Below are 55,629 nucleotides of genomic sequence, written 5' to 3'. Positions count from 1 at the left end.
CCGGCGGCGCGGCAGCCACGGATGATGCGCGCCGCGATCTCGCCACGGTTGGCGATGAGAACAGTGTCGAAACGGCTCATGCCGACGGCTCCTGCGAAAGGTTGGGGTTAAGAGCGGCAGCATCCGCCGCCGTGATCGTGGAGGCCCAGTTCGCCTCGCGCTTCTGCAAAAAGGCACCGATGCCTTCCGGCGCTTCCGTGCTGCGGGCACAGGCGGCGAAATGCGCGGCGGCCTGATCGAGCACGGCGTCCGGGTCGATGTGCCCGACGCTAAGCAGGATCTGCTTGGTGCGCGCATTCGCGGCCGGCGCGCAACGCAGGATCTGCGTCAGCGTCAGACCGAGGCGCTCGGCTAGCTCGGCTTCATCGGCAAAGGTTTCGTGCACGAGGCCAAGGCGCAGCGCCTCGCGGCCATTGAACTGGGCGCTGGTCAGGCAGAGACGGCGCGCCTGCGTAAGGCCGATGCGCTCGACCACAAATGGCGCGATCTGCGCCGGCGGCAGGCCGCGCGAGGTCTCGGGCATGCCGAACTTACTGTCGACATGGGCGAAGGCAATATCAGACACGCAGGCAAGGCCGAAGCCGCCGCCGAGCACGCCGCCTTCACAGATAGTCACCAGCACCTGCGGGATGGCCGCTGCCGAACGCAGCATCTCGCCGAAGGAGCGATTCACCGCCACGATAGGGTCAGCCACTCCGGGCGCCAACGGTTTTGCAACATCGCTGAAGACGCCCTTGAGGTCGGCACCGGCGCAGAAATGGCCGCCGGCACCGCGCATCAGCACCACGCGCACATCGGCGCGCTCGTGCAGATGACGGAAGACGGCGATCAGCTCGGCGACCATCTCCGGGTTGAGCGCATTGCGGGCATCAGGCCGGTTCAGGGTCAGGCGCAGCAGGCCGCGCGCGCTGTCGAAATCGAGACGGATCTGGTTCGTTTGAGGAAAGCTCATGGTCATCTCCCGATCAGAATCGCGACACGCCGAAGCTGTTGCGACGCACGGTGCGCAACGGAGCTTCACGGCAAATGGACAGCGTCAAGGCGAGCACGCGACGGGTATCGCGCGGGTCGATCAGGCCGTCATCGAAGAGGCGCGCGGATGCCGCGAAGGCATGGCCGTCCTCGTCGAACTTGCCGATGATCTGCTGCTCCAGGGCATTGAGCATGAACTCTTCCTGCTCGCCGATGGCGCGGCCTTCCTTGTTCCATTTCTCACGCGTGATCACCGACATGACCTTGGCGGCCTGCTCGCCGCCCATGACGGCGGTGCGGCTGTTCGGCCAGGCGAAGATGAAGTGCGGGCCGAAGCCGCGACCGCACATGCCGTAGTTGCCGGCGCCAAACGAGCCGCCCATGACGATGGTGATCTGCGGCACGGTGGCATTGGCCACGGCCTGGATCATCTTCGAGCCATGCTTGACGATGCCGCCCTGCTCCGACGCCGAGCCGACCATGTAGCCGGTGGTGTTCATCAGGTACACGATGGGGATGTTGGCGTGGCAGCAGAGCTGGATGAACTGGCCGGCCTTGGTGGCACCGGCCGTGGTGATCGGGCCGTTGTTGCTGATGATGCCGACCTGATGGCCATCAATGACGGCGCGACCGCAGACGGTCTGCTTGTCGTATTCGTTCTTGAACTCGAGGAACTCGGAGGCATCGACCAAACGCATGATGACTTCGCGCGGATCGAAGGGCTTGCGGTAGTCGGCCGAGACCACGCCGCAAACTTCCTCGATGTCATACAGCGGGGCGCGCACCGGCACGCGCGGCACGGCCGGCTTGTCGGCATTCCAGTTCAGGCTGCGCACGATCTCGCGCGCCATGCGGATGCCGTCGGCGTCGTTCTCGGCGAGAAATTCGGCAGTACCGGCGAGCTGGGTGTGCATCTCGGCACCGCCCAGATCTTCATCGATGGCCACTTCGCCGGTGGCGGCGAGCAACAGCGGCGGGCCGGCGAGGAAGACCTTGGCCTGCTTGCGGATCATCACGACATAGTCCGACAGACCCGGCATGTAAGCACCGCCTGCCGTCGACGAACCGTGCACGACCGTGACCTGCGGGATGCCCGCCGCCGACAGCCGCGCCTGGTTGGCGAAAGTGCGTCCGCCGGGGATGAACAGCTCGGCCTGATACATCAGGTTGGCGCCACCGGACTCGATCATCGACACCACGGGCAGCTTCTGCTGCAGCGCGATCTCTTGCAGGCGCAGCGTCTTCTGCACGCCCCAGGGCGTCATGGTGCCGCCCTTGATGGCGCTGTTGGAGGCCACGATCAGGCAGCGCACGCCCTCGACATAGCCGATGCCGGCGATCATGTTGCCGCCAGCCAGCGAGCCGTCGCGGTCGTCGTGCATCTTGTAGCCGCACAGGGTGGACAGCTCGAGGAATGGCGAGCCGCGATCGAGCAGCAGATGCAGGCGTTCGCGCGGCAGCATCTGCTTGCGCTTGTGGAACTTGGCGCGGGCTTTCTCTTCCGAGCCGCGAACCTTGCTTTCGACTTCACGCAGGGCGGCGACGGCGGCCAGCATGCCGTCGCGGTTGGCGCGGAAGAGTTCGTCCTGCGAATTAATTCGGGATTCGAGCACAGTCATGTTGTCAGTCTCAGGTCAGCGATGCCGCGACAGCGGGCGGCACGGGAATGTCGATATCGAGCAGCATCTGCGCGAAGCACTTGCCCTGCGGGTCGGTGCGCAGCGAGGCGATGCCGCCGCCGCCCAAGGCATGGCGGATGAGGAAGTTGAAGCTGTGGCTACCCGGCAGCTCCCAGCGCGACACCGAACCCACCGGCTTGGTGGTCGAGATCAGGTGCGCAAAGTAGGTAGCCACGCGCTGCTCGCCGAGGGCCGCACGCAGATACGGCAAATACGCCGGATCACGCGCCATGACGCCGACGTTGCCGTGGTCGCCCTTGTCGCCGCTGCGGGCGATGGCGAGCTTGATCAGCGGCACATTGACGGCATCGGCCGTCGCCACCCAAGTCTCGCCGACCGGCTGCGGAGTCAGCGCGGCTGGATCAAACGGCGCACCCTCGACCACGACCACCGGCGTGCGCACGCCCTCAAAATCGACGGTGATGGCGACATCGCGCTTGGGCACCTTGCAGGACCAGAGCTGAACCACCGGCTGCACGCTCGGACGACCACCGAAGTAGCCGGTCAGGCCCGGCGCCATGCCGGTCGCGGCCTGCGCCAGCTCCTTGGAGAACAACACCAGCGCGGCCTTCTCGCGATGCTTGGCGGCGATCTTCACCACCACCTCGCGCGTGGCCAGCGCACCGGCGCGGGCGTTCGGGCCGTACATGGTTTCCGCGCCAAGCAGCTCGACATTGGTTTCGCCGAACGGGCCCCAGCCCTTGGCTTCGAACAGCTTTTCGCACTTGGTGATGAGCGCCTGCGCCACGCGTGCGGCTTTCGCCGGGGCATCGCGGCCGCCCATCAGGAAAGTTGCCGTGATGCGGTTGCCGCGCGGCGTGGTGCCGGAGACTTTGTAGGTGTCTGGCGGCACGAAGCCGCGTGCGCCTTGCACCAGCACCGAATCCGGGCCGACCTGGGCCAGCGTCGCGGTAGTGAAGTCGCAGCGCACATCCGGCAACAGGTAAGCGCGCGGGTCGCCGATCTCGTAGAGCATCTGCTCGCCGACCGTGCCCACCGTCACCGCACCACCCGTGCCCTCGGGCTTGCCGACCAGGAAGGACCCATCCTCACGGATGTCCACGAACGGGAAGCCCATGTTCTCGTAGCCGTCGGAGACCGTTTCCCAGTCGGTGAAATTGCCGCCGGTGCACTGCGCGCCACACTCGATGACGTGGCCGGCAAGCGAGCCCTGGGCAAGCTTGTCGTAGTCGGTCGCGGACCAGCCGAACTCGTGCATCATCGGACCGAGGGCAACGGCACTGTCGACACCACGACCGGTGATGACGATATCGGCACCCTGCCTCAGCGCCTCGGCCACCGCCGGCGCGCCGAGGTAGGCGTTCATGCTCACCAGCATGCCCGGAAAGGCCGCGCCGGTATCCATCTCGGTGATGCCGGCTTCGCGGAACTCGCCCTGGCGCGCAGTCAGGTCATCGCCCTCGACGACGGCGATGCGCAGCGTGATGCCGGCCGCGACCGCAGCCGCCTGCAAGGCATCGCGGCAGGCGCCGACGTTCATGCCGCCGGCATTGCTGATGACCTTCATGCCCTGCGCCTTCACGGCCGGCAGCAGTGGCGTCATGACATCGACGAAGTCACGGGCATAGCCCTGTGCCGGGTCCTTCATGCGCTGCACGGCGAGGATGGACATGGTGACTTCGGCGAGATAGTCGAACACCAGATAGTCGAGCTTGCCGTGCTGGACGAGCTGCTCGGCGGCGGTGCTGGTGTCGCCCCAGAAGGCGGATGCGCAACCGATACGGATGGATTTCATGCCTGCTCCAGATGGCGTGTCAGAGGGTTTCGCCAAACAGCTCGCGGCCGATCAGCATGCGACGGATTTCCGAGGTGCCGGCGCCGATTTCGTAGAGCTTGGCATCGCGCCAGTAACGGCCGACCGGGTTTTCATTCATGTAGCCGTTGCCACCCAGGCACTGGATCGCCTGCCCGGCCATCCAGGTCGCCTGCTCGGCGGAATAGAGGATGGCAGCGGCGGCATCTTTGCGTGCTGGCTCGCCGCGATCACAGGCTTTGGCGACGGTGTAGACATAGGCGCGACTGGTGTTGAGCGCGACATACATGTCGGCGAGTTTGCCCTGCATGAGCTGGAACTCGCCGATGGCCTGACCGAACTGCTTGCGCTCGTGGATATAGGGCAGCACCACATCGAGACAACCTGCCATGACGCCGAGCGGACCGCCGCTGAGGATGGTGCGCTCATAATCGAGGCCGGACATGAGCACGCGGACACCGCCGTTAAGCTGGCCGAGTACATTCTCGACCGGCACTTCGCAATCCTGAAAAACCAGCTCGCAGGTGTTGGAGCCGCGCATGCCGAGCTTGTCGAGCTTCTGCGCTGTGCTGAAACCCTTGAAACCTTTCTCGATGATGAACGCCGTGATGCCACGCGGGCCGGCATTGACGTCGGTCTTGGCATAGACCACCAGCACGTCGGCATCCGGGCCGTTGGTGATCCACATCTTGTTGCCATTGAGAATGTAGCGGTCACCCTTAAGCTCGGCACGCAGCTTCATGCTTACCACGTCCGAACCCGCATTCGGCTCCGACATCGCCAACGCGCCGACATGCTCGCCGGTCAGCAGCTTCGGCAGATACTGGCGCTTCTGCGCATCGGTGCCGTTCTTGCGGATCTGGTTCACGCAGAGATTGGAGTGAGCACCGTAAGACATGCCGATGGCTGCCGAGGCGCGCGAGATTTCTTCGACCACCACGGTGTGTGCGAGATACCCGAGCCCTGCCCCACCGTACTCTTCTTCCACCGTGATGCCGAGCAGGCCCATGTCGCCGAACTTGCGCCACAGGTGCATCGGAAACTCATTGCTGCGATCGACTTCATTGGCGATCGGCGCAATCTCAGCAGCAACAAACTGGCGCACGGCATCGCGCAGAGCGTCGATGGTTTCGCCGAGGTCATGATTCAAAGAGGGAAAATGCATGGTGGGAGCCCGTGAAAAAGGTGGTGACTGACGGGTTCCGAGTGTGTTCGCACGGCCGCAGAGCGGCAATGAGAAAAACGGCAATTTAATCGACAAAATCGGACATGAAAGTCGGTTATCCTTGACTGAATCGGGAATAAACTGCCATTTCACCGATTTAATGGGACATACAAACCCCAACACAGCCCAGGCACCGAGAGCCCGCGATGAATCCGCTGCATCACACCGTTTCGCTGCATGTTGCACAAGCCATGCTGCAACGTGCCCACAGCGCTGGCCATGACGGCGACGCCTTGCTGCACGAGGCGGGTATTAGCGCGGCGCTACTCGATGACCCGGCAGGCCGCTTGTTACCCGTGCAGTTTGCCAATCTGATGCGCGCACTCTGGCGCCGGAGCGGCGATGAGTTCATGGGCTTCACGGAATTTCCCAGCCGCGTCGGCACCTTTCCACTGATGATGCACACCGCCCTCAATGCCGAAACGCTGGGCGAGGCGCTGCGCCATGGTTGTCACTTTTACCGCGTGCTGACCGACGAGATTACGCTGACGTTGCGGGAAGAGCCTGCATCCATGCCGGATATGCCGAGCACGGCACACTTTGTCTTGCGCCTGCGCCGACCCGAGCTCGACACGGGCCATGTGCTCAACGAAACCATTCTGCTGTGTTGGTACCGCTTTGCCTGCTGGCTGATTAACCGCCGCATTCTGCTCAGCGAAACCACCTTCGATTACCCGGCACCGGCTCATGTCGCTGAGTATCATCAGCTCTATCCCTGCACACACCACTTTGCCCACGCCGAAACCACGCTGGTGTTTGATGCCCGCCTGCTCAGCCTGCCCATCACCCGCAGCCGCGAAGAGCTGAAGGCGCTGATCCGCGAATTGCCGCTGGGATTTTTCATCAAGCCGGTGTTTCAAGGCAGCTTCGGTCACCGCGTGCGCAGCCGTCTGCTGCAAGGGGAAGGCCGGGAATTACCGGGGCTGGATGCCGTTGCCGCCGATTTTTTCATGACCGGGCGCACGTTGCGCCGCAAGCTGCTCGACGAAGGCACGAGTTTTCAGGAAATCAAGGATGGCCTGCGTCGAGATCAGGCCATGACCTTGTTAAGGCAAACGCAAACGCCAATCCAGAGCGTGGCACAGCAAGTCGGCTTTCGCGAAGCCACGGTCTTTATTAAAGCGTTTCGCCAGTGGACCGGCATGACGCCCGGCGATTACCGGGCACGCACGCGCAAACGAGTCGTTGCAACCGACTAGCTTAGCCTTTCACAAACGCCGCGATCTCGGCGATGGCTTGGTCGGCTTCCGGCAAAATATCGCCCATCATTTGGAAGTCATGGAAAAGGCCATCCCAGACACTCAGCGTCAGGTCCCAACCTATGTCGGCGGCACGCGCGGCGAGACGCTCTGAGTCGCTGAAGAGAATCTCTTCCGTGCCGACTTGAACCAACGTGGGCGGCAGGCCTTTCAGATCAGCAAATAACGGTGACGCCAAGGGGTGATCTGGCGCCGTCGAGCCCAAGTACATCGGCGTTTTCGCGTAAATCCAATCCAAGCTGAGCATGGGGTCCGCCTCAGCATTACGCTGCAAGCTTTCACCCGACAAGGTCAAATCAATAAAGGGAGAAATGAGCACCATTTTTCCCGGTAGAGGTAAGCCTTGATCGCGGATGGACAGTGCCAGCGCCAGCGCCAAACCGCCGCCGGCGGAATCCCCCATCAGTGCCACACGCGCCGGGTTAACGCCACGATCCAGCAGGCCACGATAGGCATCTAGGGCATCGTCCAAACCCGCTGGAAACACATGCTCCGGCGCCAAACGATAATGCGGCACATAAGTGGTGGCCTTCAGCGCCAAACCAATGCGCGAGGTCATCGGGCGATGGGTGCGCGGCGAACACACCACATAGCCACCGCCGTGCATGAAGAACACCACTTGATCGGTGCTGCCCTCACGCGGCGTGATGACCTCGGTGTCCTGCTGCCCCAACCGCGTCTCACCGATCACCGCCTGCCTAGGCACCCAGCCATTGCGCAGCAATGCCTCCGTGATATTGCGTTGCCACTGCACCGAGACACGGCTGCCCCATAACGGACGGATACTGCTGCGCATCACCAATGGCAGCACGCGCCGCGCCACCTGGCTTTTCCACTGAGCCAGACCACTGAGCTGCGGCCGATGATCAATACGCTGCATACCTGCTTCCTCTCTTATTTTGCGACGGTGTAGTGTGACCAGTTGGGCTTGCTGGTGCGAAAACGGTAATCCAGCGTAAAGCCCGACCAGTTTGCAGTGTTTTTGCCGGACTCGTTGACATACCAACTTTTGCAGCCGCCATCCCACACGGTTTTATGTAGATGTGCCTGTAGGTCCTGATTAAAGGCATCCATAGGCGCAGACTTCACATCCAGATACTTCAATTGCTCTTTCTGCAACTTCTGTACGCACTGACGAATGTAGTTCATCTGGCTCTCCAACATATACACAATGGAGTTATGGCCTAAGTTGGTGTTGGGCCCGTACATCATGAAGAAGTTCGGGAAGCCACTCACGGTTAAGCCTAAATAAGCCTCTGCACCACCCTGCCAGCGCGCATGCAAATCTTGACCCTGCAAGCCGGTGATCTTCATTGGCGACAAAAACTCGGTGGCTTTAAAGCCCGTGCCGTAAATAATCACATCAACTTCATGGTGCACACCATCCGCCGTAACAACACCGGTGGCGTCAGCGTGAGTCACACCGTGCGTGGTCACGGTGACATGCTGTTGCGCCAACGCGGGATAGTAGTCATTCGAAATCAGAATGCGCTTACAACCCATGGGATAGTCCGGGGTTAACTTCGCACGCAGCTCCGGATCCTTAATGTGCTTATTCAGGTTGCTGCGGAACTGCCAAGCAGGCAGCGCCATCAGCTTGTCCCAGACGGTAAAGGCCAGCGCATTACGCTCATGGCCTAGGTATTGCCACAGACGGCTACCCAACTGAAATTTGGGCAGTCGTTCAAAAATCACTTTTTCAGCCGCTAAATAGGCGCGATCGGGCTTGGGAATCACGTAGGGCGCAGAACGCTGCACCAAGACCAGGCTCTTGGCCTTAGGCACGATCTTCGGCACAAATTGAATGGCACTTGCACCGGTGCCAATCACGGCAATGCGCTTGCCTGCCAGCACCACATCATCATTCCATTGGGCCGAGTGCATGACCTGCCCGTGGAATTGCTCTATGCCGTCAATACGGGGAATCGCGGGCCGGTTCAGCTGACCCACTGCAGACACCACGGCGCGAGCCTGTAGCTGCTCACCGTTAGCTGTTGTTAAGGTCCACAGCCCCTGTTCAGCCGAAAAACTCGCCGCCACTACTTCCGTATTAAAGCGGATGAGCTTGCGCAGACCGTATTGCTCAGCGCATTCACGCAGGTACTGATGAATCTCCGGCTGCTGGGCAAACTTGCGCGACCAGCGCGCATTCGGGGCGAATGAGTACGAATACAGGTGAGATGGCACATCACAGGCTGCACCGGGGTAGCGGTTATCGCGCCAAACACCACCCACATCGGCTGCCTTTTCAAGGACTAAGACATTATTAATGCCAGCTTCCTGCAGCTGAATGGCCATACCAAGGCCACCAAAACCGGTTCCAATAATGATCACATCATGCATCGGGACAGCGGACATCTGTTCTTCCTCAGGTTAAACACAGCAAATTTGGCGCGCAGGGTACTGGAAAATGCCAATTTTTTCGCTGTTACGCACAAAATTTCATCGTTCCCGTTGCCGAGGAGCATGTGTTTTGGTATAAATCGCGCCCTCGCTGTCAGCCGCCGATCTAGGTGGCCAGTAGATCGCCATTGCGGAGAGCTGAAATGTCAAAGGTTTGCCAAGTTACCGGCAAGCGTCCGATCGTTGGTAACAACGTTTCGCACGCCAACAATAAAACGAAGCGTCGCTTCGAACCGAATCTGCACTACAAGCGTTTCTGGCTGGAAAGCGAGAAGCGTTTCGTGCGTCTGCGTGTGTCCACTAAGGGCATGCGTACCATCGATAAGCTGGGTGTTGACGTGATCGTTGCTGATCTGCGCGCTCAAGGCGTCAAGGTCTAAGGAGCACAATCATGCGTGATAAAATCCGTCTCGTCTCAACGGCTGGTACTGGCTACTTCTATACCACCACGAAGAACAAGCGCACCATGCCGGGCAAAATGGAGATCAAAAAGTTTGATCCCAAGATTCGCCAGCATGTTCTCTTCAAGGAAGCCAAGATCAAGTAATTGATCCGCACCTTGCAGATAAAAAACCGGGCCTCAGCGCCCGGTTTTTTTATGCCTGCAATTGCCTAGCCTGCTCAAGGCTTCTCATAACCCACACGATGCACCCAGCTGCCGCGATCCTGATACGGCATGGTGACGCAGCTGCTGCCTGGCACCGTGCTGGAACCTGGCCCCACCACACCCGAGAGCGAGCAAATTTTGCTGCGCGGATGAATGCGCGTGCATTTACCGAGATCTGTCGCCGTGAGTGCATTGCCACTGTTGTAGCTTGCCGCTAAACGCGCCAGCGTCGTCTTTAATGCGGCAAGCATGATCGCATCACGCGAGCGCCCGCCGGTCCAATCGCGACGATTAACCAAGGCTGACGTGTTAGGCGCCAAAATCCGCACCACCACGTTATCCATCACACTTTGGTCGAAAACATGGCTGCCTACGCCCGAAACACGGTCATAAGCCGTCAGGTCAGGGGCCAGTACATCACCCTTGAGGCCTGCAAATAACTCATCGCGTAAGGCCGTGACCAGTTCACCAAAAATAGTCGCCGCTGCGCCATCGCGGGCGGCAGTGTCGTTAAGGTCGATGTTCGGGCCGTAATGGCTGCGATCCCATCCCAGCACCAGATCCAGTGCAGCCTTTTCAGTGCCGTTGAGTTGCGCCTGCGCACTGCTCCGGAAAGCACGCAACACCGGCAGGTACTCCCGTGCGCGAGGGTCTATTGTGCCCGCATGCTCATCCAGGGCCTTTAAATCTGTGAAGGCCCAATCGCTACGCGTGGCTAACTTATCGAGAATGATGGTCACGCGCTGGCCCGCCCCACCAGGACGACTGGTGCTGCCTAACCCTTCGCCATCAAGCCAGCCTACAGCGGGCTTATTATTCCAGTTGGCCAAATAGCCTTGCGCCGGATCGCGCACTTGCGGTGTTTTCTCGAACGGCAAAAGGCCGGCATGGTCGAAAGCACCTGTGCCGGGAATGGGAAAGCGCATGTCTGTTTGCGCGTTGCGCTCAAAATGCAGACCGGGATGATAGAAAGCAATATGACCATCGCGTGTGGCTACCGTGGTGTTTTCATTCCACGTGACCAAACGCATGGCGGCATCGAATTCAGCAAAGTTGCGCGCCTTATTCCAGGCACGAATGCCTTCAATGGTTTCAATTTCCCGCTTCCACATGGCATAGGCCACGCTACGCCCCAAGCCTTTAGCATCATCTCGGGCTACCAGCGGCCCATGCACCGTACGGCATATTTTATTGGCTTGGTTCAACACCGCTGGGCCAATGGGGACGCCGGAGGTAGCCGCACGGAACTTAAATGTTTCCGTCCGACAATTCATGGCCTTCCATTTGCCGTCGTGGAAATATTGATCGGCCTGACACGCACCCGTTGCCTGTTGCGCGGTCGAACACAGGGTTTCAATAAAGCTATCAATGGTTTTGGAATAGCCTGTGGTTAATCCCCACGCAGCATGTTCGGTGTAGCCAATACCCACGACGGGCAGCGTAGGCACCGACGATCCGCGTGCGTGATACCCCGCGCCATGAATTTCATACTCGACCAGCAGCAAGGGATAGTCATAGCCCAACTGCGGACCACTCACCAACAGCGTACCGCCATCGCGGGTGCGTGACGGCCCCACGGCATACGCGTGAGAGCCGCCATGCAAATAGGCGCGCAACTCGTTTAAGGCCAAGGCAATGTGTCGCTGTACCTGTGGGCCAGAGGCTTTGTAAGCCTTAGGGTTAGCCGTTTTAGCCAGCGTTTTGGCTGCTGTTATTCGTTTAATCTCTGGCGCGAAAGCCAGCTCACGCTGGGTCGCCCCACGCAATCCACTGGACGCCGATGTGGCCATCGCCAGCGAGGGTTGCGAGCACGGTGCGGGTGCTGCGCGACTCCCTGTGCCATCACCCAGCGCGAGTGAGTCCGGTAAGGTAACGGCCCAATCTGCCATTTGCTCGAATGCCGCCTCTCGCACCGCCAGCGATCCTGCCTGATTGCTGAAATTGCCCGTCCCCACTGGCACCGAAACAGCCGCCTTTGCATCGTCTAGCCATGTCAGATCGAGAAAAGCATCTTTACCCGCCCGTGACGAACCTAAACGCTTAGACAGGGCTTTCAGCAGGCTGATGTTTTGAAACTCGTTGCCGCCCTCGGCTGCCACAAAGCGCGTGATATAGACGCCCGCCGCGAGCACATCAATGGCGTTGATCGGCTCTGGCAAGCTACTCAGTAGGGCATATTCGGCAGGCAAGAGCGTTGGATTGCCCCGTACTTCGGCGATACGAGCGTTGGCGCCATCAACATACCCCAGCACAGCATCGCGGGCATCGGGCGATAATTTATCGAAGTAGGTTTGGTATTCGGCATCGGTATAACCGACCACACGCTGTTGTAAATCCGCAGGGACCGCCCCACAGCCCGTCAATTCGGCCAACGTCCCCCGCGCTGTCCGGCGCACGGCATCCAGTAAAAAGAGCCTGTCCGTGGTGACCGCATGCCCCACGCCAAACCAAAGATCACGCACCGTATCGGCATAGATAATCGGCACGCCGTAGCTATCGCGATAAACCTGCACTCCACTCTTCGGGGATGTCGGTGTGCCCGGTCGAGTACCCAGTACGGCAGGCTTGGCTTTAAAGCTCCAATAGAGTTCTCGCTGATCATCCACATGAGCGCCAAAATCACCCGGCTTGCCTGTCAGCATGCCCTGCGCCTGACCTGGCAGACTGAAGAAACCGCTCTGCCCCGGCGGCAGCACCGTTTCTGCCTTCAGCACGAAATCCGCCGCAGCCGTATTTCGGCCTGCCGCGCGGTTGTCGTCACCCAAGCCACAGGCCGTTAGCCACACGATGAAAAATGGGATGCTGGCTTTTTGCGCCATATAACGGATGTTCATTGCAGGCTCCAGACTGCTCTTAAGGGCAGCTTGCGGAAAGTAGACTTCGCACTCTACCCTGCTCCTTCCGCAGGGGCAAAGATCAGCGATTAGCTAGCGACTCTGTGCAGTCGCACGGGAGCAATCGGCGAACTATACTCAAGCTCAACTATTAGCTAGTACACACCCATGTCACACCACACTCTTCCGTTACCTGACATGACGTTGGCCTGGCGTTGGCGTCAGGGCCAACTGCAAGCCGTTGCGAAAACACAGGCCGTTCCGCTGGCCCATTTGCTCAACATCGACCGTCAGAAGCAGGCATTGCGCCGGAACACCGAACAATTTGTTCGTGGCCTGCCGGCCAATCATGTGTTGCTCACCGGTGCTCGTGGCACCGGCAAATCCTCGCTGGTGAAAGCCTTGCTGCATGAGTTCGCCAGCGATGGCCTGCGCCTGATCGAAGTGCCGCCGCACGACCTCATTGACCTGCCCGACATCGTCGCGCCGCTGCGTGGCCGTGCCGAGAAATTCATTCTCTATGTCGATGACTTTTCCGTGGCCAGCAATGATCCGGCCCTCATCGCGTTGAAAACGGCGCTGGATGGCGGCGTCGAAGAAGCGCCGGACAATGTGCTGATTTACGCCACCAGCAACCGCCGCTACCTGATGCCGTCGCTCAAGTCCGACAACGCCGAGTACCAGTGGATAGACGACGAAGTTCACCCCGGCGAGTCGGTTGAGGAAAAAATTTCGCTGTCGGAACGCTTCGGGCTTTGGCTGTCCTTTCTCGCTTTCGGCCAGAACGAATACTTGGACTTGGTACAGCACCATTTGCAGCAACTCGACTACACCCAATGGAATGATCAGGTGCGTGGCGAGGCATTGCGCTGGGCTCAGACACGCGCCTCACGCAGCGGCCGTGTTGCTATGCAGTTCGCTCGCGACTGGTCGGGTCGACAACAATTATTATTCACAGAACCATCACACTAATCCGGAGCTCTCATGGCCTCTGCAAGTCCCGGTGGCGCGCGCTTTAATGCTGAAAGCAGCGAATCCATCCTCCTCTCCGCCTTGCGCGTTGGCGACCGCCTCGCCTATCGCGAAGCCATGCGTCGCTTTGGTGGCGCCATGCTGGCCGCTGCGCGTGCTGTCGCACCGCAACATGCTGAAGACGCCGTTCAAGACGCGTGGATTTCAGTCTATGGCGCCATTAAGGATTTCGAAGGTCGTTCTGGCCTAAAAACGTGGCTGACCCGCATCACCATCAATAAGGCCTACAACTACCTGCGCAAGCAGGGCCGTGAAGTATCACTGGAAGGCTTAGAAGCCCAGCATGACCCTCTCGATGGCGCTTTTAACAGCGCGGGACAATGGGCTAAACAATGGCAACAGTGGGATGACGACACGCCAGACGCGCTGCTCAGCGCACGTGTGCTGCAAGAATGTATCGAGCACCACATGGACGACATGCCCGAAGGCCAGCGCTTAGCGCTAACACTGAAAGACATGGAAGGACTTTCCCCGACAGAAATCTGTAACACGCTGAGCATTAGCCCGTCTAATTTTCGCGTATTGCTGCACCGTGCCCGAATCCGGGTGTTTTCCATGGTGTCCCACTACGAGGAGACCGGCGAATGTTGAAATGTAAAGATGTGGGCACGAATGCCACCGAATTCCTTTCCGGAGCACTGCCCTGGCGCGTCAACTTGGGTGTGGTTTGGCACTTGCTGCGCTGTGGCAATTGCCGACTCGCCGTTATCCAAATTCTGACCATGCTACGCGCACTGCGTAAACGCCCGGCCAAGCCACCGACTGAAGCACAGATCAAGATGTGGATGGAAGCGTTGGACCATGACCACTCAGGCCATACGCATCACTAGACTGGAGCGGGCATTTGTACTTCCTGTACTCTATTTCTCGGCTTGGTCGTTACTTCTGTTCTGACAGCGCAAGTGTTCGGACATTACCGTGAAAGTATTTTCTTTCATTCCGTAACAAATGCCGCCGTCAATACTCTAAAGGGTGACACTAGCGAATATTCGTTGGTGATCACCCAAAAATCCTGAGGATATGAATCATGAATAAGCTGCAAACTCTGACCCCGATCGCCGCTCTCTTCGCTCTGTCCGTTACGGGCCTGGTTCACGCTGGCGAAGCACCGGCTGCTGCCGCTGCTGCTCCTGCCGCTGCTCACGCTGAAGGCAAGTGTGGCGAAGCAAAGTGTGGCGCCAAAAAAGACGCCGAAGCCAAGTGTGGTGCAGACAAGAAAGCCGCTGAAGCCAAGTGCGGCGCAGCTAAGAAAGCTCACGAAGGCAAATGTGGCGAAGGCAAGTGCGGCGCCAAGAAGTAAGCTGACTCATGAACGGGACAACAGCACAGCATTTTCCGGTGCAAGGTTTTCCCGTGCAGGGAGCTGGCCTGGGTCTGCGCCGCAGTTTTTTAGCGGTGTTGGACTCGGTGCCTGCTGCCACCCTCCCCGATTTTTTCGAGATCGCTCCGGAAAACTGGATCGGTCTTGGCGGCCGTTATGCGCGTAACCTTCGCGCACTCACGGAGCGCCACTGCTTTGTCACTCACGGCCTGTCCTTGTCGATAGGCGGCCCGGCACCGCTGGATATTGAATTTCTCCAGCGCCTGCGCAAGTTCCTCGACAGTCATCAGATCGCGACCTATTCCGAGCACCTGAGCTATACCGGCGATGCCGGGCACCTCTATGACTTGCTGCCAATTCCGATGACGCAAGCCGCCGTTGATTATGTCGCGGCGCGCGTTGGGCAAGTGCAAGACATCCTCGGCCGGCGCATTGCGCTGGAGAATGTGTCGACCTATGCCGCACCGGGCAGCGACATGAGCGAGCAGGATTTTGTCTGCGCCGTGCTGGAAAAGGCTGACTGCGATCTGCTGCTGGATGTGAACAACATCTTCGTCAACAGCATCAATCATGGCTTCAATGCCGAGCACTACCTGCGCTCGCTGCCGGCGCAACGCATACGCTATGCCCATATTGCCGGGCATTTCGTGGAAGCCGAAGACCTGCGCATCGACACTCATGGCGATGATGTCTGCGCCGATGTCTGGGCCTTGCTGCGCACGGCCTATGAACACTTCGGCACGTTCCCGACCTTGCTGGAGCGCGACTTCAACATCCCAGCGTTGCCGGATCTGCTCGCCGAAATGAGCATCATCCGCCAATACCAGCAAGCTCACCGCGATGCCGCGTGATTTTCAGCAAACTCAGGCTGAGTTCACCCACTGGTTGCGACAGCCGGACTCCGCCCCGCTGCCAACCGGGGTACTGCCGGCGCGCATGCACACTTATCGCGAGCTGCTGTTCAACAATGTCATCAACTTTGTCGACATCACGTTTCCGGTCGCCAAGGCATTGTTGCCAGAACCACTCTGGCAACGTCTGAGCGATCACTTTTTTGCGGACTATCACTGCCAGTCGCCCTTTTTCTACGACATCTCTCTGCACTTCAGGGAATTTGTGGCGGCGCTGGACTGGCCCGAACTGGCCGACTTCCCGTGGCTGACCGAGCTGCTGCATTACGAGTGGATGGAGCTGGCGGCAGACATCACCGAAGAACCCAACCCCAGCGTCGCGGCCGACTGCGTCCTCGCCGACGAGAGCCGCTGGGAACGACTCGATGCGCCAATCCGACTCGCGATGCCGGCGTGGCCGCTGGCTTACCAGTGGCCAGTCGCGAGCTGGTCGGTCGAGACCGATCCTGCCGATCTGCACGCGCAGGCGCAGGCGGTTGTGCTCTGGCGCAACCGTGACGACGAAGTTCGTTCTCTGGTGGTGGAGCCGCTGACGGCCTGGCTGGTCGAGCGCATCCAGCTCGGTGACCAAACTCTCAACAACCTAGCCGATGAGCTGGTTCACGCCAGCCCCGGTATCGGCCACGAGCAAGCACTGGCAGCCTGCCAGCGCGTATTACTGCAATTGCAGCATGGCGGCCTGGCCTTCCTCGGCTAAACTGATGCCATGCCTGAACTCCCCGAAGTAGAAACCACTCGCCGCGGCATCCAACCGTTTGTTGAAGGCCAACGTATTGTCAGCCTGCGTGTACACAACGCACGGCTGCGTTGGCCCGTTCCGCCCGAGCTACCCGAATTGTTGGCGAATCAGCGCGTGGCACGCATCAGCCGACGCGGCAAATACCTGCTCTTCCACATCGACACCGGCGTCATGATGGTGCATCTGGGCATGTCCGGCAGCCTGCGGCTGGTCACGCCCGGTACGCCGCGCAAGACCCATGATCACCTCGAATGGACGCTGGATAACAACTGGCTCATGCGCTACCACGACCCACGCCGCTTCGGTTGCTGCCTGTGGCTGCGCGATGATCCGCTCAAGCACCCCCTGCTGGCATCGCTGGGGCCGGAGCCGCTGCAGGCCGAGTTCGATAACCATCACCTATTCCGCCTCAGCCGTGGCAAAACTGCGCCGGTGAAAAGCTTCATCATGGATAGCCATGTGGTGGTCGGCGTCGGCAATATCTACGCCAATGAAGCGCTGTTTCAGGTCGGCATCCACCCATTGCGCGAAGCGGGCCGCATCAGCGCGGAGCGCTATCAGCGGCTGTCGCAGGCTATCCGCGATATTCTCGCGCACGCCATCACGCGCGGCGGCACAACGCTACGCGACTTCGTCAACAGCCAGGGCGAGCCGGGATATTTTCAGCAGGAATTACTGGTCTACGGGCGTGCCGGGCAACCGTGCCGGCAGTGCGGCAAGGCACTGAAGGAAGTGCGTTTGAGTGCCCGCAGCACGGTGTTTTGCGGGCACTGCCAGCGCTAAGCGTCTCGACTTAGAGCGAGCCTTGGTTACGTCCTGCGATCAAGCGTATGACCTTGCCTGAGCTCAGGCGCAATTGCGCTGCGCCATCACTGATAATGTCATAGCTCAATGTGCCCGAACCCAAGCAAACCGCCGAAGCCTCAATAAGGCCGGTCGCGACATTACGCAGGCTACCGGAGAGTGTGCTTGCGGCGGCCACAGGCTCTTGTCCCGTCTTCACGCGATTGAGACCCACCCACGGCAGTGGGCTAGGCCCGGCATCTTGTCCCGCCGTATAGGTGACTTCATGACCGCCACACCCATTGGCTACCAGTTCCACTTCCGCTTCCAAGCCATCCCGCGAGACCAGCTGTGACAGCCAGTAAGCACGGTCATGCTTAACCGCGTATTCGGGATAGTCAAAGCGCGGATCAAAACGGTAGGTGACGCGGCGCGGATTTTTCACACGCACCCAATCGGCGCTTGCCTCCGACTCTTTCTGCCAGTTATCTAAGACCATAAAGGTCAAATGCTCCGATACAGGATGCAGATAAAAGCGATACGGCACACCGGTTCGATCAAGCGTTTGCGCCAGCGCAATGGCCTGATTGACCTGCACCAATTCATCCGCACCACTGTAGAGATTGGCGCTGGGCACATGGCGCAAGTTGCCGATGTAGTGAATGACGTTTTCGTAAGCAATCGAGCCGTTTATCGGGCCAGCCACATCCAACACGGGCTTGAGTGCATCGGTCAGCGTGGTGAGCACAGCATCTAAAGGCGTGTTGGTGTTGGGGATGTTGCGCAAACTGCCCGTGAAGCCGACCCAATTCACCATGCCGGCAAAGCGATCGGGGTAGTTCGTTGCCAAGTGCATCGCGCCAAAGCCACCCATGGAGTAGCCGGAAGCGATCATGCGCTCGGGGTCCGTAACATACGTCGCCTCGGCATCGGCAATGACATCCAGAACATCGCGCTCTGAAATGCCCGCGTAAAATCCATAGGGTCCGCGACCCAAGGGAGCAACCAAGATTCGGTTGCGATCCTCACCCATTTGCTGCTGAAAGCCGAGCTGATTGATCTGACTGGCGTGATTCGCTTCACAGCCATGCATGACCACTTGTATGCCGGGCTTTGCCGCCTGCGCCTTGGGCAAGTAAATACCATAGGGCTGATACTTACCCAGATAATTAAAGGACTGTGAGCAGAAGCCACCGGTGTCGCCATCGCGACCCGCTACCCCTGCTAATTCAACGCCTTCTCCCAAAACATATTTCGACGTGTAGACACGCTGATGAAAGCCGACGGGGGCTGGTGCCACCTTAGTCAGGCCATTACGTAAGTCCGCCACACGTAGCGTTTCACCAAACTGCGAGATATCTCCCGAAGCCAAGGCCGCTGCCTGCTTGTCTTCCCAGTAATTGCCCTTATTGGGCAAAAGTTGCCCCTGCAGACCATCAGCCCCGGCCTGCTCATCCATGCCACGGAAAGCGACATTCATCACCTTGCCATTAGCTTGCGATACCGCGGCCTGCACCCGCCAAACACTGCCGGCAGGGACGGGCATACGGAGCTGCAGTCGATTGCTCACGGGATCGCCCACCGCGACGGTTTTCAGCACGTCCCAACCCCGACTGCTCACCTGCAATGGGGTCCATGCCCCGCCACCTGTGGCGGCGTTATTATCCGTATCAATAGCTAACGCAACGATTGCGTCATTGGCATTGAATAGGGTGTTCAGCTCAAACTCCGCCAGCAGCTCGTTGCCGCTCACGCTCAAACTGAGCTTGACCAAGTCAGCGGTATTGGTCAGTCCAGCAGGATACGTGACATCGCCCGCAGAAGGCGCCAACAGACTGGGCGTGGTTGCGAAAGGATTTCCACGCTGACCAAGCCGCGTGGTGACGTTGAGTACCGTGGGGCCGCCTGCGATCAGCCCGGCATCTGCGCCAAAGTCGTCATAAACATAATCGCGATAGATCAACGTGCCCTGACAGTATTCCGTACTGCCCGCCACCCATGAGCTTCGATCACAGGGCGCGTTCGTGACATTGGCAGCCGGTGAGCGCGGAGCCGATCGATCTTCACTGCCACAGGCCAACAGAAAAACTGAACAGACGGCCGCTAGGGCGAAAGATTTGCGGGGAAAATTCAAAAAAGGCATTCGCAGCGCTCTATATTTATTTTAGTGGGCAAAAGTTAACATCAAGTTACTTTTAAATATCTAATCTGACAAGGCAACACGACAGATTACTGCAGGAGCTGATATGCCCACTCGCGTCGTCTACCCTGGAACCTTCGACCCCATTACGAATGGCCATGCTGATTTGGTCGAGCGCGCCTCGAAACTGTTTGGCGAAGTCATTTTAGCGGTTGCAGCTAGTGACAAGAAAAAGCCTATGTTCAGCACGGAGGAACGTGTCGCGCTGGCCCAACAAGTGCTGGGGCATCTGCCCAATGTGCGCGTGGTGGGCTTCGATAAGCTCTTGTCGTTTTTTGTCACCGACATGGAGGCCAATGTCGTGCTGCGCGGCCTGCGCGCCGTGTCCGACTTTGAGTATGAATTCCAGCTCGCGAACATGAACCGCCAGTTGAATCGCGAGTTCGAAACCGTCTTTCTGACGCCGTCAGAGCACCTGTCATTTATTTCTTCGAGTCTGGTGCGCGAAATCGCCATTCTCGGCGGCGATGTCAGCCAGTTTGTCGCGCCTTGTGTGTCTGAAGCCTTTGTTAAAAAGCTTGGCCACGGCCCGCGCAAAAACTAACGTCAGACCACGCCATGGCTTTGCTGATCACCGATGAATGTATTAATTGTGATGTCTGCGAGCCGGCATGCCCGAATCTGGCGATTTCCATGGGGCCGGAAATCTATGAGATTGACCCTGCACTCTGTACCGAGTGCGTGGGTCATTTTGATGAACCGCAATGTGTCAGCCTCTGCCCCGTAGCCTGCATCCCCATCGACCCCCAACATCAGGAAAGTCGCGAGCAGCTGCAGGCCAAGTTCGAGCGGCTGACGGGCAAGAGCCCCGTTTAACCAACGCGTGTTAAGGCTTCAGGCTTGGGCGCACCCGTGGGTAACAGTCGTTCGGCCAAACCCGTTGCTAACTTGGCCACCAGACCATAGATCGACAATTGTGGATTAGCGCCAATACTGGTCGGGAAAATGGAGCCATCAAGCACGCTCAGATTCGCCAGACCATGGAACTCACCACGGCTATTCACTACGGAGGTTTTGGCATCTTCCCCCATAGCGCAACCACCCATGAGATGCGCTGAGCCAATACCGGTGCGGAACTTTTCAATCGTAAAGCCGTTAATCGCCGATTTCGCTGCCGCTAGGGTGGTGAACGAGCCGCCAGCCAGTTGGAATGGCCGCACAGAACGCGCACCCGCTGCTAATTGAATTTCCGCCATGGCCAAGAACGATCTGCGCAGGCCATCTGCGAGAGAGGCCGAAACGTCGTAGTCGAGTACCGCCGAGCCATCTTTACGAATGCTCGTTCGGCCGCCCGGTGAGTCTTCGGTAAAGCCGTCACGCAGCAGCGCGATCATGCCGTTGAGATGACCCAGCGACTGCATGTCCCGGGCATGGTCAAGGCCATGATTACCCAGAAGACCTGCAACAAAGCCCGGCTGCATGGGAATGACTTCAATTTTGAAGCCCATCGGCCCGGTCGCACCGTCTTTCCACTGGAAGTGATCGGAGTACACGGATTGCGGCGCACCGCCCCAGCCCTCGACCTTGCGATCGAACTGGGCAAAGCTGGCATTGACCGGATGGATCATGGTGCGCAGACCAATCTGGTCATGCGGGTTCGGCACTTTCGAGCGCAGCAGAATGGCGGGGGTATTGATAGCGCCGCCCGCCAGCACCACATGACGCGCACGCACCATGAGTATCTTTCCGGTAGGTTGAAGGCCAACCTCAGGCATGCCATCGACCAGCACGCCTCGAACCTTGTCACCGCCCATGATTAATTCGCGTACGCGGGCACGATGGTAAAGCGTCGCACCGGCATTGAGTGCCGCTGGAATCGTCGTCACCAACATAGATTGCTTGGCATTGGTCGGGCAACCCACGCCACACATGCCGAGGTTCCAGCAACCGTTCACATTGCGCGGAATACTTTGCCAACTCCAGCCCAGCTTCTCGCAGCCCTGACGAATGATGTCGTTGTTCTCGTTTGGCGGCACGGGCCACGGGCCGATTTGCTGACGCTTTTCGGCGCGATCAAACCACGGCGCCATCTCGGCATCGGAGATGCCTTTCACGCCGTGCACATCACGCCAGTGTTTCAACGTTTGCGGTGGCGTGCGGAAGCTCGATGTCCAGTTCACCGTGGTGCTGCCGCCCACAGCGCGGCCCTGCAAGATGGTCATGCTGCCATCGCCCGTGGTGCGCGCCGCGCCTTCCTGATAGAGATCACGGAAAGCTTCAACTTCACGCATTTTAAAGTCATCGCTGGAACGCAGCGGGCCCTCTTCGAGCATGACTACCTTGAGTCCGGCTTGAGTCAAAACCTCTGCCGCCGTGCCGCCACCAGCGCCTGTGCCCACAATGACAACATCACACTCTACCGTGGTGTTTTGGGTCAGTTCGCCGGCATGAATAACCTTCCAGCCACCGGCGATGCCAGCACGAATGGGATCGGGAATTGGACCTACTTGAATCGCCATCTCAACGCTCCTTAAATCGTGCGCACGGGGGCGCTGTAACCCACGGCGGCGTAGCTTTCCGGCAGCAAGTACCAAGCGACGTTGATGATTTTGCTCAAGCCAAGGTAGGCGCCACGCAAGAGCTCTAAGCGACTATCGCGCCAACGTAATAGGAAGGCTTCGATGTCCTCCGGGCTGGCATCTGGCCAATCCGACCATACGCCGGCCATCGCAATGCGTGTGGGGGCCATGCTGAGCAGCGCGAAGAGCTGATGAATTTGGTCGCCAACCGCAACACTGCTGTTAGCAAGGAGCTGATCCAGCGACGCTAGCGCCTTGTCGAGCGCGGCAGGCCGTGCCTTACCCTCAGGCAAAGTGCCGGCCAGTACAGAGGGGATCACTGCTCGCAAAACCGTTAATTCGGCCTCGCGAAGATAGACATATCCTGTTGCCGGTTGCGCTTGCGCGCAGCCGGTCAGGAGTGCGGCTGCTGAGCCGGTGGCGAGCAGCATGCCGCCCATCGCACCGGTTTTTAAAAAGTGACGACGGCTGAGCGCCATCGCATGAGTCGTAACTGCTTGCATCCATTCACCCCTGCTTTTTGTTATTTTCGGGACAGCAGCGCCTCGGGATATTACTTACTCAAGAATAGTTTCTGAATCAGGCCGTGAGCCACGCGACCGAATGGCGGCAGGATGTAACGCACGGAGTAGATGCTCGAGCGCTCCAACACCGCCTTCATGTTCGAGTAGGTTTCAAACCCTTCTTTCGCGTGGTAACGACCCATACCGGACGGGCCAACGCCACCAAATGGCAGATCGTCAACGCCAACATGGGTGACCACATCGTTAATGCCGGTTGCGCCGGAATGCGTGTGGGTGACCACATAATCGGCACGCGCCGTGTCATTGTCGAAGTAGTACAACGCCAGTGGGCGTGGACGCGCATTCACGAACTCCAGCGCCTGCGACAGCGATTCGCGCTCGATGATCGGCAAAATGGGTCCGAAGATTTCGTTTTGCATGATCAGCATGTCTGGCGTAGCGCCCAAGACCAGCGTTGGCGGAATCTTGCGGGTATCAATAAAGCGCTCGTTGGCCGGATTGATCTCGATGACGCGCGCACCTTGCGCACGGGCATCGTCGAGGTAGCTCTGAATACGCGTGTACTGCTTTTCATTGACGATGCTGGTGTAGTCGGCGTTGGTGACCAGCGTTGGGTACATCTTGCTGACCTGGGCCGTGAACGCGATGACGAACTCGTCGGTCTTGCCACGCGGCATCAACACATAGTCTGGCGCCACACAGGTCTGGCCGGCGTTCCAGCATTTGCCGAAAGCAATACGCTCAGCGGCATCGGCCATCGGGTAGGACTCGTGCACGATGGCTGGGGACTTGCCGCCCAGCTCCAGCAGCACCGGCGTCAGATTGGCGGCGGCATTCTGCATGATGGTGCGACCGACATTGGTCGAGCCGGTGAAGGTGATCTGGTCAAATGCCATGTGGCTGAAGGCTTCCGACACTTCGCCGCGACCGGTGATGACCGCCACGGTATCTTCGGTGAAGGCCTCGGCGAGCATGCGCTTCAGCGTCTCGCCCAAACGTGGCGTGAAGCTGGAGGTCTTGATCATGACGCGGTTGCCGGCACTGAGCGCGCCAACCAACGGGCCAATGGCGAGGAAAATTGGGTAGTTCCACGGCACCACAACACCCACCAGACCCAGTGGCTGCGGCACTACGCGAGCCTTGGCGGGTGTCGCCAAAATGCCAGGGTGACGCTTCTGTGGCTTCATCCAGTTGGTCAGATTTTTGCTGGCGTACTTCACCGCTTCCAGCGAGGTCAGAACCTCAGCGATCTTGGTTTCATCTTTTGAGCGATGGCCGAAATCTTGGCTGACCGCATCGGCCAAATCGTCCTGATACTTGATAATGACGGCGCGCAGACGAGTCAAATGGGCAATACGCTCGCTCGCCGACGGCATAGGACGTAGGTTGTATGCCGACCGCTGAGACTGAAAAATACGCTGCATTTCAGCAACTTGTGGGTTCGATGCAGCGAGCTGAGCGAGATGAGCAACCATAATGACCTCAAAACGAAATTCCTGTGCTACCAAAAGGGTAAACACCTTGTGCGGCGTTTTTAGAGCATTTACTCTAGGCTGTCAATTCACTGGCCACGACATTCAGGACATCCCAACTCTGTGAAAACGCGTGATCGCATCCTGTTAAAAAGTCTTGAGCTGTTCAATGAGCAGGGCGAGCGGCTCATTACCACCAACCATTTGGCGGCTGCCTTGGGCATGAGCCCTGGTAATTTGTATTACCACTTCCCCAACAAAGACGCGATTATCTTTGAGCTGTTTCAGCAATATGCCGACCAGATGCAGTCTACGCTGCACCTACCTAGCGATAGGCCGCTGACGCAGCTTGATAAAGTGCAGCTGTTTGAACACATCCTCGATTGCCTATGGCGTTATCGCTTTTTACATCGCGACATGACGCACCTGATCACCGACAACGCGGAACTGCGCGAACACTACCGTGAGTTTGCCAAGCGCATGCTCAGCAGCGTGCATTTGCTCTATACGCTGCAGATCAACTCTGGCCTGCTTGAAGCCACCGAGGAAGAAATTGGTGCGCTGCTCGTCAACATCTGGATCATTGCCACTAGCTGGGTCAACTTCCTCAGCACCACGGGCTTCTTCGGCTTTCAGGAGCCGCTGACGCAAGCCATGTTGCGTCAGGGGATTTATCAAGTCATTTGCTTAGAAGCGCCTTACTTACGCGGCGAAGCAAGAGACGGCTTGGTTGAGCTTAAGACTCGTTACGGCCAAGCCTTAAGCATTAACAGCATGACGTAAGCGCGACACTTTCTCGCCCTGTGCCCGAGGGGAAAGCACTTTTGGCACCTGAAAACTCTCGGCTTGGCGCTGCAAAAACTCAGGAATACGGCGCTCTAGATAAAACTGCGGTTCACGCCAGTGCTCACCGGCCTCAATAAATCCAACATGACCACCGCATGGGGCAATTTCCAGATACACCGAGGGCGACAACTCTCGCGCCGTGGGAAAACACTCTGGGGTCAAAAACGGATCATCTACCGCTTGTAATAACAGCGTGGGGACGTTGATTTTAGCTAGGCTCTGGCGAGGGCTGCACCGCTGATAATAGTCCTCACCATTTTTAAAGCCATGCAGTCCAGCGACCAAAACATCATCAAAGTGACGGAACGACGTGAATGGCCCTTGAGCCAGGCACTCACGGATGTGCACAGCCACTTCTTCATCCCCTCGTTGCGCAAGATGGTCAGCTTTACGCACCCAGGACTGCTGCAACAAGCCCAGCAAATGCTTGCGATACACTCGCGAAAAACCTTGGTCCAACCGATCCGCGCAAGCGCCGAGCAATAGCGGGACTGAGACGGTACTGGCCGCAAACACATTCGGCGGCGTGCACTCTTGCGCTAGGTAATTCAACGAAATTGCACCACCAAGCGAGTAGCCAACCAAGCCCAAGGGCACATCGGGATAACGCTCATACAGCGCTGTCATGATGTCGGCGAGATCATCATGCGCACCCGCATGATAGGCACGCGGGGTATCGTTAGGCTCACCCGTGGCACCACGACAATTGATCGCAACACTGGCCCAGCCCAAAGCCTCCAAACTACGCTGCAGCCCCACAACGTAGTGAGAGCCGCTGCACCCACTCAAGCCATGCACAATGGCAATTAACGGCTTGCCACTGCCTATCCACGCTTTCGGTAGTCGCCAATCCAGATAAATCCAATCACCATCTCTCAGCGCGACTCGCTCGCGCACCCTGGGCAGCGGTTCTACACGGCGGAACAGGGAAGGATATAGCGTTTGTAAGTGCGCATTGTGTAGCCACCAGGCCGGTTTGAAAGGACTACGGTTGATACCGGGGGTGAAGGTTTCCTGATCAGAGCGTGTCATGTTCGAGCTCAATAACGTCTTGGATTTGTAGGGCGTCGCAACGAAATAAAAACGCATTAACTAAACCCGCTTTGGTTTGGCGATGCAGCTGAAGTGCCGTCGGCAAATTCAGGTCACTCAACGCCAGCTCAGTTTCAACATACACCCAGCGCGTCTGCGTTAACCAGCCTTTCTGCGCTATACGCTGCAAAATGGCATTTACTAATCCAAAATGGAACGGGGGATCGAGAAAAATCAGCCCGTACCCCCCCGCTGGCGCTTGGGCATCTTGCAGCCAGCGCAGGCTATCGACACACAAAATTTGGCAGGATGCCGCCTCCAACTTAGCGGCCTGCTCGCGTAAACAGGCCGCCTGCTGTAGGTCGCGCTCCAACAGCGTTAGGCTGGCTGCGCCTCGCGATAACGCCTCAAAGCCCATCGCTCCGCTACCCGCAAAAACATCCAGCACATGCTGGCCCGCGAGTGCTAATTGCAGCCAGTTAAACACGGTTTCACGAACACGATCCGGCGTCGGGCGCAGGCCGGGCAAATCCAGAAATTGAATTTTCCGACTCCGCCAAACACCGCCGATGATGCGCAGATCGCGTCGGCCGGTCTTAGCGGCGGGGGACGTTTTTGCTCGTGTCATCGCGCACCCTGAGTTGCCGAAGACGGGCGCTTTTGACCCGCCGTAATCACGATCATGCGATCCGGGTGGATACGACGCTTCAAGGCATCACGAACCTGTTCGGGTGTTACCGCAGACAGCTGTTCCACGTACTGCGACAAGTAATCTGGTGGCAGCTGGTAAAAGCCCATCATGCCGAGATAGCTGGCAATGGCATCGGTGCGCACCAAGCTGCGCGGGAAGGCTTGCGTCAGCTGCGCCAACGCATTGGCGACCGCCGCTGCATCCGGCCCTTGGCGCACAAAGTCGCGAAGTATCTGCTGCGTAAGCGCCAGCGCAGCCTCGGCTTGATCAGCACGCGTGGCGAAGCTGATTTGGAATGGCCCGGGTACACGCATCGGCACAAATTGACTACTGACACTGTAGGTCAGGCCGCGCTTTTCACGCAGCTCTCGCGTCAGCACACTGCCAAATCCGCTGCCTCCGAGAATTTCATTCGCCACGATTAAGGGGAAGAAATCCGCATCCAAACGGCTAAGACCGAGCTCGCCCAGCAGCACAAATGTCTGTTGTGATGGCATTTCTATGTGTTCGCGCTGACCCCGCTTGACGGCCTTGGGCAGCGGCAACGGTTCTGCGGCGGCCCCCGGCAACAGCGCAACACTGATCTCTCGCGCTATGCGTTCGGCGTTCGTGCGATCGATGTCGCCGACTAAAACCAGTACGGCATTTTCCACCGTGTAAAAGCGGGCATGGAAGGCTTTGATATCTTTTGTTTTGATGCTCTGCACGCTAGTGGCAAATCCAGCCAGTGGATTGGCATAGGGGTGGCTGCCATACAACGATTGATAAAACGCTAAGCCGGCTCGCCCCGAAGGCGACTGCAGACGCTGACGCTGGCCAATACGCAGGGACTCCTGCAAGCGCAGCCAAGCCTCTTCGCTAAACGCAGGCTGACTGGCCATTTCAGCAAACAAGGCCAGGGCCTGATCGCGATACTCGGGCTGACTCAGCGTACGCAGTTGCAGCAAGGCCATGTCGCGGTATGACGACGCAGAAAACTCCGCACCCACGCGCTCAAACCCTTCGGCAACAGCTTGGGCCGAACGCCGCGTCGTACCTTCATCCATCAGGCTGGAGACGGCGGACGCAAGGCCGGACATATCACCGTCACGAGCTGCGCCGGCATCAAAAACCAAGCGCGTATCCAGCAAAGGAATTTGGTCATTCGGCCAGAATAAAACGCGTAAACCTTCTGCCGTTTGCCATTGCTGAACGGGGATATTCAGGCTCAAACGTTGACTACGGGCTTGCTCCAACGCCGCTGCGCTCGATAAGCGCTGCAATGCGGTGAGCGGGCCATCTGGCGTGCTGCTGTGATCGGCACTGGCCTGAACACCCGTCACGGCCACCAGCGCCACAAATCCCACAGCCATACGCCACAATGATCGTTGTTTCATGCTGCTGCCAACCTTAATCACGGTGTCACCCCAACTGGCTGGGTCGGTGCGGGCGAGTTCGGCGTATACAAAAACAACGTCGCTAATCGCTCGGGTTGTAAATACTGCCTAGCCACTTCACGAATCGTTTTGGGCGTAATGGCCTTTAGTCGCGCAGGCAATTCGTCGTCCCAGGTTAACGGCAAGCCCAGCGCATCGAGGCGGCCGAGCTGCTGGGCACGATCATCCAATTCATCACGGCCATAGACCGCTTGCGCACGCACATTCGCCATGACCTTGGCCAGCTCGTCGGCGCTCACTTCCTCATCGCGTAAGGCATAAACCGATTTCAGAATCACCTCGCGCAAGGCTGTTAAGGATTGGCCCGCTGCAGGCACGGCCGTAATGGTTAACTGCGTATCGCCGCGGGCTAACACGTCATAACCCGACCGTATCGCCGCCGCCTGATTGGTACGCACCACGTCACGCTCCAAGCGCGCACTGATGCCGCCATCGAGCACCCCCGATAGCAGCTGCAAGGCATAGGCATCTTTGGGGTCGCGTGCACTCGCCAAGCTGGGCAAGTTAAACCCTATATACAAAGAAGGTACCTGCCCCGGCAAAGTCAGACTGAGGCTGCGCTCACCCGGACTGTCGAGCTCACGAATTAACGCGCGGCGAGGAATGCTGACTAACGGTAATGGAGCAAAATAACGCTCCACTAATTCGCGCACCTGAGCCACGGTGACATCGCCCACAACAATCAGCGTGGCATTGGCTGGCGCATACCAGCGCTGGTACCACGCTCGCGCGTCTTCCACGGTCAAGCGCTCTAAGTCACGCATCCAACCAATGGTGGGATTTCGCTCGGGACTGGAGAGCAAAGACAGTGCTTGAAAACGTTCCATCGCCAGTGCCTGGGGATTATCGTCGGTACGCAAGCGACGTTCTTCCATCACGACTTTGAGCTCGCGGGCAAACTCCTCCGCGTCGAGCGTCAGGCCCATCATGCGATCCGCTTCCAGCTCCAATGCCAGCGGCAATCTGTCGGCCAAATGCTGCTGAAAATAGACAGTGAAGTTGTCATTGGTGTACGCATTGTCATCGCCACCGGCATAGGCGACCAACCGCGAGAACTCACCCACAGGCACTTTCGCCGTGCCTTTAAACATCATGTGCTCCAACACATGCGACAAGCCCGTCAGTCCCGGCGGTTCGTCCGACGAGCCCACCCGATACCAGACCTGCGTCAGCACCACGGGCGCACGATGATCTTCCTGCACAATGACGCGCAGGCCATTGGCCAAGTTAAAGCTGACCGGCGCAATCGCTGCCGAAGCCAACGATGCCATGATGAACAGCGGCAAGATCAATACCGTTCTGATCGCCACACCCATGGGAATTCGCTGAACTAGCCGCCGCATAAGACATCACCGCATTAGGAAAACGGGTGGTAGCATAGCGCATCCCGAGCTTGTCGCACTGCAACAAGCTGGCACAGGTTGGACACCCAAATGAGTACAGACCAGACCGCCTCTCACGAGGCTGGCGGCTTCCTTAGTCGCATGAAAAGCGGGCTCTCCAAAACCCGCAAAAGCTTTAGCCAAGGCATGGCGACGCTACTGATCGGCGCCAAAGAAATTGATGACGAGCTGCTGGAGGACATTGAGACTCAGCTGCTCGTTGCCGACGTTGGCATCGATGCCACGAAGCGCGTTGTGGATGCGTTGACCGAGCGCGTCTCGCGCAATGAGCTACTGCATTCGCATGCGCTCTACGACGCCTTGCAAAAAGAGTTGGCCGAATTGCTCGCGCCGCGACAACAGCCTTTGGTCATTCCCAAAGCCGCCACTCCGTTTGTGATTTTAGTGGTGGGCGTTAATGGCGTCGGTAAAACCACGACCATCGGTAAACTAGCCAAGCGTCTGCAGCGTGAAGGTAAGTCCGTCATGCTCGCCGCCGGCGACACATTCCGTGCCGCTGCGGTCGAACAGCTGCAAGTCTGGGGTGAGCGCAATAATGTTCCGGTGATTGCACAGGGCAGTGGCGCTGACTCCGCGTCGGTCCTGTTCGATGCCCTGCAAAGCGCGCAAGCCAAGGGCATTGATGTGCTGATTGCCGACACCGCCGGCCGTCTGCATAACAAAAGCCATCTGATGGATGAGCTGAGCAAGGTCGTGCGTGTACTGCAAAAGCTGGATGCCAATGCACCGCATGAAACGCTACTCGTGGTTGATGCCGGCACTGGCCAAAATGCGCTGAACCAGGTGCAAGACTTCGACCAAGCCGTCAAACTCAGCGGCTTGGTCATTACCAAACTGGATGGCACGGCCAAAGGTGGCGTGCTGTTTAATATTGCTAGCCGAACCCACCTCCCCATTCGGTATGTGGGTGTGGGTGAAGGTGTTGATGACCTGCGGCCTTTTGTGGCTGCCGAATTTGTTGAGGCGCTGTTCGACGAAACGCGTTAAGCGTCGTCGCCGCCCGTTGGAGATCGTTAGATGATCCGTTTTGAATCTGTCAGCAAGCGTTATGCACCGCAATTCGATGCGCTGCGTGAGCTGAGCTTTGAGTTACCGACCGGCGAAATGGCCTTCCTCACCGGCCATTCAGGCGCAGGTAAATCGACGCTGCTTAAGCTCATTATGCTGATCGAGCGCGCCAGCAGCGGCCGCGTTATCGTGAACGATCGCGACCACAGCCAGCTCAAGGGCAATCAAATTGCGCTGGCGCGGCGCGACATCGGCATGATCTACCAAGATCACAACCTGCTCGACGATCGCTCGGTCTATGACAACGTGGCACTGCCGTTAATCATCGCTGGCATGCAGCCGCGTGACATCCCTAATCGCGTCTATGCCGCGCTCGATCTGGTCGGCCTCAAGCATCGCGCAAAATCGCAGCCCTTCGAGCTTTCCGGCGGTGAGCAACAGCGTGTCGGCATCGCCCGCGCCGTGGTCAGCAAACCGGCCGTCATTCTTGCCGACGAGCCCACGGGCAACCTTGACCCGCAGTTAGCCGTGGAAGTGATGAATATCTTTGAAGAACTGTCGCGCGTGGGCGTTAGCATTCTTGTCGCCACTCATGATTTGTCCCTGATTGCCCGCTTCCGCCATCGTCTCTTGACTTTGAAGGCTGGTCAGCTGGTCGCCGACACCGGAGCCTCCGTATGAATCAGCCAATTGCTGCTCGCGGTGCTGAAAAACAAACCAGCACCTTTTCGTCTCGCGCCACCCACTGGCTGCAACACCATCAGCGCGAAGCCAAAGATAGTTTTGGCCGCCTCGCCCAATCGCCGCTTTCCACGCTGATGACCGTGCTGGTCATGACCATCTCGCTGACCCTGCCACTGGGTTTAGGCAAGTTACTGGATGACGCCAGCAGTGCAGCCAGTGGCTGGGATGGCGAAGCCAGGCTGTCGATTTATCTGAAGGAAGAGACGCCCGCGGAAGTACAAGCCAGCGTACTGGCACGCGCCCAAGCCCTGCCCGGCATTCGCTCGGCGCGCATTATTTCATCCGATGGGGCTTTAGAAGAGTTCAAGCAGCAGTCGGGCTATGGGCCCGCATTAGATCAGCTTGGCTACAACCCCTTACCTGCCGTGCTAGAAGTGTTTCCAAAGAATAATGCCAGCTCCAGCGAAATGACTGCGCTGCGGGATCAGTTGGCTCAATGGCCAGAAGTCGCTTTGGCAGAAGTAGACATCGCCTGGGTACAGCGTCTTCAATCCATGCTTGAGTTGGGTCAGCGCCTGCTTTGGGCCGTTGGCGGCGCCCTGCTCCTCGGCGGATTGTTGGTAGTGGGCAACACCATTCGCCTGAGCATTGAGTCACGCCGCGATGAAATTCGTGTCATTTCCTTGCTTGGCGGCACCCATGGCTTTGTCCGTCGCCCCTTTATTTACATGGGCGTCTGGTGCGGCTTAAGCGCCGGGGTGTTTACCCTCATTGCCGTCAGTAGCTTCACCGCATGGCTCAATGTGCCCGTGACACAAATGGCCAGCCTCTACAGCAGCAACTTTAGCTTGAGCTACCCCTCTTTTGGCACAGGCATGGCGGTATTGGCCGGATCCAGCTTCTTAGGATGGTTGGGTGCATGGATGGCGGTTGGCCGTCATTTGCGCGAATTAGAGTCCTAATTGCGCTAGACCCTGCCCTGCACGTCAACCGAGCCGCTGCTCGCTCGTCATCTTGCAGGGCAGCATATCGATGCTATTATCCACGGTCGTGATAAACCCAGCGTATGGCTATAGGCCATTGGAGGCGTAAAAAGATGAGTGACTGCAAGCACTTGCAGCCCATCGCAGTGACAGTGCCGGGAGTCAATCTCGGGTCGTATATCCAGTCTGTTAGCCGCGTGGCGGTCTTAACGGCCGATGAAGAACGCGCGCTTGCCGAGCGTCTACACTTTCACGATGACCTCGATGCAGCACGCCAACTCGTGCTGGCGCACCTGCGTTTTGTCGTTCATATCGCCAAGAGTTATGCCGGCTACGGCCTACCCCAAGCCGACTTGATTCAAGAAGGTAATATCGGCCTGATGAAAGCCGTGAAGCGCTTCGACCCGACCATGGGCGTTCGCTTGGTATCGTTTGCGGTGCACTGGATCAAAGCCGAAATTCACGAATACGTCATCAAAAATTGGCGCATCGTGAAAGTGGCCACCACGAAGGCGCAACGCAAGCTGTTCTTTAATCTGCGCAGCATGAAAAAATCGTCGCGTGGCTTAACTCAAGCTGAAGCTGCGGCTATCGCCGAAGACCTGAACGTCTCCATGCGTGATGTCTTCGAAATGGAAGGCCGCCTGCTGTCTCACGATACAGCGCTCGAAGGCAGCCTGGATGACGATGATGAAAAAGCGGCGAAAGCCCCGATTCATTATCTCGAAGATCACCGTTACGATCCGGCATTGCTGGTTGAGGCCGACGATACCGAGAGCCGCAACACCGATAACCTGATGGCCGCGATTCACGCGCTCGATACCCGCAGTCAGGCCATTCTGGCTCGACGCTGGCTCAGCGAAGAGAAGGCCACCTTGCATGAGTTAGCGGATGAGTTTGGCGTGTCCGCCGAGCGTATTCGTCAGCTCGAAAAAAATGCCATGGATAAAGTCAGAGCAGCCCTGACGGCCTAATCTGATCCATCCTTCCCCATCAGGCCCGCCACCGTTGCGGGTCTTTTTATGTGCCGGAGAAACCGACATGAACTGGCTTGCACTTGCCGCCCTGAATATGGCCTTAGCCGTAATGACCGGTGCTTTTGGCGCCCATGCGCTGAAAGCACGCCTGTCCACCGAGGCCTTAGGCTGTTGGCAAACCGCGGTGTCTTATCAGATGTGGCATGCCTTGGGTTTAGTCGCACTGGGCGTGCTGTTGCGCCTGAGTAGCGTAGCCCCGGCATTGCCCGTCGCGGGCATTCAAACCAGCGCGATACTGTTACAGCTGGGCATTATCATTTTCTCCGGCAGCCTGTACGCCATGGCTCTGGGCGCACCGCGTTGGTTTGGCGCCATTACACCGATAGGCGGACTCGCTTTTATCGCAGGCTGGTTATGGCTGGCCTACAGCCTCATGCGGAGTGCGTAAGATGAACATTCGCTTAAATGGAGAGCCCACGGAAGTCGCTGAAGGCTGCACGCTCGCTGACCTTGTGGCCGCCCAAGGGCTGGTCGGCAAGCGCATCGCCATTGAACGTAACGGCGAGATAGTGCCGCGCAGCTTGCATGCACAATGCCTCTGCATAGCGAACGATAACATCGAGATTGTGCATGCCATTGGTGGGGGCTAAGTCAGGCCTTGACCGCCCCCGTTCTGCTTAGCGATTAACGACTCGCTCCCACATTTGCAGATAGGCTTCCGCCGAGTTGTACAAGGCGTCTAGGGCTTCCTGACCACCTTCCAAGCGAACTTCCTCGACGTAATCGGCCACCATGCCGTAGTGGGCCGTGCCCACCTCATCAATGTGCCAGCTCTTGCCACTTTCAGGCACAGTTTGCAGCTTCACCGAGATGGGCTTAATGCCTGCTTTGGCATAGCGGTCACCCCAATCTGGACCACTAAAGAGCGTAAAGGGGTACTTCACAGGCTTGCTGCCCGCACCACGCGGCGGCGCACGGTCGGCAATGCCATTTGCATCCATGCCATAGCCAACAGCCATAGGTTTGTTGGCCGGCCAAATGGGTTTGAGCTTGTTCATAAACTCAACATGACCCTTACCGTTGGGCTTAAACGGGTAAATCAATCCACCGTTATCTAGAATTTCCTTGGCCTGCGCCAGGCTGATGCCGCCATGACCACCGTGTGCCGAAATCATGGGATAAGACGGTTTTTGTGCCTTAGCCATGTCCAACATTTTCTGTTTGATGGAGATTTCCGCATGATCGATGTCGATGATGAATTTCTTCTTCATCAATTGCTGCATGGCGTACTCACCCAGATCGGTCATGCCACGGGCGTTGCACTGACGACGGTCGGGCGGATAAATGGGCGCGGGACCTTGTAGCAAGCCAATCACCGCCTGACTCAAAGGGTCACTACCCGTGCCCGGCACCGCGGTCGTCATAATCGCGCCAGCAGGATAGAAGTATTTAGCCCCTTCGCCGGTATCCGCGCAGTCATAGGTTTTCCAAAATTGGTTGGTGCCAACAAAGCCAACCAAATTCAGGGTATCGCCATTAAAAATACCGGTGCCACCCAGCGCGCTATTCACATCGTGATAGGGATAAAGCTCTCGCACACCAAGGTTCCAAACCTCTTCAATTTGGCGGTCGATACTTTCCTTTGTACAGCCACGCGTCTCACCACCGAGCGGATTGAACTTAACGGTGCAGTCAAACAAATTGGCAAACTCTAACCCTGCCACCACCGCCAGCTTGCCTTCGTTAATGACCTCTCGGGCCATTTTCGGACTGGTCACAATGCGGAACCAGCCTTTGCCCGGCCCGCCTTCTTGGGCATCCACATAGTTCTGCAAGTCGAACAGGTATTTCACCTGCTTAATACCCAGGCTCATGTCGTTGCAATCGGCATCGGGGCGCAAAACCCCTAGACGCCCGACTTCACACAGGGCCGCAATGTTAGTGCCTTCCGACACCATGATTCGCATCCCTGCCTTCCACGCACGCTCGACCCATTTGTAGTACATCGCTTGGTGCAACTGCGAGTCATACGCCGGCCAAGCCACGAAACTTGGCCAGCCCGCCGTTTCGTGCGTCGTCAGCGGCTTCAGATCGAGGATCAGGGCCTCAGGGTCACGAATGCCATTGGGACCATGCCAATCTTCACAGTTATCCATGGCATGGGGCACGCCAAAGCGATGGAACATTTGCCCGTACATAACCCCGCCAGCCGATGGCCCAACCAACTGACTCCCGTCGGACATTTCATGGCCCATGGCCATGTGGGTATGCACTTCGGCAAAGCCGATCACGGGCTTATCTACACCCTGACCACGATAGGTCTCACCGATAATGTCATCGCTAATTTCGGGATAAGGCTTGCAGCCCGAGGCATCGACAAAATTAAAAATGGTCGGCGCAGCCGCTAAGGAAAGCGCGCCATTCGTTCCAGCGGCTAAAAATTGCCCGGCACTGCTCAGGTTCAAGGTGTATTGACCCGGCTTAACGGTAGCCAATGTCCAGTTGGCCGCATCGCTGGCTCTCGCCACCGCGCTAATCTGCCCCGACTGGCCAGCGAGCATCTGGCTGGAGGTATCAAAAAGCAGGTACTGGGCCAGCGCTGTAGGCTTGAGATAAAAGAGTGCGGCCTTTGCCGACGTGGCATTAGCCGTCCACGCATTACCGGACTGCCCAACAAAGCCCGATCCGCCCTGCGGTTGCAAGCGGTAGCAACCATTGGCTAAATCAAACTTGGTGACAGGCGCAGCGCGCACAGAAGGGCTAGGGGATTTATCGGCGTCGTCTGAGTCTGAGGACCAAGGGCCGCAGGCACTCAAGCTGAATGCCGATAAGAAAAGTGCAAGGCACAAGCGAGCTTGGCTACCGTGAATCTGCATGCGTGTTCTCCCGCATTTCATCAAAAAATCTCGACCGAAAATCATCAGCCAAAAAGAGTTGAACGAAACTAATACAAATGTAGGATTGCGTCCAATAAAAACGAGAGATAGGAAATGACCCATTTGGTAAAAAAAGCCCTCTTCGCAACTGGGCTGTCCCTATTCGCTGGGCCCGTTTTCGCTCACTCGTTTGGTCGCCTCTACACGCTTCCGGTGCCGTTCTGGCTTTATCTTTATGCAGCGGCAGCCACGCTGCTGATCTCATTTTTGGTCATCGGCTTGCTCGCCACCCAAGCCCGCCCAAGTGCGCTACCCAGTTACCCAGCCGCTTGGCTGACGCAGCTGAGCAAGCGCTTGCGGCCCGGGTTGAGCACCCTCAGTGTCGGGCTTTTATTGCTGTGCATCGTCACTGGCATCTGGGGTGTGCAAGACCCCTATCGCAATTTCAACATGACGTTTTTCTGGATCATTTTTGTTTTAGGCATCGCTTATTTGAGCGCCTTCTTGGGCAATTTTTATGAAGTACTAAATCCCTGGCGTGTCATCAGCCTAGGGTTTGGGCGCTTCATGGAGGGTCGCTGGCAGTACCCACGCTGGCTCAGTTACTGGCCAGCCCTACTGCTGCTTCAGGGCTTTATTTGGATTGAGCTGTTCAGCCTGACTCGCCCTGAAGCCTTAGCCAAATACTTACTCATTTATTCGGCGATAACGTTGACTGGCATGGCCTGCTTTGGCCGCGATGCCTGGCTCCGTTATGGCGAGTTTTTTTCAGTCTTTTTACGCTTGCTCGCGCTTGCCTCCCCGCTGTATTACACCGCCAATCAGGGTGTGCGCTGGCGATTACCGTTTTCTGGCTTACAGCAAGCACGCGCGGAGCACTTGAGTCTGGTCGTTTTCATTCTCTTCATGCTTTCTGCGACCGCGTTTGATGGGCTTCGCGGGACCGTGCCGTGGTATCGCTTGTTTTGGACCGACCCCTACGGATTGATTTATGCCTGGATAGGCAAACCCCCTATTCACGCATTTGTTGAGCTAAGACCGTTCTACCTTGCCTATGAAACCTTGTGCTTAATCATTTCACCCTGGCTTTATTTGCTGGTTTTTACCGTTTTTATTTGGCTGGGCCGATTGCTGACCGGAAGTAAAACACCGTTGTTAAGGCTCCTCGGCGACTTTGGTTTTTCACTGATTCCCATCGCATTGGTGTATCACATTACGCACTACTACACGCTGCTGCTGTCGCAAGGCGTCAAGATCGTCAGCTTATTGTCGGACCCTTTCGGCTGGGGCTGGGACCTGTTTGGAACCGCTCAGCTCTGGCGCGCACCCATCCTGCCCGACATGGGCACTGTCTGGCATACGCAAGTTGCGCTGATCTTGATTGGACATGTGGTGAGTGTTTACTTGGCGCATCAGCAGGCGCTGCGCAGCTTTGGCTCGGCGCGTGCGGCCATGATCAGCCAAATACCTATGTTGGTACTTATGGTGTTGTTCACCACGTCCGGCCTTTGGATTTTAGCGCAACCGATTCAGGGCTAATTCGACTGCCACGGAATACAGTGGCAATCGCGTGGTTTGCAGTAAGCCTGATCTCTCGTTACTGAGAAACCACGGCTTACTGGATTCACTCAACGCTTACTTTGCCAGACCCATCAGCCCGCCTAACAAACCGCCCAGCAGGCCATCAAGCACGGGGCCGAGCACCGGAATTTGCACCAAGACTGGGCCAAGAATCGGGGTCTTTGCTTCCGTGCTACCACCGCCCAAACCAGCTAACGGATTGGTAGGCTTTGGAGGCGCGGTCACCACCGGCTTAGGCGCAACGGCGGGCGCCTGTGCTGCCAGAGCAGCGCCATAGAAGGGTACTTTCGATAAGAACGACTTAACGAATAGCTGGCCTTCATCCAGCGCTTTAATACCGTTCTCAATTTCGAGAGACGTTTGTCCGTTTTCCATGCCGCCTAAGACACCGTTAAGCAAGGCAATGAGCGGTTCTAATGCCTGATCTTTCGTGTTCACTAAGGTATTCACCAGCTGAGTGAGCGGGCTTAAAGGACCACCATCAACGGCCGTCAGTTCATCCAATGGCTTGGTCAGCGGTGACAGCAGGCCAGTCTGAGGACTGAGCAAGCCTTTCAGCAACTCTTGAACGGGGCTAAGCACACTGCCACCCAGCAAGTTTCCTGTTAAGTCCGTCACCGAGGAAATCAAACCCGACTTGTTGGCCTGTCCATACGTTCCATTCAGCAACGGGACTAAGCCGCTGGAAATCTGCTGGGAGGTCATGCCGTTATTCAGGCCGGTTAAAATAATGTTCAGCGTGAACGCCAGTGGCTGCAGATCTTCACTTTTTTCGTCGTTAATGAGCTCTTGCAGAAAAACGGTAAGCTCACAAAAGTTCGCACCATCCAGTGCTACGACGTTATCAATCGCTGTCGTCAACGCTGCCAGGGTTTGCTTTTGAGGATCAACCAGGGTCAGCACAAGGGCAGACAATTCTTTTGCGACAGGTTTTTGCGCAAAGACTTCAACCATTTTGGCCGGGGTCATGCTTTCTGAGTTGCAAATCGCTACCTTGGGGGCTGTAGGGGCCGGTGGCGTAGTCGTTTCACTACTGGTTTCGTCCCCGCCGCTATTACAGCCTGCTAAAAGCAATGTAGCTGACAGTAATAAAATCGCCTGTTTTTGTGAGGTTTGCATATTCATAGTTAAATTCCGTGGGTTATTGGCTACGACCGCAATAAAACCATCGGAAAACTATTCATACCGTTTCATTAATGTTTATAAGCGCGAAACAAATCAGGCCTCCGAGCCACACTGTAGTAATTTGTAAAATATTAATGGCTTTTACTTTCAGTGGCTTATGATTTTTCTCGCACAAAGCTTAGGCGTACAAACGGGAATTTAAGGCCATATCCACGCCATTTAGATACGAAATTTAATAAAGACGCCTTATCGCCCTAGCCAGCAGGTATAACTCACCAGAAAATCTATATGACGCAACATACTGAATTGTTTAATTACTTTTCTTCACATAAAAAACAAAGATTTTCCCTAACAACGGAACGCCGGTCTTTCGCATTCGTTTACCATCTTCATATAAATTTACAAGCGAACAACTTGTGAGTGACACGACCTCTTCACTTCAATTGCCGCAACAGGTATGCCACGTGAATGACGACATTTCCAGCGTAGGTTCACCCGAAACGCCTCAGCTTGACGAGCTGCTCGCGCTGAACTACCGCCTGCAAGAAGAAATTGCCCTACTACGCGCTAAGCTCTCTATCGCCCAGCTGGCGGCTGATTTCTACTTCAATGAAGCCAATTCAGAGGCGACTAGAAGGCAAGTATCCTAGCTGAGCGCGGGCAGCCCTCGTACAATCACCGGTACACGCCACTTGCCCGAGCCCTGCCCCATGTCCCATCCAATGACTGACGCTTTTGTTCTTGCCGGCCGAACTTTTCATTCCCGCCTGCTGGTCGGCACTGGCAAATACAAGGACATGAACGAAACCCGTGACGCCATTGCCGCGAGCGGTGCAGAAATTGTCACCGTTGCCGTGCGCCGCACGAATATTGGCCAGACAAAAGGCGAGCCGAATTTGCTCGATGTCATCTCGCCCGATCGTTACACCATTTTGCCGAATACCGCTGGCTGCTATACCGCTGAAGAAGCCGTTCGCACCTGCCGACTGGCGCGCGAACTGCTCGACGACCATAAGCTGGTCAAGCTGGAAGTGTTGGGCGACCAAAAAACGCTGTATCCGAACATGCCAGAGACCCTGAAGGCGGCTGAAACGCTGGTCAACGAAGGCTTCGAGGTGATGGTCTATTGCAACGATGACCCAATTGCCGCGCGCTTGTTCGCGCAGATGGGCTGCGTGGCGGTCATGCCATTGGGCTCACTCATTGGCTCAGGCCTCGGCATCGTCAATCCCTACAACCTGCGCATCATTTTAGAAGAGGCCACGGTGCCGGTACTCATTGATGCCGGCGTGGGCACAGCGTCAGATGCTGCTGTGGCGATGGAATTGGGGGCTGCGGGCGTGCTCATGAACACCGCCATTGCGGCGGCAGGCCAGCCCGTGCTGATGGCGTCAGCGATGCGCAAGGCCGTGGAAGCCGGACGCGAGGCATACCTTGCCGGGCGGATGCCGCGCAAACTCTATGCCACGGCATCCAGCCCGATTGACGGTGTCGCGTTCCGCTAGGAGCGACGACTTAGCTGGGGCGATGCAAGGCGCACAGCTTGTGACCATCAGGGTCACGCACATACGACAGATACAGCTCACCCAAACTGCTGCTGCGTAAGCCGGGCGGCGCTTCAATCGAGGTGCCGCCATGAGCGACCGCGACATCGTGAAACGCCTGCACTTGCTCTGGGGAGCTGCATTTGAAACCGAATGTTGACCCGTTAGCGGCTGTTGCAGGCTCGCCATTGATCGGCTCGGTCACGCAAAAAGTGTTGCCGTCGTGGCGATAAAACAGGCGAACATGGCCCGAGTTAGCCACATTACGCACGGGCGCGCTGGCACCGAGTAAGCCTAAGACGGCATCATAAAAGCGCTTAGAGCGCTCGATGTCATTTGAACCCACCATGATGTGATTAAACATTGTGTCTCTCCCTGAGCACCGGCGACATGCGGGCGCTTACTTCAAAAAAAACTAAATGACGCGGCGTTATCGCTGCTGGCCAAACTTTGCATTGAAACGCTCATCACTCATGACCAGCAGTAAAATGGCTTCAATGATGGCGACAAATGCGGGAATGAACGTCCAGCATAACAACAGATAAACGATGCCCCAGCCAATCTGGCCCAGATAGAACTTGTGAATGCCAAAGCCGCCAAGAAAAAAGGCGAGCAGAATGGCCGCTAATTTACTGCGTCCATTGGGCGCAATAGTGCCTAACTGAATGATGCTAGGCGCGGGGATTTGCCGAATGCCGCAAGCCGGGCAAATTTCAGCTCGCGCATTCAGCGAGGCGCCACAATCGCGACAAAATTTTGTTTGCTCATCGTCCTTCACAAAATGCTCCATAAAATTAGTGTGACGCCAACTTGAGGCCAATGATGCCAGCAAAAATCAGCGCCAGACTCAGGCCTCGCATGAGCGTGGCAGGCTCATTAAACAGCACCATGCCGAGGATGGCTGTGCCAATTGCGCCGATACCGACCCAGACAGCGTAAGCGGTGCCAACCGGTAGGGACTTCATTGCCCACCCCAGCAGGCCGACACTGATGGCCATAGCCGCCAAGGTAATTACCGAGGGCCAAAAGCGGGAGAAACCTTCGGTGTACTTAAGACCAATAGCCCAAACCACTTCAAAAAGACCTGCCGCAATTAAGATAATCCAGTTCATTTAGCTTGCTTCGCCTAAGGATTGGGGTGGCGCATAGCGCGCATCCACATAGACCCACGCCTGCTGCCCGGATGCCAACATAACCGATACGCGACGATAAGCCGCGACTTCATAACGATCGGCTTGGGCGAGCTCATCAGATGAAATGCGAAACACCTGACCCACAACGCGATTCGCGGGGTCGCCGCTAAAACGCAGAATGGGATGATGGGTCTGCCCACTTGTGGCCACTACCTCGGCATCTTCAATCTGCACCATCGTCTGCTCGAACCCTGGCAAGGCATCCGCCGCGCCGTCAAGCAACCTGCCAAAGGTAGCTATTTGCACTGAGGGCAGTTGTAGGGTGCCGTAGGAAAACAACCATTCGCTGTACATCAACCGGGCTCCACGACACCACAGGCCATACGTGCACCACCGCCACCCAAGACCGCCGGGTGATCCGCATGATTATCTCCGCCAACATGAATCATTAATGATCGGCCTACGAGGTCTGCGTGCTTTAAACGCGGGGCAAGCACCGGCTGGGATGCAGTGCCATCGCCATCCACAAAAAGGGCGGGCAAGTCGCCAATATGACCATCGCCCCAGGGCTCACCGTGCTTGTTTGCGCCGGTCAAATCCAAGTGGCCACCGGCAGCCAACGCCGCCACGGGCTTGCCGTCTTTCTCCTTAGGCGCACAGCTCGGGTTTTGGTGCACATGAAAACCATGCAGCCCGGGTGACAAGCCCTTTAGTGCCGGGGTAAACACCAAGCCATAGGGTGTATTGGTGATCGTGATGGTGCCAATGGCCGGGCCAATACCCAAGGCGTCGACCAAATTCATCGGGGCATAACTTACCGCCGAGGCGGAAAACGAGGCCGAGGCTAGAATCAATCCCATGACAGACTTCATATCAATGCTCCCTAACAGTACGTGCCATCATGACAAACTCTCTGCCAACCAACAACGACACAGCGCCGTAGATCAGGCTACACCCACTCCTCTGCAACGCTTACAATTCGCGCCATCAGCCGCCTCTCCGCAGAGCCTTTCATGAGCGACACATCCAGCCAGCGCCCGTTCACCGAGCGCATCAAAACCTTCATGCCGCGTACTTCCCCGCTGAACACCTCCCAGCAGCGTGGCATGGAAGAGTTTGCGTCCCGCTACGAGCTGAAACTATCGGATGGCCTGCTAGACCCCGTTAAAGTCTTTGGTCGGCAGGCGCCTTTAACGCTGGAGATCGGCTTTGGCATGGGACAGACGCTGATCGCCATGGCGGAAGCCGCACCGGAGCGCGACTTCATTGGTATTGAAATTCATAAGCCGGGCATCGCACAGCTTTGCTTCGATGCCGGCACGCGTGGCCTAACCAACTTGCGCTTTTACGCTGACGATGCCGTGCAAGTGCTGGAGCAAGGCATCGTCGATGGCGGCATTGATACCCTGCAATTGTACTTCCCTGACCCTTGGCAAAAGGCGAGACATCATAAACGCCGCTTCGTGCGCCCTGACTTGATTGAATTGGTGCGCCGTAAACTTCGCATGGGCGGACGCTTTCACATGGCCACAGACTGGGCACCCTATGCAGAATGGATGCTTGAGCATATGGAGGCAGCGCCGGGCTTTACCAATGCCTGGGCGAAAGGGGAATATTACCCACGCCCCGATTGGCGCCCGGTGAGCAAGTTTGAAATGCGCGGCCATATCGCCGGGCATGGCGTTTGGGATCTGATTTATACACGGATGGATTGATATGGCACTTGTGCTCGAGCCGGTAAAACCCGCGAACGAACCCCGCCCCGCCCTGTTTAGCGGCGGCGTGACTGACTGGATCTTGTTTGCCCTCGCCATGCTCTCGCTGGTATTGCTGGCCTGGCAGAACTTTTTCCACGTCAGTAAGCAAGCCTTATGGTGGATACGCACGGTGGACTACACCGTGTGCAGCATCTTCGCCTTCGAATTCTTTTACCACTGGCGTCAAGACGGCTGGACACGTCATTACCTCGCGCGCAACTGGTATGCGTTTCTGGGCATGATTCCGGTGTCGCACGTCATGTTTCATGACTGGCCCATCCTGCGCTTCATCCTCACCATGGCGCGCTTGGGTCGCGCCGTAGATCGCATTCTGGGTGATGGCTTTACGCTGCGCCTGCTCAATCGCGTGAAAGACAGCGTCGTCAATGCCGTGAGCGGCGTCATTACCGTGGCCGTGTTGGATGAGGTCGCTGAAGTTCTTGTGAAGGGCACTTACACGCGCAATATCGCCAATGCACTGGAAGAGAATCAAAGTGAACTGCGGGACATGGTGCGCGAAAAGCTGCGTAACGACCCGCAGGCGGGCCGCTTTAAGCGCATGCCGTTCTATAACGAGATTATTGAAAGCGTGACGGATACCGTGCTGCGTGTCACCGAACAGGTCTTGCTTGATCCACGCACCGATGAGTTGGTGGCCGATATGTTGCGTGAGAATATCTCGCAAATTCGCAGCGCCGTCGCGGAGCAGACCCGAAGCCGACGCTAGTTCTATCGCTGCAACCTGAAGGAAGCTCATCATGGATTTTGCAGCCGCGCTATCGCAAGTCGAAATCTTCTCCGACCTATCGGAAGAAGCACTCAGCACCCTGGCCGAGTCTGTAAAAGTACAGACATTGGTCAGCGGAGAAACACTCTATTCGGAAGGCGAGCCGCCCCGCCAGCTATACATCCTCGTGCACGGCCGACTGCAGGTCACCGCTAAAGGCAAAATACTCGGCTATATCAATCGTCACGAGCTGGTGGGTGAGATGGGTGTTGTCGCTGCGGAGGCGCGTAACGCCACAGTTCGCGCCTTACGCGACTGCTTGCTCCTCAGCATTCCCGCCAGCACGTTCATGATTTTCATGCGGAGTCAGCCAGACTGCCTTGTGCAGATGACTCGACTCATCATTGCCCGAGGACGTCACTACCAAAACTTCCGCTCAGCGTCGGCGAACGCTAAAGGCGGGACACTGGCACTAATTCCTGCTGCCGCCGGTGTGCCTGCCGTTCAATTAGCAGAAGCCCTGACCGCACACATGCAGGGTTGGCCGGAAACTCGTTTAATTACGTCGGCTCATGTAAATAGCGTGTTTGGCGATGGGAGTGCTCAAACACCTCTCGATGGCAGCGAAGAAGACACCCGCTTACGCAGCTGGTTGGCCGACTTGGAGCATAAGCATCGCTTCATCTTGTATGCCGCCGACAATGGTCATGACCCCTGGTCTTTACGCTGCCTGCGTCAGGCGGATCGCATTTTGATGCTGGCTGAATCGAGCGCCACTCCAGAGCCAGTCCCTGTTTTAAATACCTTGCAAGCTGGCAGCCTAGTCACTCCCGTCGAGCTGGTACTTCTGCGTCCCGAAGGTGATGCTGCACCCAATACATTGGCCTGGTGTCGCGCCACTGGCGCCAGAGCTCATTATTTTGTTCACCCTTGGGCCAAGGCTGAAATTGCCGCATTGGCACGGCAAATTTCCGGTCGCGGAATAGGCTTGGTGCTTGGCGGAGGCGGTGCCCGTGGCTTTGCGCATATTGGCTTGGTGAGAGCTCTGGAGCAGCTGCAAATCCCGATTGATATTGTCGGTGGCACCAGCATGGGGGCTTTCGTATCGGCGCTCTTAGCCTGCGGTTTCGACAGCGTTGAAATGTCGCATATCGCGCATGAAACCTTCGTGGCGCGAAACTTCCTCAACGACTATACCCTGCCCAAAGTGTCACTGATTCGAGGTGAGCGCTTTCATGCCCGACTAACCAGTATCTTTGGCTCACGGCGTATTGAGGAATTGCGACGCAGCTACTATTGCATCTCAACCAACCTCACCACGGGCTTACCCATGGTCCATGATCAGGGCCATTTAGCGTCTTGGGTCGGCACCAGCATGAGTGTGCCGGGTGTGGCGCCACCCATCGCCTTTGAGGGCGACCTGCTCTGTGATGGCGGCATCGTGAACAACTTACCCACCGATGTCATGCAGCACTTGGAACGCGGCGTGATCATTGCCTGCAACGTCAGCAATAATGGCGATATCCGCGCGCCCGGCGCTGGCTTAGGCGAACCGGATCAGCTCGCCCTGCTCAACTGGAAAAGCGACACCCGCGCACCAACACTGACCGAAATTCTGATGCGAACCGCCACACTCACCAGCGACACCGTCACGCAGCAGGCATCCATTGAGCGCGCCGACACGTATATCCGCATGCCTATCGAAGACATTGGTATGTTTGACTGGCAGCGCTTAGATGAATTGATTGAACGTGGCTATGAGCACGCGCTCACGTTGTTAGCACCTATACGCGAAAACCTACTGCGCTAACCTAGTTTGTCGTTGGGAGCGTGGGCTGCTGGGCTATCCCGTAATGCGCCAGTAAGTCACGCAGATGAGAGAGTGTCTCTTGATCCAGTGTGGTGAGGTAGGGATCGAGAATATCTAGGCAGGCCTGACGCTTGGCGGGCGACAGCCGACGAGCAATATCCAGCAAGGGGTTCCATTGCGCGCTCAGTAGGGCGGCATAGCACGCCCGTTCAAGCATGCTGTTTTCTGCTTCCGCCAAGACAGCCGCAAGTGCCTCACGGCCCGCTTCATTCATGTACTCCGCCAACGCCAGCATGGCTGTCCACAGGCCTTTGCGCTCCGTAGCGATCAGAATCCGCTGCAACACCTCGGGCACCTGCAATGACGCTAAATTCACGACGTGGCGCTGTACCTCGGGCGATAGGCATGCCACGACCGGCAGCAAGTCTTCCCAGAGATCCTCTTCTTGCGCGGCATGGACCACCGCATTCAGCACGTCCTCACCTTGCGATGCTACCAACTCACCGAGCTCGCGTTTTAGTCCGTAACTCGAGTTGGCCAGGAGCGAAAGTATGTGTGGCCAGAGCGGACGGCGCTCGGTATCGCAGACCATCAACATGGCGCGCTCAATGCGCTCCCGAGGCAACACTCGGATGAGGTGGTCAATGCGATGCCGCGACTCAATAAAAAAGACGATTTGAATGAGATCGCCCTCATCCGGGATGTGAGCGGCGAGCTCGCTCACCACAGCGTCAGGAAGCAGCGCCACAAAACGACCCAACGTGATGTAGTCACGGCGGGCGAGCAAAATTTGCATAATCTCTGCAATTTGGGCCGCTGGCAGTAAGTACAGCAGCTCGCGTGCGCCTCGAGGGTCCAGCCTTTCCGCAATATTGGTCATGAAATCTTTGGGCAAATAGCGGGCAATAGCCGCCACACGCCATGCGGGCAATTCACTCGCCAAACGCGCCGTGAGCGTCGCGCCCAACCAATAACGCGCTAATAAAGCTGCCAGCCAACTGGGTAGCCATCGGGTTAGGGCTGCCATGGCCTGAATCAGCTCTCTCTGCTCATCAAACAACTGATCCGAAATGGCCGTGCGAAAATGATGTAATGAACCAGAAGGTAAGTCTGTCAAAAATTCCAATTGCGCAGGCGACACCCCCAGCAGGCGGCCTAGCTTAATCACTTCAGCCTGACTCGATAACCGACTCATGCGCCATGCCTTAAGCGGCGCTGCAACAACCACCGCAGCGGTAACAGCAATCTATGCCTGAGATCGTGCTGCAGCAGCTTGGCCTCACGCTGACTTGCCGCTTCCAGCAGCGCATTCAATTGCTGTAAATGGCGGGGCGACAACTCAGCGAAATCCGCCAAACTGGCGACTGGCCGACGTAGTCTTCGCGCCAGAGCCTGAAGGGCGATGTTGTTGTCGGCAGGCGTCATTGCGCGCTCCTGAGGAAATAAAAGTTGGCTTATCGCTTACGCTGGGCCAGCCATTTGTCGAGCTGATTGGCGAAATTCTGCCGATCCGCTTGCGAGAACGGCGGCGGGCCACCACGCACCATGCCAGCATCACGCAAATCACTCATCAGATCCCGGATGGCTAAGCGCTGACCAATGGATTCTTTGGTATGGAATTGTCCACGCGGTGTCACCGCCGCCACACCTTTCTTCACCAGCTCAGCGGCCAATGGGATGTCCTGTGTGACCACTAAATCATGTACATCGGAGTGCTGCACGATGTAGTTATCTGCCACATCAAAACCGGCAGGCACCTGTACGGCCTTCATGGGCAAGCCAGCGGGCACACGCACCGGCTGGTTGGCGACAAAGGTAATTGAAATGCCGGTGCGTTCGCAGGCGCGAATCAGCATGTCTTTAATGACGATTGGGCAGGCATCCGCATCAACCCAGATGGCAGAAGGCATGGTTCAGTTACTCAAGTTCAGGAAGTGTGACGACGCAATGAACGTCGAGTCATAGTAATTCATTCCGGCAAAAATGCCTCGATGACCCGATTCAGGTAGCGCTGCCCCAACGCTGTTGCAACCAACGTGCGGGTGTCGTTTTGCAGCAAGCCTTTACGCTGTAAAGCCGTCACTGTCTCGGCCAGCACCTGCGCACTTAAGCCGGTTCGTTCCGACCACAGCGTTGTGGACACACCCTCAATTAGGCGCAGGGTATTGAGCATGAATTCAAAGGGCAGCGCCTCGGCAGCAATCAAAGTCTCAGCCACGCGAAAGCGCGTCGCCGCGAGATAGTCTTTCGGCACCCGAGTCTTGCTGGTTCGCAGGACATCCAGGCCGGTAGCCGTTACCTGCGTGAGCTTGCCATGCGCGCCCGCTCCGATACCGAGATAGTCGCCAAACTGCCAGTAGTTCAGGTTATGTCGGCAACGCTGATTGTGACGGGCATAGGCCGAGACCTCGTACTGCACATAGCCCTCAGCGGCCAGCAATGCCTGACCAGCATCCTGAATATCGGCAAGCACGTCTTCATCGGGCAAGACGGGCTGTTCGCGGAAAAACACGGTGTTCGGCTCCAGCGTGAGCTGATACCAAGACAGATGCGTGGGCTCGAGCGCGATGGCCTGGCGCAAATCATCCAACGCCTGCTCCAGCGTTTGCCCGGGAAGCCCGTGCATAAGATCGAGATTGAAATTGCTGAAGCCGGCCTCGCGTGCCGACTGCGCGGCGCGCTGCGCTTCATCACCCGAGTGGATGCGACCTAGCGCTTTCAGTTGCGCGGTCTGGAAGGTTTGCACACCAATCGATAAGCGATTGATGCCGACCTCGCGATAGCCCTGGAACAAGCCCTGCTCGACCGTGCCGGGGTTGGCTTCGAGGGTGATTTCGATATCGTCAGCGAAATTCAAGCGCGCACGAAGTCCGTCAAAAAGCGCGGCATAACCTGCTGGTGAAATCAGTGAAGGCGTGCCGCCGCCAATGAAAATCGAGACCAGCTCACGTTCGCCAGCCTGTGCATCGGGGAAGTCCGCGAGGTCCTGATCGAGATCTTGCAGCAGCGCCGCGATGTAGGCCGCTTCGGGCACGCCACCCTGCTCGTCACCGGGCGCGGCGTGAGAGTTGAAGTCGCAATACGGGCATTTGCGCACGCACCAGGGCATGTGCACATAGAGGCTAAGCGGGGGTAGATGGCTCAAAGCCCGGTCTCGCCCCAGCGCGCCTTCAACTGTTGCAAGGCGCGGCCTCGATGACTGAGCTGAGCCTTGCGCTCACGGGAAAGCTCCGCACTGGTCATGCCCTCGCCCGGTACCATGAACAAGGGGTCGTAGCCGAAGCCGCCTTCACCCGAGAGCGCGTGCGCGATTTCGCCCTCCCACACCGCCTGGCAGAGCACCGGCAGCGGGTCATCGGCGTGACGCACAAAGGCAAGTACACAGACAAATCGTGCAGTACGCGGGGTATTGGCTGGCAGCGCTGCCAGCGCATCGAGCAGCTTGGCGTTATTGGCGGCATCGCCTGCCGGTGCGCCAGTGAGTGGGTCAGCGGCATAGCGTGCAGAGTAGATGCCGGGTGCGCCGAGCAAGGCATCAACAACCAATCCTGAGTCATCGGCCAAGGCCGGCAGGCCCGTCAGCTGAGCGGCGTGGCGAGCTTTCAGGATGGCGTTTTCGACAAAAGACAGCCCGGTCTCATCCGCATCCGGCACGTCAAACAATTTCTGCGAAAGCACTTCAACGCCCGTGTCAGCGAGCAGCGCCTGTAGCTCTTTAAGCTTGCCGGCATTGCCGGTGGCCAAGACTAACTTAGTCATGCGCCACTCCCGCGCGTGACGCGGAAAATTCCAATTTCCCCGAATAAATTCGGGAACCAGCGCGACAGCACACTGTCCTGTTGATCCTGATCCACGGCGAGGCGATCGAGCACGTGCAGACCCTTGTCGCGGCACATGGCTTCGAAGTCGCGGAAGGTACAGAGGTGAATGTTCGGCGTGTCGTACCAGCCGTAGGGCAGCGCGCGCGACACCGGCATGCGGCCATTTCGAATCAAGTACCAGCGCGTTTTCCAGTGGCCGAAATTGGGAAAGGTAACGATGACTTCGCGCGCCACCCGCACCATGTCGTCGAGCAGTTCGTCCGGGCGTTGCACGGCCTGTAGCGCCTGCGCCATGAGCAGGGTATCGAAGCTGTCGTCGCTGAAATTGCTCAGACCTTTATTCAGGTCCTGCTCAATGACGTTAACGCCGCGCCCAATGGCGATGGTGAGTTTGTCCGGATCAATTTCCAGGCCGTAGCCGCGCACATTGAGCGTGTCGCGCAGATGCGCCAAGAGCTCGCCATCACCACAACCGAGGTCGAGTACGCGCGTATCGGGTCGCACCCATTGCTTGACCAATGCCAGATCAAGACGCATGGCAAGCCTCCTGCTCTTCGGCGACGCGGCGCATATAAGCCCCAAACACGGCGAGGTAGCGCGGGTTGTCGAGTAGGAAAGAATCATGACCCTGTGGTGCATCAATTTCCGCATAGGACACGCACTTGCCGGCCTCGACCAAGGCATCCACGATTTCGCGTGATCGCTCGGGGGCAAAGCGCCAGTCGGTACTAAAGGACAGCACCAAAAAGCGGCATTTTGCCTTGGCAAAAGTCTTGGCGAGGTCGTGATCGTAGTCGCGCGCCGGATCGAAATAGTCGAGCACGCGCGTCATCAGCAAATAGGTATTGGCATCGAAGCGCTTGGAAAAGACCTCGCCCTGATAGCGCAGATAGGACTCGACCTGAAACTCGGCATCAAACCCGTACTGGTAGGTCTTGGCTCGCAGATCGCGACCGAACTTCTGGTGCATGGCATCGTCGGACAGATAGGTGATGTGGCCGACCATGCGCGCCAGCGACAAACCCACTTCCGGCACCACGCCATGCGCGTAGTAATGACCGCCATGAAAATCCGGGTCGCGGCGGATGGCCTGACGCGCCACTTCATTGAAGGCGATGTTCTGAGCTGACAGCTTCGGCGCGCTGGCGATGATCACCGCATTGGCGATGCGATCTGGCTGATCGATGCTCCAGCGCAGCACCTGCATGCCGCCGAGCGACCCCCCGACCACCGCAGCCCAGCACTGAATGCCGAGATAGTCCGAGACCTGCGCCTGCACCTTGACCCAGTCACGCACCGCCACCAGCGGAAAGTCTGGGCCGAACGGCACGCCCGTGTCGGGGTTAATCGACGCTGGCCCGGTCGAGCCATGGCAGCCGCCGAGGTTGTTCATGGCTACCACAAAGAAGTGATCGGTATCGATGACCTTGCCCGGCCCGATGGCCGCATCCCACCAGCCCGGCTTGGCTTTGGCCGGATCTTCGCCAGCATGGAAACCGGCGGCATGATGATGCCCGGACAGCGCATGGCAGATCAGCACAGCATTGCTGCGCTCGGCGTTAAGCGTGCCGTAAGTCTCGTAAACGATGTCGTAGGCTTTCAGCACGCGGCCGCTAGCCAGCGTCAGCGGCGTGTCGAAATGCACCGTCTGCGGCGTGGCAAGGCCCACGCTGTCGGCGGGATAGACGAACGATGCCGCGTCAGACATCAGCCCGCCCCTACCAGCGCCAGCGCGGTGGGGTAAGCCGACTTCACCAGAATCTCAAAGATCTGAATGGCGAGGAATGCAATGATTGGCGACAGGTCAAAGCCGCCCATGCTCGGCAATAAACGACGGCAAGGCGCCAAAATGAACTCGGAGAGCTGAAAAATTGGCATCAAGGCCGGGCTAACGCCGCCGGACGCCATGCTGACCCAGCTCAGGATCACCATGAGCAAAATCAGCCAGAAAAAGAAGCTCGAGGCCGCCAGCAGCAACCCGAATACTGCCGTCACGGCCAGCAACGCAGGCGTTGCGGCTTGCTCGGTGAGATAGGCCGTGGCCGCCAGTTGCACCAGCTTGACCACAAAAATTAGAACCAGTGCCGCGAAGTCCAAACCAAACACCGACGGAATCACACGCCGCAGCGGATGCAAAATCGGGCTAGTGGCCTTCACCACAAACTGCGACATCGGGTTGTAGAAATCTGCGCCGGAGGCCTGCAGCAAAAAACGCAACCACACCAGCATCAGAAATACGCTACAGGCGGTGTTGATCAATAACAGGGCAATTTGGCTCAGCGGATCCATCTCAAAAACTCCTCAACATTAGTCGGCAGCGCCGAGCTCTAGGGCCATTTGCGCGCCACGATCGGCACAGGCACGCAAGGCGCGCTCGAAAATGACACTCAGTTCGGCTTGATCAAACACTTTCACGGCCTGCTCGGTGGTGCCGGCGGGCGACGTGACGCGACGACGCAGTTCAGCGGGAGCGACATCGGCGGTGATGGCCATTTGTGCCGAACCCAGCGCAGTCTGCAACGTCAGGGCACGCGCATCGCGCTCATCCAAGCCCAGTCTCACACCTGCCGCAATCATGGCTTCCATGACATAGAAGAAATAGGCCGGGCCGGAGCCGGACACGGCAGTCACGGCATCAATCAAATCTTCGTGCTCGACCCACAGGGTAATCCCCACAGCACCCAAGACTTGCTCGGCCAAACGGCGTTGCTCGTTACTGACGCGGTCGTTGGCAAACAGGCCGGTAGCGCCCGATTGCACCAGCGCAGGCGTGTTCGGCATGGCGCGCACCACAGCCAGGTTGCCGCCAAGCCAGCGCACCAGACTATCGCTAGGAATACCCGCCGCAATGGACAAAATCAGGGGTTGTTTCGCTTGCACCACAGCGGCCAGGGGACGCAGTACATCGGCCATCACCTGCGGCTTCACGGACAGCACCAGCAAATCCACCGAAGCGGCCAAAACGGCATTATCGGTCACGGTTTTGCAGCCGCGCGCCGCATGTGCCGCCAGTTGCCCAACATTGGAGTCGGACAACCAGAGATGGCTCGCGGGCCAGCCCTGTGCGAGCAGGCCGCCGACCAGTGCCGACGCCATATTGCCGGCACCGATAAAGCCTAACTGGGGGTAATTTGAATCCGTCATGCTTGCACTCAATTAATCGCTCTCAGGTGCCGGTCGCGCACCAAAAATAGCCGTACCAATACGTACCATTGTGCTGCCGGCGGCCACCGCATCCGTCAAATCATCAGACATTCCCATCGATAAGGTATCGAAGGGCTGGGCGGCTAAAGCCGGCAGTCTAGCGAGTAAATCCGAAGCTGTCTTTGCCAGCAGCGCATGCGCTGCGACATTGCCCGGTTTCGGGATCGCCATAAGCCCGCGCAACCTGACATGGGGCAGCGCCAGCACGGCCTCCGCTAACGCCGGAAGATCCGCCAGCGCACAGCCGGACTTGCTGTCCTCATCGTCGATATTGACCTGCAAACAGATCTGCAACGGTGGCAATTCGGCGGGTCGTTGCGCCGACAAGCGCTGGGCGATCTTCAACCTGTCCACCGAATGCACCCAGTCAAAATGGGCAGCGACGGATTGAGTCTTATTACTTTGCAGCGGACCGATGAGATGCCATTGCAGCGGCAAGTCCGCCAGCTCGGCCATCTTGTCTAACGCCTCTTGCACATAATTCTCGCCAAAGGCGATTTGCCCCGCGGCATGTAAAGTGCGGATAGCCTGCGCCGGGTGCAGCTTACTGACAGCCAGCAAGGCCACGCTGCCCGAAGGCCGATCAGCGGCCTGCTCAGCGGCGCGCACGCCAGCGTTAACCGCCCGCCAGCGTGCCAACAGTTCTGAATCATTTTTTTCGGGCGGATGCACTAGCGAAACCTCGCGGCGTGGTCTTTGCTTGAGAGCAGGGATTGTCGCAAACCTGTGCTGACAAACCTAGCGGCTAACTCTACGACATGGAGGTCGGAATGGCTGAGGATGATCGCTGGCTGTTGTCAGCTTGGGCGCAGGCACTGGCAGCTCAGGCTGCCGATCTGCACCTGGCGAGCGGCCAGATGCCCCTGATGCGTTGTCGCGGCCAGCTTGTGCCACTCACATCTGGCTCACCCTGTCCGCCGCTGCCCTGGCCGGGTCTCGCTGCCTACTTTAGCGATGCCTCCGCGCAACGCCTGCTGCAAGGCCAGACTGCCGGCGAAGCCGAAGGCGCCTTCGAGCACCCTGCGCTGGGCCGCGCACGCTGGAGTCTGGCGCGGACCGATCACGGCCTGATGCTGGTCATGCGTCTGATTCGCGGGCAAGTGCCCAGCCTGCTGGATGTGCAACTCGACACGACAGTTGCCAATCGCCTGCTGCCCGCACAAGGACTGGTGCTGATCACCGGTGCTACCGGCTCGGGCAAATCTAGCACCCTCGCCGCGCTCGTCGAACATCGACGACACGCTCAGGGTGGCCATGTCATCACCCTCGAAGACCCTATCGAGTTTCGCTATGACTCTCATCAAGATCAGGGCCGCATCAGCCAGCGCGAGATCGGCCGCGACAGCCTGAGCTTTGCCAGCGCCCTGCGTGCCGCGCTGCGACAAGACCCCGATGTGCTGCTGATCGGCGAACTGCGCGATGCCGAAACGGCGCGGTTGGCGCTGTCTGCCGCCGAGACCGGGCATTTGGTGCTGACCACGCTGCACACCGCTTCCGCCGTCGGCGCGATTGACCGCCTGCTCAGCCTGTTCCCGCCCGACGAGCAAGAGCTGGCCCAAGCCCTGCTCGCCGAAACCCTGGTCGGCGTATTGGCACAAGAGCTGATCTGGCAGGATGGCCAGGCGCGCGCCCTGCGCGAAGTGCTGATCGCCACCTCGGCAGTACGACACCTCATTCGTGAGCATCGGCTCGCGCAGATTCACAGCGTCATGCAGACCGGAGGGAGCTTAGGGATGCAGACACGGGCGCAGGCTTGGGAGCGTGGGGGATTTAGCTAAAGGGGTGGGAAACCGACTTAAAATGTTGCAAAAGCAACAATAAATGCTTAAATACGACAAATATCACAGAAATATGCCCATGAGCGCACTAGAGAGCAGCAAGCCTGATCCCTCACTGGTTCTGGCGAAAGCAGTCGTCAATGCCGGAAAAGGTATGGGCCTGACGCAAGAAGAGGTCGGCCATATCATTGGTCGCGAACGATCCAGCTTGTCTCGTAGCGGACTCGCACCTGACTCAAAGCCGGGTGAGTTGGCATTGCTACTGATTCGTTGTTATCGCGCGCTTTTTGTTCTGGTCGGCGGCAAGGATGCAGACATTCAGCACTGGATCAGCACGCCCAACCATCATCTGGGCGGCATCCCCAAAGAGTTGCTCAAGCAAACCCAAGGATTAGTGCGCACCATGACCTACCTTGATGCGATGCGCGGCAAGGTCTAGGCATGATTATGGCTGCCGAGCCTTGGGCATCCTTGAATCGGGAAGATGCCTTTTCGTCCATCCAAGGCAGGCTGTGGCGGCTGGTTGAAAGCCAGGAGCAGGTAGCAACAAATCGTCTGGTTAGCTCGATGGATGAAAGCGCTGTGCTGGAACAGCTGCTGGAGGGCCGAAAACCGCCATATCCAGCGGGGACAGAGCGGCTTCACTACTTGCTGGCCACGCCGTTTCGATACCCTCCTCTACCGTGGGGCTCTCGCTTTGGTCTTGAATGGGAGCCCGGTATTTTCTACGGCTCGTGTGATTTGCAAACCGCTCAGGCGGAGACCGCCTACTATCGCTTGCGATTTTGGCAGGGCATGAGTGTGCCGCCACCCTCCGGCGTGCTGATCACGCAGCATGATTCATTCAGTGCGGACTACGCTTGCCCGACCGGCGCGAGACTTCAAAACCCGCCTTGGGCGCAGTGGCAAGCGTCATTGACGCATCGTAGCGATTACAGCACTTCACAAGCCGCTGGCAG

General features: G+C 57.7%; 60 protein-coding genes and 1 pseudogene (2 of these 61 only partly in view). 28 read left to right on the top strand and 33 right to left on the bottom strand.

Going from position 1 to position 55,629, the window contains the following annotated elements:
* The 5 genes in view from A8710_RS02525 to A8710_RS02505 are tightly spaced (at most 19 nt apart) and all read right to left on the bottom strand, a layout consistent with a single transcriptional unit that may run on beyond the window.
* A protein-coding gene (locus A8710_RS02525; protein ID WP_068857891.1) for an acetyl/propionyl/methylcrotonyl-CoA carboxylase subunit alpha crosses the window boundary here: on the bottom strand, positions 1-80 show its beginning. The gene continues 1,948 nt to the left of window position 1, outside the view; the window shows 80 of its 2,028 coding nt (coding positions 1-80); its start codon is at positions 78-80; its stop codon lies off the left edge, out of view.
* A complete protein-coding gene (locus tag A8710_RS02520) occupies positions 77-952 on the bottom strand; it encodes an enoyl-CoA hydratase/isomerase family protein (protein ID WP_082968633.1) in 876 nt (291 codons plus the stop codon). The genes A8710_RS02525 and A8710_RS02520 overlap by 4 nt, the downstream gene beginning before the upstream one ends.
* A 13-nt stretch (positions 953-965) precedes the next feature.
* On the bottom strand, positions 966-2,591 hold the full coding sequence (locus A8710_RS02515; RefSeq protein ID WP_068857889.1) for an acyl-CoA carboxylase subunit beta: 1,626 nt from the start codon (positions 2,589-2,591) through the stop codon (positions 966-968).
* Positions 2,592-2,601: 10 nt separating this feature from the next.
* On the bottom strand, positions 2,602-4,407 hold the full coding sequence (locus A8710_RS02510) for an acyclic terpene utilization AtuA family protein (RefSeq protein ID WP_068857888.1): 1,806 nt from the start codon (positions 4,405-4,407) through the stop codon (positions 2,602-2,604).
* Positions 4,408-4,426: 19 nt separating this feature from the next.
* On the bottom strand, positions 4,427-5,590 hold the full coding sequence (locus tag A8710_RS02505) for an isovaleryl-CoA dehydrogenase (RefSeq protein WP_068857887.1): 1,164 nt from the start codon (positions 5,588-5,590) through the stop codon (positions 4,427-4,429).
* A gap of 206 nt (positions 5,591-5,796) precedes the next feature.
* On the opposite strand from A8710_RS02505, the gene A8710_RS02500 reads away from it, so the two are divergent.
* On the top strand, positions 5,797-6,849 hold the full coding sequence (locus A8710_RS02500) for an AraC family transcriptional regulator (protein ID WP_068857886.1): 1,053 nt from the start codon (positions 5,797-5,799) through the stop codon (positions 6,847-6,849).
* 1 nt (position 6,850) lies between these two features.
* On the opposite strand, the gene A8710_RS02495 is transcribed toward A8710_RS02500, so the two are convergent.
* Positions 6,851-7,789, bottom strand: a complete 939-nt coding sequence (locus A8710_RS02495; protein WP_082968605.1) for an alpha/beta hydrolase — start codon at positions 7,787-7,789, stop codon at positions 6,851-6,853.
* A 14-nt stretch (positions 7,790-7,803) separates the two neighbouring features.
* Positions 7,804-9,267, bottom strand: coding sequence for a flavin-containing monooxygenase (locus tag A8710_RS02490; RefSeq protein WP_068857885.1), 1,464 nt, complete (start codon positions 9,265-9,267; stop codon positions 7,804-7,806).
* 188 nt (positions 9,268-9,455) lie between these two features.
* Between A8710_RS02490 and rpmB the strand changes: the two genes are divergently transcribed.
* Entirely contained in the window at positions 9,456-9,692 is a 237-nt protein-coding gene (gene rpmB, locus A8710_RS02485; protein ID WP_068857884.1) for a 50S ribosomal protein L28, read from the top strand.
* 11 nt (positions 9,693-9,703) lie between these two features.
* Positions 9,704-9,859: a 50S ribosomal protein L33 gene (gene rpmG, locus A8710_RS02480; protein ID WP_022955339.1), complete on the top strand. Its 156-nt coding sequence runs from the start codon at positions 9,704-9,706 to the stop codon at positions 9,857-9,859.
* A 74-nt stretch (positions 9,860-9,933) separates the two neighbouring features.
* Here the strand turns inward: rpmG and A8710_RS02475 are convergent, their stop codons facing one another.
* Positions 9,934-12,753, bottom strand: coding sequence for a penicillin acylase family protein (locus A8710_RS02475; RefSeq protein WP_068857883.1), 2,820 nt, complete (start codon positions 12,751-12,753; stop codon positions 9,934-9,936).
* A 168-nt stretch (positions 12,754-12,921) separates the two neighbouring features.
* Here A8710_RS02475 and A8710_RS02470 point away from each other — a divergent pair, with 168 nt between their 5' ends.
* The 7 genes from A8710_RS02470 (at position 12,922) to mutM (ending at position 17,539) form a co-directional block, all read left to right on the top strand.
* A complete protein-coding gene (locus A8710_RS02470; protein WP_198341588.1) occupies positions 12,922-13,725 on the top strand; it encodes an ATP-binding protein in 804 nt (267 codons plus the stop codon).
* Between the two features lie 12 nt (positions 13,726-13,737).
* A complete protein-coding gene (locus A8710_RS02465) occupies positions 13,738-14,376 on the top strand; it encodes an RNA polymerase sigma factor (RefSeq protein WP_082968604.1) in 639 nt (212 codons plus the stop codon).
* Positions 14,370-14,615, top strand: coding sequence for a hypothetical protein (locus tag A8710_RS02460; protein ID WP_068857881.1), 246 nt, complete (start codon positions 14,370-14,372; stop codon positions 14,613-14,615). Before A8710_RS02465 ends, A8710_RS02460 begins: the two co-directional genes overlap by 7 nt.
* Before the next feature lie 197 nt (positions 14,616-14,812).
* The gene (locus A8710_RS02455; RefSeq protein WP_068857880.1) at positions 14,813-15,085 is read left to right on the top strand and encodes an HvfA family oxazolone/thioamide-modified RiPP metallophore; all 273 of its coding nucleotides are present in this window, start codon (positions 14,813-14,815) and stop codon (positions 15,083-15,085) included.
* Positions 15,086-15,093: 8 nt separating this feature from the next.
* Positions 15,094-15,957, top strand: a complete 864-nt coding sequence (locus A8710_RS02450; protein WP_068857879.1) for an HvfB family MNIO-type RiPP peptide maturase — start codon at positions 15,094-15,096, stop codon at positions 15,955-15,957.
* Complete coding sequence (locus tag A8710_RS02445; RefSeq protein ID WP_068857878.1) at positions 15,947-16,714, top strand: HvfC family RiPP maturation protein; 768 nt, start codon at positions 15,947-15,949, stop codon at positions 16,712-16,714. The genes A8710_RS02450 and A8710_RS02445 overlap by 11 nt, the downstream gene beginning before the upstream one ends.
* Before the next feature lie 9 nt (positions 16,715-16,723).
* Positions 16,724-17,539 (top strand): bifunctional DNA-formamidopyrimidine glycosylase/DNA-(apurinic or apyrimidinic site) lyase, encoded by an 816-nt coding sequence (mutM, locus tag A8710_RS02440; protein WP_068857877.1) that lies wholly within the window; start codon positions 16,724-16,726, stop codon positions 17,537-17,539.
* A 10-nt stretch (positions 17,540-17,549) separates the two neighbouring features.
* Here mutM and A8710_RS02435 read toward each other — a convergent pair whose 3' ends face one another.
* Positions 17,550-19,682, bottom strand: coding sequence for a prolyl oligopeptidase family serine peptidase (locus A8710_RS02435; RefSeq protein WP_068857876.1), 2,133 nt, complete (start codon positions 19,680-19,682; stop codon positions 17,550-17,552).
* A 103-nt stretch (positions 19,683-19,785) separates the two neighbouring features.
* On the opposite strand from A8710_RS02435, the gene coaD reads away from it, so the two are divergent.
* The gene (gene coaD / locus A8710_RS02430; protein ID WP_068857875.1) at positions 19,786-20,283 is read left to right on the top strand and encodes a pantetheine-phosphate adenylyltransferase; all 498 of its coding nucleotides are present in this window, start codon (positions 19,786-19,788) and stop codon (positions 20,281-20,283) included.
* 14 nt (positions 20,284-20,297) lie between these two features.
* Complete coding sequence (locus tag A8710_RS02425; RefSeq protein WP_068857874.1) at positions 20,298-20,555, top strand: YfhL family 4Fe-4S dicluster ferredoxin; 258 nt, start codon at positions 20,298-20,300, stop codon at positions 20,553-20,555.
* Here A8710_RS02425 and A8710_RS02420 read toward each other — a convergent pair.
* Genes A8710_RS02420 through A8710_RS02410 form a run of 3 tightly spaced genes read right to left on the bottom strand, consistent with a single transcriptional unit; the run spans position 20,552 to position 24,257 of the window.
* Positions 20,552-22,198, bottom strand: a complete 1,647-nt coding sequence (locus A8710_RS02420; protein WP_068857873.1) for a GMC family oxidoreductase — start codon at positions 22,196-22,198, stop codon at positions 20,552-20,554. The two genes, A8710_RS02425 and A8710_RS02420, sit on opposite strands and share 4 nt — an antisense overlap.
* A gap of 11 nt (positions 22,199-22,209) precedes the next feature.
* Positions 22,210-22,761, bottom strand: coding sequence for a twin-arginine translocation signal domain-containing protein (locus tag A8710_RS02415; protein WP_068857872.1), 552 nt, complete (start codon positions 22,759-22,761; stop codon positions 22,210-22,212).
* Positions 22,762-22,811: 50 nt separating this feature from the next.
* Positions 22,812-24,257 (bottom strand): coniferyl aldehyde dehydrogenase, encoded by a 1,446-nt coding sequence (locus A8710_RS02410; RefSeq protein ID WP_068857871.1) that lies wholly within the window; start codon positions 24,255-24,257, stop codon positions 22,812-22,814.
* A gap of 120 nt (positions 24,258-24,377) precedes the next feature.
* Here A8710_RS02410 and A8710_RS02405 point away from each other — a divergent pair, with 120 nt between their 5' ends.
* The gene (locus tag A8710_RS02405) at positions 24,378-25,037 is read left to right on the top strand and encodes a TetR/AcrR family transcriptional regulator (RefSeq protein ID WP_068857870.1); all 660 of its coding nucleotides are present in this window, start codon (positions 24,378-24,380) and stop codon (positions 25,035-25,037) included.
* On the opposite strand, the gene A8710_RS02400 is transcribed toward A8710_RS02405, so the two are convergent.
* From A8710_RS02400 to A8710_RS02385, 4 genes are read right to left on the bottom strand one after another with little or no spacing between them, the layout of a single operon-like run.
* The gene (locus A8710_RS02400; RefSeq protein WP_068857869.1) at positions 25,014-26,132 is read right to left on the bottom strand and encodes a hydrolase; all 1,119 of its coding nucleotides are present in this window, start codon (positions 26,130-26,132) and stop codon (positions 25,014-25,016) included. The genes A8710_RS02405 and A8710_RS02400 overlap by 24 nt on opposite strands.
* Positions 26,119-26,760 (bottom strand): 16S rRNA (guanine(966)-N(2))-methyltransferase RsmD, encoded by a 642-nt coding sequence (gene rsmD / locus A8710_RS02395; protein ID WP_068857868.1) that lies wholly within the window; start codon positions 26,758-26,760, stop codon positions 26,119-26,121. The genes A8710_RS02400 and rsmD overlap by 14 nt, the downstream gene beginning before the upstream one ends.
* Positions 26,757-28,199, bottom strand: coding sequence for a M16 family metallopeptidase (locus tag A8710_RS02390; RefSeq protein ID WP_157686243.1), 1,443 nt, complete (start codon positions 28,197-28,199; stop codon positions 26,757-26,759). The genes rsmD and A8710_RS02390 overlap by 4 nt, the downstream gene beginning before the upstream one ends.
* A gap of 17 nt (positions 28,200-28,216) precedes the next feature.
* Positions 28,217-29,602 (bottom strand): M16 family metallopeptidase, encoded by a 1,386-nt coding sequence (locus A8710_RS02385; protein ID WP_068857867.1) that lies wholly within the window; start codon positions 29,600-29,602, stop codon positions 28,217-28,219.
* 126 nt (positions 29,603-29,728) lie between these two features.
* On the opposite strand from A8710_RS02385, the pseudogene ftsY reads away from it, so the two are divergent.
* From ftsY to thiS, 6 genes and pseudogenes are all read left to right on the top strand, one after another.
* A pseudogene (ftsY, locus tag A8710_RS02380) lies at positions 29,729-30,649 on the top strand (signal recognition particle-docking protein FtsY); the annotation flags it as partial.
* A gap of 30 nt (positions 30,650-30,679) precedes the next feature.
* Positions 30,680-31,351: a cell division ATP-binding protein FtsE gene (ftsE, locus tag A8710_RS02375; protein ID WP_068857866.1), complete on the top strand. Its 672-nt coding sequence runs from the start codon at positions 30,680-30,682 to the stop codon at positions 31,349-31,351.
* Positions 31,348-32,316 carry a permease-like cell division protein FtsX gene (gene ftsX / locus A8710_RS02370; protein ID WP_068857865.1) on the top strand — a complete coding sequence of 323 codons (969 nt, stop codon included), beginning with the start codon at positions 31,348-31,350 and terminating at the stop codon, positions 32,314-32,316. The genes ftsE and ftsX overlap by 4 nt, the downstream gene beginning before the upstream one ends.
* 134 nt (positions 32,317-32,450) lie before the next feature.
* Positions 32,451-33,311 carry an RNA polymerase sigma factor RpoH gene (gene rpoH, locus A8710_RS02365; RefSeq protein WP_068857864.1) on the top strand — a complete coding sequence of 287 codons (861 nt, stop codon included), beginning with the start codon at positions 32,451-32,453 and terminating at the stop codon, positions 33,309-33,311.
* Between the two features lie 67 nt (positions 33,312-33,378).
* Positions 33,379-33,762 (top strand): DUF423 domain-containing protein, encoded by a 384-nt coding sequence (locus tag A8710_RS02360; RefSeq protein ID WP_068857863.1) that lies wholly within the window; start codon positions 33,379-33,381, stop codon positions 33,760-33,762.
* 1 nt (position 33,763) lies between these two features.
* On the top strand, positions 33,764-33,964 hold the full coding sequence (gene thiS / locus A8710_RS02355) for a sulfur carrier protein ThiS (protein WP_068857862.1): 201 nt from the start codon (positions 33,764-33,766) through the stop codon (positions 33,962-33,964).
* Between the two features lie 27 nt (positions 33,965-33,991).
* Here the strand turns inward: thiS and A8710_RS02350 are convergent, their stop codons facing one another.
* The gene (locus A8710_RS02350; RefSeq protein ID WP_068857861.1) at positions 33,992-36,190 is read right to left on the bottom strand and encodes a hypothetical protein; all 2,199 of its coding nucleotides are present in this window, start codon (positions 36,188-36,190) and stop codon (positions 33,992-33,994) included.
* A gap of 114 nt (positions 36,191-36,304) precedes the next feature.
* Here A8710_RS02350 and A8710_RS02345 point away from each other — a divergent pair, with 114 nt between their 5' ends.
* Positions 36,305-37,729, top strand: coding sequence for a hypothetical protein (locus A8710_RS02345; protein ID WP_068857860.1), 1,425 nt, complete (start codon positions 36,305-36,307; stop codon positions 37,727-37,729).
* A gap of 96 nt (positions 37,730-37,825) precedes the next feature.
* On the opposite strand, the gene A8710_RS02340 is transcribed toward A8710_RS02345, so the two are convergent.
* Entirely contained in the window at positions 37,826-38,740 is a 915-nt protein-coding gene (locus tag A8710_RS02340) for a hypothetical protein (protein WP_157686241.1), read from the bottom strand.
* Positions 38,741-39,360: 620 nt separating this feature from the next.
* On the opposite strand from A8710_RS02340, the gene A8710_RS02335 reads away from it, so the two are divergent.
* Both A8710_RS02335 and A8710_RS02330 read left to right on the top strand, forming a co-directional pair.
* A complete protein-coding gene (locus A8710_RS02335) occupies positions 39,361-39,546 on the top strand; it encodes a hypothetical protein (RefSeq protein ID WP_068857858.1) in 186 nt (61 codons plus the stop codon).
* Between the two features lie 60 nt (positions 39,547-39,606).
* The gene (locus A8710_RS02330) at positions 39,607-40,401 is read left to right on the top strand and encodes a thiazole synthase (RefSeq protein ID WP_068857857.1); all 795 of its coding nucleotides are present in this window, start codon (positions 39,607-39,609) and stop codon (positions 40,399-40,401) included.
* A 10-nt stretch (positions 40,402-40,411) separates the two neighbouring features.
* On the opposite strand, the gene A8710_RS02325 is transcribed toward A8710_RS02330, so the two are convergent.
* The 5 genes from A8710_RS02325 to sodC all read right to left on the bottom strand — a co-directional run bounded on the left by A8710_RS02325 (position 40,412) and on the right by sodC (position 42,445).
* On the bottom strand, positions 40,412-40,804 hold the full coding sequence (locus A8710_RS02325; RefSeq protein WP_068857856.1) for a VOC family protein: 393 nt from the start codon (positions 40,802-40,804) through the stop codon (positions 40,412-40,414).
* A 66-nt stretch (positions 40,805-40,870) separates the two neighbouring features.
* Positions 40,871-41,218 carry a TM2 domain-containing protein gene (locus A8710_RS02320; protein ID WP_227512981.1) on the bottom strand — a complete coding sequence of 116 codons (348 nt, stop codon included), beginning with the start codon at positions 41,216-41,218 and terminating at the stop codon, positions 40,871-40,873.
* A 16-nt stretch (positions 41,219-41,234) separates the two neighbouring features.
* The gene (gene sugE, locus A8710_RS02315) at positions 41,235-41,552 is read right to left on the bottom strand and encodes a quaternary ammonium compound efflux SMR transporter SugE (RefSeq protein WP_068857854.1); all 318 of its coding nucleotides are present in this window, start codon (positions 41,550-41,552) and stop codon (positions 41,235-41,237) included.
* Complete coding sequence (locus tag A8710_RS02310; RefSeq protein WP_068857853.1) at positions 41,553-41,927, bottom strand: gamma-glutamylcyclotransferase family protein; 375 nt, start codon at positions 41,925-41,927, stop codon at positions 41,553-41,555.
* The gene (gene sodC / locus A8710_RS02305; RefSeq protein ID WP_068857852.1) at positions 41,927-42,445 is read right to left on the bottom strand and encodes a superoxide dismutase family protein; all 519 of its coding nucleotides are present in this window, start codon (positions 42,443-42,445) and stop codon (positions 41,927-41,929) included. The genes A8710_RS02310 and sodC overlap by 1 nt, the downstream gene beginning before the upstream one ends.
* 141 nt (positions 42,446-42,586) lie before the next feature.
* Here sodC and trmB point away from each other — a divergent pair, with 141 nt between their 5' ends.
* The 3 genes from trmB to A8710_RS02290 are packed head-to-tail and all read left to right on the top strand — an operon-like array spanning position 42,587 to position 45,867.
* Complete coding sequence (gene trmB / locus A8710_RS02300) at positions 42,587-43,288, top strand: tRNA (guanosine(46)-N7)-methyltransferase TrmB (protein WP_068857851.1); 702 nt, start codon at positions 42,587-42,589, stop codon at positions 43,286-43,288.
* Position 43,289: 1 nt separating this feature from the next.
* The gene (locus A8710_RS02295; RefSeq protein ID WP_068857850.1) at positions 43,290-44,057 is read left to right on the top strand and encodes an ion transporter; all 768 of its coding nucleotides are present in this window, start codon (positions 43,290-43,292) and stop codon (positions 44,055-44,057) included.
* A 31-nt stretch (positions 44,058-44,088) separates the two neighbouring features.
* Positions 44,089-45,867: a patatin-like phospholipase family protein gene (locus A8710_RS02290; RefSeq protein WP_068857849.1), complete on the top strand. Its 1,779-nt coding sequence runs from the start codon at positions 44,089-44,091 to the stop codon at positions 45,865-45,867.
* A gap of 1 nt (position 45,868) precedes the next feature.
* On the opposite strand, the gene A8710_RS02285 is transcribed toward A8710_RS02290, so the two are convergent.
* Genes A8710_RS02285 through A8710_RS02240 form a run of 10 tightly spaced genes read right to left on the bottom strand, consistent with a single transcriptional unit; the run spans position 45,869 to position 53,534 of the window.
* Entirely contained in the window at positions 45,869-47,062 is a 1,194-nt protein-coding gene (locus A8710_RS02285; RefSeq protein WP_068857848.1) for a hypothetical protein, read from the bottom strand.
* Positions 47,059-47,292, bottom strand: coding sequence for a hypothetical protein (locus A8710_RS02280; RefSeq protein WP_068857847.1), 234 nt, complete (start codon positions 47,290-47,292; stop codon positions 47,059-47,061). Before A8710_RS02280 ends, A8710_RS02285 begins: the two co-directional genes overlap by 4 nt.
* A gap of 29 nt (positions 47,293-47,321) precedes the next feature.
* A complete protein-coding gene (locus A8710_RS02275; RefSeq protein ID WP_068857846.1) occupies positions 47,322-47,777 on the bottom strand; it encodes a YaiI/YqxD family protein in 456 nt (151 codons plus the stop codon).
* Positions 47,778-47,836: 59 nt separating this feature from the next.
* The gene (hemW, locus tag A8710_RS02270; RefSeq protein WP_082968601.1) at positions 47,837-49,030 is read right to left on the bottom strand and encodes a radical SAM family heme chaperone HemW; all 1,194 of its coding nucleotides are present in this window, start codon (positions 49,028-49,030) and stop codon (positions 47,837-47,839) included.
* Positions 49,009-49,626 carry an RdgB/HAM1 family non-canonical purine NTP pyrophosphatase gene (rdgB, locus tag A8710_RS02265; RefSeq protein WP_068857844.1) on the bottom strand — a complete coding sequence of 206 codons (618 nt, stop codon included), beginning with the start codon at positions 49,624-49,626 and terminating at the stop codon, positions 49,009-49,011. Before rdgB ends, hemW begins: the two co-directional genes overlap by 22 nt.
* Positions 49,623-50,225 carry a methionine biosynthesis protein MetW gene (gene metW / locus A8710_RS02260; protein WP_068857843.1) on the bottom strand — a complete coding sequence of 201 codons (603 nt, stop codon included), beginning with the start codon at positions 50,223-50,225 and terminating at the stop codon, positions 49,623-49,625. Before metW ends, rdgB begins: the two co-directional genes overlap by 4 nt.
* A complete protein-coding gene (metX, locus tag A8710_RS02255) occupies positions 50,215-51,396 on the bottom strand; it encodes a homoserine O-succinyltransferase MetX (protein ID WP_068857842.1) in 1,182 nt (393 codons plus the stop codon). The genes metW and metX overlap by 11 nt, the downstream gene beginning before the upstream one ends.
* A complete protein-coding gene (locus A8710_RS02250) occupies positions 51,396-51,977 on the bottom strand; it encodes a YggT family protein (RefSeq protein ID WP_068857841.1) in 582 nt (193 codons plus the stop codon). Before A8710_RS02250 ends, metX begins: the two co-directional genes overlap by 1 nt.
* Positions 51,978-51,995: 18 nt before the next feature.
* Entirely contained in the window at positions 51,996-52,832 is an 837-nt protein-coding gene (proC, locus tag A8710_RS02245; RefSeq protein ID WP_068857840.1) for a pyrroline-5-carboxylate reductase, read from the bottom strand.
* 12 nt (positions 52,833-52,844) lie between these two features.
* Positions 52,845-53,534, bottom strand: a complete 690-nt coding sequence (locus tag A8710_RS02240) for a YggS family pyridoxal phosphate-dependent enzyme (RefSeq protein WP_068858140.1) — start codon at positions 53,532-53,534, stop codon at positions 52,845-52,847.
* 128 nt (positions 53,535-53,662) lie between these two features.
* Here A8710_RS02240 and A8710_RS02235 point away from each other — a divergent pair, with 128 nt between their 5' ends.
* The 3 genes from A8710_RS02235 to A8710_RS02225 all read left to right on the top strand — a co-directional run.
* Positions 53,663-54,670 carry a type IV pilus twitching motility protein PilT gene (locus A8710_RS02235; RefSeq protein WP_068857839.1) on the top strand — a complete coding sequence of 336 codons (1,008 nt, stop codon included), beginning with the start codon at positions 53,663-53,665 and terminating at the stop codon, positions 54,668-54,670.
* A 79-nt stretch (positions 54,671-54,749) separates the two neighbouring features.
* Positions 54,750-55,109, top strand: coding sequence for an MbcA/ParS/Xre antitoxin family protein (locus tag A8710_RS02230; protein ID WP_068857838.1), 360 nt, complete (start codon positions 54,750-54,752; stop codon positions 55,107-55,109).
* A gap of 2 nt (positions 55,110-55,111) precedes the next feature.
* Positions 55,112-55,629 carry the 5' portion of an RES family NAD+ phosphorylase gene (locus A8710_RS02225; protein WP_082968600.1) on the top strand. Its footprint extends 229 nt past the window's final position, so 518 of the gene's 747 nt are visible here — the first part of the coding sequence; its start codon is at positions 55,112-55,114; its stop codon lies off the right edge, out of view.

The organism is Perlucidibaca aquatica (genome assembly GCF_001676655.1).
GTDB classification, from domain to species: domain Bacteria; phylum Pseudomonadota; class Gammaproteobacteria; order Pseudomonadales; family Moraxellaceae; genus Perlucidibaca; species Perlucidibaca aquatica.
This window is presented reverse-complemented; position numbering and strand designations above follow the sequence as displayed.

Bases quoted from the DNA above. Each gene is read 5' to 3' on its own strand.
- A8710_RS02520 (WP_082968633.1), bottom strand. From the start codon at position 952: ATGAGCTTTCCTCAAACGAACCAGATCCGTCTCGATTTCGACAGCGCG.
- A8710_RS02515 (WP_068857889.1), bottom strand. From the start codon at position 2,591: ATGACTGTGCTCGAATCCCGAATTAATTCGCAGGACGAACTCTTCCGC.
- A8710_RS02510 (WP_068857888.1), bottom strand. From the start codon at position 4,407: ATGAAATCCATCCGTATCGGTTGCGCATCCGCCTTCTGGGGCGACACC.
- A8710_RS02505 (WP_068857887.1), bottom strand. From the start codon at position 5,590: ATGCATTTTCCCTCTTTGAATCATGACCTCGGCGAAACCATCGACGCT.
- A8710_RS02500 (WP_068857886.1), top strand. From the start codon at position 5,797: ATGAATCCGCTGCATCACACCGTTTCGCTGCATGTTGCACAAGCCATG.
- A8710_RS02495 (WP_082968605.1), bottom strand. From the start codon at position 7,789: ATGCAGCGTATTGATCATCGGCCGCAGCTCAGTGGTCTGGCTCAGTGG.
- A8710_RS02490 (WP_068857885.1), bottom strand. From the start codon at position 9,267: ATGTCCGCTGTCCCGATGCATGATGTGATCATTATTGGAACCGGTTTT.
- rpmB (WP_068857884.1), top strand. From the start codon at position 9,456: ATGTCAAAGGTTTGCCAAGTTACCGGCAAGCGTCCGATCGTTGGTAAC.
- rpmG (WP_022955339.1), top strand. From the start codon at position 9,704: ATGCGTGATAAAATCCGTCTCGTCTCAACGGCTGGTACTGGCTACTTC.
- A8710_RS02475 (WP_068857883.1), bottom strand. From the start codon at position 12,753: ATGAACATCCGTTATATGGCGCAAAAAGCCAGCATCCCATTTTTCATC.
- A8710_RS02470 (WP_198341588.1), top strand. From the start codon at position 12,922: ATGTCACACCACACTCTTCCGTTACCTGACATGACGTTGGCCTGGCGT.
- A8710_RS02465 (WP_082968604.1), top strand. From the start codon at position 13,738: ATGGCCTCTGCAAGTCCCGGTGGCGCGCGCTTTAATGCTGAAAGCAGC.
- A8710_RS02460 (WP_068857881.1), top strand. From the start codon at position 14,370: ATGTTGAAATGTAAAGATGTGGGCACGAATGCCACCGAATTCCTTTCC.
- A8710_RS02455 (WP_068857880.1), top strand. From the start codon at position 14,813: ATGAATAAGCTGCAAACTCTGACCCCGATCGCCGCTCTCTTCGCTCTG.
- A8710_RS02450 (WP_068857879.1), top strand. From the start codon at position 15,094: ATGAACGGGACAACAGCACAGCATTTTCCGGTGCAAGGTTTTCCCGTG.
- A8710_RS02445 (WP_068857878.1), top strand. From the start codon at position 15,947: ATGCCGCGTGATTTTCAGCAAACTCAGGCTGAGTTCACCCACTGGTTG.
- mutM (WP_068857877.1), top strand. From the start codon at position 16,724: ATGCCTGAACTCCCCGAAGTAGAAACCACTCGCCGCGGCATCCAACCG.
- A8710_RS02435 (WP_068857876.1), bottom strand. From the start codon at position 19,682: ATGCCTTTTTTGAATTTTCCCCGCAAATCTTTCGCCCTAGCGGCCGTC.
- coaD (WP_068857875.1), top strand. From the start codon at position 19,786: ATGCCCACTCGCGTCGTCTACCCTGGAACCTTCGACCCCATTACGAAT.
- A8710_RS02425 (WP_068857874.1), top strand. From the start codon at position 20,298: ATGGCTTTGCTGATCACCGATGAATGTATTAATTGTGATGTCTGCGAG.
- A8710_RS02420 (WP_068857873.1), bottom strand. From the start codon at position 22,198: ATGGCGATTCAAGTAGGTCCAATTCCCGATCCCATTCGTGCTGGCATC.
- A8710_RS02415 (WP_068857872.1), bottom strand. From the start codon at position 22,761: ATGCAAGCAGTTACGACTCATGCGATGGCGCTCAGCCGTCGTCACTTT.
- A8710_RS02410 (WP_068857871.1), bottom strand. From the start codon at position 24,257: ATGGTTGCTCATCTCGCTCAGCTCGCTGCATCGAACCCACAAGTTGCT.
- A8710_RS02400 (WP_068857869.1), bottom strand. From the start codon at position 26,132: ATGACACGCTCTGATCAGGAAACCTTCACCCCCGGTATCAACCGTAGT.
- rsmD (WP_068857868.1), bottom strand. From the start codon at position 26,760: ATGACACGAGCAAAAACGTCCCCCGCCGCTAAGACCGGCCGACGCGAT.
- A8710_RS02390 (WP_157686243.1), bottom strand. From the start codon at position 28,199: ATGAAACAACGATCATTGTGGCGTATGGCTGTGGGATTTGTGGCGCTG.
- A8710_RS02385 (WP_068857867.1), bottom strand. From the start codon at position 29,602: ATGCGGCGGCTAGTTCAGCGAATTCCCATGGGTGTGGCGATCAGAACG.
- ftsE (WP_068857866.1), top strand. From the start codon at position 30,680: ATGATCCGTTTTGAATCTGTCAGCAAGCGTTATGCACCGCAATTCGAT.
- ftsX (WP_068857865.1), top strand. From the start codon at position 31,348: ATGAATCAGCCAATTGCTGCTCGCGGTGCTGAAAAACAAACCAGCACC.
- rpoH (WP_068857864.1), top strand. From the start codon at position 32,451: ATGAGTGACTGCAAGCACTTGCAGCCCATCGCAGTGACAGTGCCGGGA.
- A8710_RS02360 (WP_068857863.1), top strand. From the start codon at position 33,379: ATGAACTGGCTTGCACTTGCCGCCCTGAATATGGCCTTAGCCGTAATG.
- thiS (WP_068857862.1), top strand. From the start codon at position 33,764: ATGAACATTCGCTTAAATGGAGAGCCCACGGAAGTCGCTGAAGGCTGC.
- A8710_RS02350 (WP_068857861.1), bottom strand. From the start codon at position 36,190: ATGCAGATTCACGGTAGCCAAGCTCGCTTGTGCCTTGCACTTTTCTTA.
- A8710_RS02345 (WP_068857860.1), top strand. From the start codon at position 36,305: ATGACCCATTTGGTAAAAAAAGCCCTCTTCGCAACTGGGCTGTCCCTA.
- A8710_RS02340 (WP_157686241.1), bottom strand. From the start codon at position 38,740: ATGACCCCGGCCAAAATGGTTGAAGTCTTTGCGCAAAAACCTGTCGCA.
- A8710_RS02330 (WP_068857857.1), top strand. From the start codon at position 39,607: ATGTCCCATCCAATGACTGACGCTTTTGTTCTTGCCGGCCGAACTTTT.
- A8710_RS02325 (WP_068857856.1), bottom strand. From the start codon at position 40,804: ATGTTTAATCACATCATGGTGGGTTCAAATGACATCGAGCGCTCTAAG.
- sugE (WP_068857854.1), bottom strand. From the start codon at position 41,552: ATGAACTGGATTATCTTAATTGCGGCAGGTCTTTTTGAAGTGGTTTGG.
- A8710_RS02310 (WP_068857853.1), bottom strand. From the start codon at position 41,927: ATGTACAGCGAATGGTTGTTTTCCTACGGCACCCTACAACTGCCCTCA.
- sodC (WP_068857852.1), bottom strand. From the start codon at position 42,445: ATGAAGTCTGTCATGGGATTGATTCTAGCCTCGGCCTCGTTTTCCGCC.
- trmB (WP_068857851.1), top strand. From the start codon at position 42,587: ATGAGCGACACATCCAGCCAGCGCCCGTTCACCGAGCGCATCAAAACC.
- A8710_RS02295 (WP_068857850.1), top strand. From the start codon at position 43,290: ATGGCACTTGTGCTCGAGCCGGTAAAACCCGCGAACGAACCCCGCCCC.
- A8710_RS02290 (WP_068857849.1), top strand. From the start codon at position 44,089: ATGGATTTTGCAGCCGCGCTATCGCAAGTCGAAATCTTCTCCGACCTA.
- A8710_RS02285 (WP_068857848.1), bottom strand. From the start codon at position 47,062: ATGAGTCGGTTATCGAGTCAGGCTGAAGTGATTAAGCTAGGCCGCCTG.
- A8710_RS02280 (WP_068857847.1), bottom strand. From the start codon at position 47,292: ATGACGCCTGCCGACAACAACATCGCCCTTCAGGCTCTGGCGCGAAGA.
- A8710_RS02275 (WP_068857846.1), bottom strand. From the start codon at position 47,777: ATGCCTTCTGCCATCTGGGTTGATGCGGATGCCTGCCCAATCGTCATT.
- rdgB (WP_068857844.1), bottom strand. From the start codon at position 49,626: ATGACTAAGTTAGTCTTGGCCACCGGCAATGCCGGCAAGCTTAAAGAG.
- metW (WP_068857843.1), bottom strand. From the start codon at position 50,225: ATGCGTCTTGATCTGGCATTGGTCAAGCAATGGGTGCGACCCGATACG.
- metX (WP_068857842.1), bottom strand. From the start codon at position 51,396: ATGTCTGACGCGGCATCGTTCGTCTATCCCGCCGACAGCGTGGGCCTT.
- A8710_RS02250 (WP_068857841.1), bottom strand. From the start codon at position 51,977: ATGGATCCGCTGAGCCAAATTGCCCTGTTATTGATCAACACCGCCTGT.
- proC (WP_068857840.1), bottom strand. From the start codon at position 52,832: ATGACGGATTCAAATTACCCCCAGTTAGGCTTTATCGGTGCCGGCAAT.
- A8710_RS02235 (WP_068857839.1), top strand. From the start codon at position 53,663: ATGGCTGAGGATGATCGCTGGCTGTTGTCAGCTTGGGCGCAGGCACTG.
- A8710_RS02230 (WP_068857838.1), top strand. From the start codon at position 54,750: ATGAGCGCACTAGAGAGCAGCAAGCCTGATCCCTCACTGGTTCTGGCG.